At 69.8% G+C, this 55,421-nt stretch carries 51 protein-coding genes, 1 tRNA gene and 1 pseudogene (1 of these 53 running past the window's edge); 26 read left to right on the top strand and 27 right to left on the bottom strand.

The genetic code is table 11. The annotated features are described in order from the left end of the window. Positions 1-1,910 (top strand): CHASE2 domain-containing protein (locus tag Q0L11_RS00705; protein WP_296594920.1); only part of this gene is annotated, 1,910 nt, incomplete at its 5' end. Here the strand turns inward: Q0L11_RS00705 and Q0L11_RS00710 are convergent. Together Q0L11_RS00710 and Q0L11_RS00715 are read right to left on the bottom strand one after the other, a co-directional pair. Next, the gene (locus tag Q0L11_RS00710) at positions 1,897-2,469 is read right to left on the bottom strand and encodes an OmpA family protein (RefSeq protein WP_296594921.1); all 573 of its coding nucleotides are present in this window, start codon (positions 2,467-2,469) and stop codon (positions 1,897-1,899) included. The two genes, Q0L11_RS00705 and Q0L11_RS00710, sit on opposite strands and share 14 nt — an antisense overlap. Next, positions 2,466-2,903: a FecR domain-containing protein gene (locus Q0L11_RS00715; protein ID WP_296594922.1), complete on the bottom strand. Its 438-nt coding sequence runs from the start codon at positions 2,901-2,903 to the stop codon at positions 2,466-2,468. The genes Q0L11_RS00710 and Q0L11_RS00715 overlap by 4 nt, the downstream gene beginning before the upstream one ends. A gap of 29 nt (positions 2,904-2,932) precedes the next feature. Here Q0L11_RS00715 and Q0L11_RS00720 point away from each other — a divergent pair, with 29 nt between their 5' ends. From Q0L11_RS00720 to leuD, 5 genes are all read left to right on the top strand, one after another. Then, positions 2,933-3,361: an ATP-binding protein gene (locus Q0L11_RS00720; protein WP_296594991.1), complete on the top strand. Its 429-nt coding sequence runs from the start codon at positions 2,933-2,935 to the stop codon at positions 3,359-3,361. Further along, a complete protein-coding gene (locus tag Q0L11_RS00725; protein WP_296594923.1) occupies positions 3,358-4,065 on the top strand; it encodes a DUF1345 domain-containing protein in 708 nt (235 codons plus the stop codon). Before Q0L11_RS00720 ends, Q0L11_RS00725 begins: the two co-directional genes overlap by 4 nt. A gap of 101 nt (positions 4,066-4,166) precedes the next feature. Then, positions 4,167-5,183 (top strand): phosphoglycerate dehydrogenase, encoded by a 1,017-nt coding sequence (locus Q0L11_RS00730; RefSeq protein WP_296594924.1) that lies wholly within the window; start codon positions 4,167-4,169, stop codon positions 5,181-5,183. After that, positions 5,183-6,601 carry a 3-isopropylmalate dehydratase large subunit gene (leuC, locus tag Q0L11_RS00735; RefSeq protein ID WP_296594925.1) on the top strand — a complete coding sequence of 473 codons (1,419 nt, stop codon included), beginning with the start codon at positions 5,183-5,185 and terminating at the stop codon, positions 6,599-6,601. The genes Q0L11_RS00730 and leuC overlap by 1 nt, the downstream gene beginning before the upstream one ends. 2 nt (positions 6,602-6,603) lie before the next feature. Then, on the top strand, positions 6,604-7,248 hold the full coding sequence (leuD, locus tag Q0L11_RS00740; protein ID WP_296594926.1) for a 3-isopropylmalate dehydratase small subunit: 645 nt from the start codon (positions 6,604-6,606) through the stop codon (positions 7,246-7,248). Between the two features lie 37 nt (positions 7,249-7,285). On the opposite strand, the gene Q0L11_RS00745 is transcribed toward leuD, so the two are convergent. From Q0L11_RS00745 to Q0L11_RS00760, 4 genes are all read right to left on the bottom strand, one after another. Then, entirely contained in the window at positions 7,286-7,594 is a 309-nt protein-coding gene (locus Q0L11_RS00745) for a DUF4387 domain-containing protein (protein ID WP_296594927.1), read from the bottom strand. Continuing rightward, on the bottom strand, positions 7,594-8,994 hold the full coding sequence (locus Q0L11_RS00750; RefSeq protein WP_296594928.1) for an acyclic terpene utilization AtuA family protein: 1,401 nt from the start codon (positions 8,992-8,994) through the stop codon (positions 7,594-7,596). Before Q0L11_RS00750 ends, Q0L11_RS00745 begins: the two co-directional genes overlap by 1 nt. Before the next feature lie 40 nt (positions 8,995-9,034). After that, on the bottom strand, positions 9,035-10,327 hold the full coding sequence (locus Q0L11_RS00755; protein ID WP_296594929.1) for a citrate:proton symporter: 1,293 nt from the start codon (positions 10,325-10,327) through the stop codon (positions 9,035-9,037). Between the two features lie 102 nt (positions 10,328-10,429). Then, positions 10,430-12,664: a TonB-dependent receptor gene (locus Q0L11_RS00760; RefSeq protein ID WP_296594930.1), complete on the bottom strand. Its 2,235-nt coding sequence runs from the start codon at positions 12,662-12,664 to the stop codon at positions 10,430-10,432. A 166-nt stretch (positions 12,665-12,830) separates the two neighbouring features. Here Q0L11_RS00760 and Q0L11_RS00765 point away from each other — a divergent pair, with 166 nt between their 5' ends. After that, positions 12,831-13,526 (top strand): Crp/Fnr family transcriptional regulator, encoded by a 696-nt coding sequence (locus tag Q0L11_RS00765; protein WP_296594931.1) that lies wholly within the window; start codon positions 12,831-12,833, stop codon positions 13,524-13,526. A 19-nt stretch (positions 13,527-13,545) separates the two neighbouring features. Here the strand turns inward: Q0L11_RS00765 and Q0L11_RS00770 are convergent, their stop codons facing one another. The 4 genes from Q0L11_RS00770 to Q0L11_RS00785 form a co-directional block, all read right to left on the bottom strand. Further along, the gene (locus Q0L11_RS00770; protein ID WP_296594932.1) at positions 13,546-14,478 is read right to left on the bottom strand and encodes a LysR family transcriptional regulator; all 933 of its coding nucleotides are present in this window, start codon (positions 14,476-14,478) and stop codon (positions 13,546-13,548) included. 152 nt (positions 14,479-14,630) lie between these two features. Continuing rightward, on the bottom strand, positions 14,631-15,881 hold the full coding sequence (locus tag Q0L11_RS00775; RefSeq protein ID WP_296594933.1) for a TolC family protein: 1,251 nt from the start codon (positions 15,879-15,881) through the stop codon (positions 14,631-14,633). Then, positions 15,881-18,967, bottom strand: a complete 3,087-nt coding sequence (locus Q0L11_RS00780) for a CusA/CzcA family heavy metal efflux RND transporter (RefSeq protein WP_296594934.1) — start codon at positions 18,965-18,967, stop codon at positions 15,881-15,883. Before Q0L11_RS00780 ends, Q0L11_RS00775 begins: the two co-directional genes overlap by 1 nt. A 1-nt stretch (position 18,968) precedes the next feature. Beyond that, on the bottom strand, positions 18,969-20,024 hold the full coding sequence (locus Q0L11_RS00785; RefSeq protein WP_296594935.1) for an efflux RND transporter periplasmic adaptor subunit: 1,056 nt from the start codon (positions 20,022-20,024) through the stop codon (positions 18,969-18,971). Positions 20,025-20,182: 158 nt separating this feature from the next. Between Q0L11_RS00785 and Q0L11_RS00790 the strand changes: the two genes are divergently transcribed. Together Q0L11_RS00790 and Q0L11_RS00795 are read left to right on the top strand one after the other, a co-directional pair. Continuing rightward, positions 20,183-20,836, top strand: a complete 654-nt coding sequence (locus Q0L11_RS00790) for a response regulator transcription factor (protein WP_296594936.1) — start codon at positions 20,183-20,185, stop codon at positions 20,834-20,836. Then, positions 20,836-22,179 carry a HAMP domain-containing sensor histidine kinase gene (locus Q0L11_RS00795; protein ID WP_296594937.1) on the top strand — a complete coding sequence of 448 codons (1,344 nt, stop codon included), beginning with the start codon at positions 20,836-20,838 and terminating at the stop codon, positions 22,177-22,179. The genes Q0L11_RS00790 and Q0L11_RS00795 overlap by 1 nt, the downstream gene beginning before the upstream one ends. A 55-nt stretch (positions 22,180-22,234) precedes the next feature. Here Q0L11_RS00795 and Q0L11_RS00800 read toward each other — a convergent pair. Together Q0L11_RS00800 and cpdR are read right to left on the bottom strand one after the other, a co-directional pair. Next, a tRNA-Val gene (locus Q0L11_RS00800) sits at positions 22,235-22,309 on the bottom strand. Between the two features lie 67 nt (positions 22,310-22,376). After that, complete coding sequence (gene cpdR, locus Q0L11_RS00805) at positions 22,377-22,733, bottom strand: cell cycle two-component system response regulator CpdR (RefSeq protein WP_296594938.1); 357 nt, start codon at positions 22,731-22,733, stop codon at positions 22,377-22,379. A 101-nt stretch (positions 22,734-22,834) separates the two neighbouring features. Between cpdR and Q0L11_RS00810 the strand changes: the two genes are divergently transcribed. Next, positions 22,835-23,740: an N-formylglutamate amidohydrolase gene (locus Q0L11_RS00810; protein ID WP_296594939.1), complete on the top strand. Its 906-nt coding sequence runs from the start codon at positions 22,835-22,837 to the stop codon at positions 23,738-23,740. Here Q0L11_RS00810 and Q0L11_RS00815 read toward each other — a convergent pair. From Q0L11_RS00815 to Q0L11_RS00830, 4 genes and pseudogenes are all read right to left on the bottom strand, one after another. Beyond that, a complete protein-coding gene (locus tag Q0L11_RS00815; protein WP_296594940.1) occupies positions 23,737-24,408 on the bottom strand; it encodes a laminin B domain-containing protein in 672 nt (223 codons plus the stop codon). The two genes, Q0L11_RS00810 and Q0L11_RS00815, sit on opposite strands and share 4 nt — an antisense overlap. A gap of 191 nt (positions 24,409-24,599) precedes the next feature. After that, complete coding sequence (locus Q0L11_RS00820) at positions 24,600-26,627, bottom strand: ATP-binding protein (protein ID WP_296594941.1); 2,028 nt, start codon at positions 26,625-26,627, stop codon at positions 24,600-24,602. Then, a complete protein-coding gene (locus tag Q0L11_RS00825; protein WP_296594942.1) occupies positions 26,608-27,162 on the bottom strand; it encodes a methyl-accepting chemotaxis protein in 555 nt (184 codons plus the stop codon). Before Q0L11_RS00825 ends, Q0L11_RS00820 begins: the two co-directional genes overlap by 20 nt. A 553-nt stretch (positions 27,163-27,715) precedes the next feature. Then, positions 27,716-28,276: pseudogene (locus Q0L11_RS00830) on the bottom strand (protoglobin domain-containing protein); the annotation flags it as partial. A gap of 142 nt (positions 28,277-28,418) precedes the next feature. On the opposite strand from Q0L11_RS00830, the gene Q0L11_RS00835 reads away from it, so the two are divergent. Continuing rightward, a complete protein-coding gene (locus Q0L11_RS00835; RefSeq protein WP_296594943.1) occupies positions 28,419-29,144 on the top strand; it encodes a response regulator transcription factor in 726 nt (241 codons plus the stop codon). A gap of 315 nt (positions 29,145-29,459) precedes the next feature. Next, positions 29,460-31,295: a translational GTPase TypA gene (typA, locus tag Q0L11_RS00840; protein WP_296594944.1), complete on the top strand. Its 1,836-nt coding sequence runs from the start codon at positions 29,460-29,462 to the stop codon at positions 31,293-31,295. Positions 31,296-31,299: 4 nt separating this feature from the next. On the opposite strand, the gene Q0L11_RS00845 is transcribed toward typA, so the two are convergent. Then, on the bottom strand, positions 31,300-32,286 hold the full coding sequence (locus Q0L11_RS00845; RefSeq protein WP_296594945.1) for a lipase family protein: 987 nt from the start codon (positions 32,284-32,286) through the stop codon (positions 31,300-31,302). 45 nt (positions 32,287-32,331) lie between these two features. Further along, positions 32,332-33,039, bottom strand: coding sequence for a hypothetical protein (locus tag Q0L11_RS00850; RefSeq protein WP_296594946.1), 708 nt, complete (start codon positions 33,037-33,039; stop codon positions 32,332-32,334). A gap of 95 nt (positions 33,040-33,134) precedes the next feature. Here Q0L11_RS00850 and Q0L11_RS00855 point away from each other — a divergent pair, with 95 nt between their 5' ends. The 3 genes from Q0L11_RS00855 to Q0L11_RS00865 are packed head-to-tail and all read left to right on the top strand — an operon-like array spanning position 33,135 to position 35,696. Beyond that, complete coding sequence (locus Q0L11_RS00855; RefSeq protein ID WP_296594947.1) at positions 33,135-33,755, top strand: glutathione S-transferase family protein; 621 nt, start codon at positions 33,135-33,137, stop codon at positions 33,753-33,755. A 43-nt stretch (positions 33,756-33,798) separates the two neighbouring features. Next, positions 33,799-34,464, top strand: a complete 666-nt coding sequence (locus Q0L11_RS00860; RefSeq protein WP_296594948.1) for a hemolysin III family protein — start codon at positions 33,799-33,801, stop codon at positions 34,462-34,464. A 2-nt stretch (positions 34,465-34,466) separates the two neighbouring features. Next, positions 34,467-35,696 carry a PQQ-dependent sugar dehydrogenase gene (locus Q0L11_RS00865; RefSeq protein ID WP_296594949.1) on the top strand — a complete coding sequence of 410 codons (1,230 nt, stop codon included), beginning with the start codon at positions 34,467-34,469 and terminating at the stop codon, positions 35,694-35,696. Between the two features lie 3 nt (positions 35,697-35,699). On the opposite strand, the gene Q0L11_RS00870 is transcribed toward Q0L11_RS00865, so the two are convergent. Together Q0L11_RS00870 and Q0L11_RS00875 are read right to left on the bottom strand one after the other, a co-directional pair. Continuing rightward, positions 35,700-36,173, bottom strand: a complete 474-nt coding sequence (locus tag Q0L11_RS00870; protein WP_296594950.1) for a hypothetical protein — start codon at positions 36,171-36,173, stop codon at positions 35,700-35,702. A 66-nt stretch (positions 36,174-36,239) separates the two neighbouring features. Then, complete coding sequence (locus tag Q0L11_RS00875; RefSeq protein WP_296594951.1) at positions 36,240-36,692, bottom strand: GNAT family N-acetyltransferase; 453 nt, start codon at positions 36,690-36,692, stop codon at positions 36,240-36,242. Positions 36,693-36,754: 62 nt separating this feature from the next. Here Q0L11_RS00875 and Q0L11_RS00880 point away from each other — a divergent pair, with 62 nt between their 5' ends. Beyond that, positions 36,755-37,942 (top strand): aminotransferase, encoded by a 1,188-nt coding sequence (locus Q0L11_RS00880; protein WP_296594952.1) that lies wholly within the window; start codon positions 36,755-36,757, stop codon positions 37,940-37,942. Between the two features lie 12 nt (positions 37,943-37,954). On the opposite strand, the gene Q0L11_RS00885 is transcribed toward Q0L11_RS00880, so the two are convergent. Beyond that, on the bottom strand, positions 37,955-38,752 hold the full coding sequence (locus Q0L11_RS00885; RefSeq protein ID WP_296594953.1) for an SDR family oxidoreductase: 798 nt from the start codon (positions 38,750-38,752) through the stop codon (positions 37,955-37,957). 149 nt (positions 38,753-38,901) lie between these two features. Here Q0L11_RS00885 and Q0L11_RS00890 point away from each other — a divergent pair, with 149 nt between their 5' ends. Next, positions 38,902-40,818, top strand: coding sequence for a PQQ-binding-like beta-propeller repeat protein (locus tag Q0L11_RS00890; protein ID WP_296594954.1), 1,917 nt, complete (start codon positions 38,902-38,904; stop codon positions 40,816-40,818). Here the strand turns inward: Q0L11_RS00890 and Q0L11_RS00895 are convergent, their stop codons facing one another. Beyond that, positions 40,819-41,526 carry an extensin family protein gene (locus tag Q0L11_RS00895; RefSeq protein WP_296594955.1) on the bottom strand — a complete coding sequence of 236 codons (708 nt, stop codon included), beginning with the start codon at positions 41,524-41,526 and terminating at the stop codon, positions 40,819-40,821. A 111-nt stretch (positions 41,527-41,637) separates the two neighbouring features. Here Q0L11_RS00895 and Q0L11_RS00900 point away from each other — a divergent pair, with 111 nt between their 5' ends. The 4 genes from Q0L11_RS00900 (at position 41,638) to Q0L11_RS00915 (ending at position 46,878) form a co-directional block, all read left to right on the top strand. Beyond that, the gene (locus tag Q0L11_RS00900; protein ID WP_296594956.1) at positions 41,638-43,113 is read left to right on the top strand and encodes a M20 family peptidase; all 1,476 of its coding nucleotides are present in this window, start codon (positions 41,638-41,640) and stop codon (positions 43,111-43,113) included. Between the two features lie 97 nt (positions 43,114-43,210). Next, the gene (locus Q0L11_RS00905) at positions 43,211-43,831 is read left to right on the top strand and encodes an ATP-dependent Clp protease proteolytic subunit (protein ID WP_296594957.1); all 621 of its coding nucleotides are present in this window, start codon (positions 43,211-43,213) and stop codon (positions 43,829-43,831) included. 132 nt (positions 43,832-43,963) lie between these two features. Further along, positions 43,964-45,592 (top strand): alpha-amylase family glycosyl hydrolase, encoded by a 1,629-nt coding sequence (locus Q0L11_RS00910; RefSeq protein WP_296594958.1) that lies wholly within the window; start codon positions 43,964-43,966, stop codon positions 45,590-45,592. A 194-nt stretch (positions 45,593-45,786) separates the two neighbouring features. Continuing rightward, a complete protein-coding gene (locus tag Q0L11_RS00915; RefSeq protein WP_296594959.1) occupies positions 45,787-46,878 on the top strand; it encodes an aromatic ring-hydroxylating dioxygenase subunit alpha in 1,092 nt (363 codons plus the stop codon). Positions 46,879-46,924: 46 nt separating this feature from the next. Here the strand turns inward: Q0L11_RS00915 and Q0L11_RS00920 are convergent, their stop codons facing one another. Both Q0L11_RS00920 and Q0L11_RS00925 read right to left on the bottom strand, forming a co-directional pair. Then, entirely contained in the window at positions 46,925-47,875 is a 951-nt protein-coding gene (locus Q0L11_RS00920) for a hypothetical protein (RefSeq protein ID WP_296594960.1), read from the bottom strand. 156 nt (positions 47,876-48,031) lie between these two features. Then, positions 48,032-49,123 carry a L,D-transpeptidase gene (locus tag Q0L11_RS00925; protein WP_296594961.1) on the bottom strand — a complete coding sequence of 364 codons (1,092 nt, stop codon included), beginning with the start codon at positions 49,121-49,123 and terminating at the stop codon, positions 48,032-48,034. 44 nt (positions 49,124-49,167) lie between these two features. Here Q0L11_RS00925 and Q0L11_RS00930 point away from each other — a divergent pair, with 44 nt between their 5' ends. Next, positions 49,168-50,073: a D-alanyl-D-alanine carboxypeptidase family protein gene (locus tag Q0L11_RS00930; protein WP_296594962.1), complete on the top strand. Its 906-nt coding sequence runs from the start codon at positions 49,168-49,170 to the stop codon at positions 50,071-50,073. A 16-nt stretch (positions 50,074-50,089) separates the two neighbouring features. Next, positions 50,090-50,884, top strand: a complete 795-nt coding sequence (locus Q0L11_RS00935) for an alpha/beta fold hydrolase (protein WP_296594963.1) — start codon at positions 50,090-50,092, stop codon at positions 50,882-50,884. Between the two features lie 4 nt (positions 50,885-50,888). On the opposite strand, the gene Q0L11_RS00940 is transcribed toward Q0L11_RS00935, so the two are convergent. Continuing rightward, the gene (locus Q0L11_RS00940) at positions 50,889-51,521 is read right to left on the bottom strand and encodes a glutathione S-transferase (RefSeq protein ID WP_296594964.1); all 633 of its coding nucleotides are present in this window, start codon (positions 51,519-51,521) and stop codon (positions 50,889-50,891) included. Positions 51,522-51,601: 80 nt separating this feature from the next. On the opposite strand from Q0L11_RS00940, the gene Q0L11_RS00945 reads away from it, so the two are divergent. After that, positions 51,602-53,248, top strand: coding sequence for an acyl-CoA dehydrogenase family protein (locus Q0L11_RS00945; protein WP_296594965.1), 1,647 nt, complete (start codon positions 51,602-51,604; stop codon positions 53,246-53,248). A 27-nt stretch (positions 53,249-53,275) separates the two neighbouring features. Here Q0L11_RS00945 and Q0L11_RS00950 read toward each other — a convergent pair whose 3' ends face one another. Then, complete coding sequence (locus Q0L11_RS00950; protein WP_296594966.1) at positions 53,276-53,917, bottom strand: TetR/AcrR family transcriptional regulator; 642 nt, start codon at positions 53,915-53,917, stop codon at positions 53,276-53,278. A gap of 13 nt (positions 53,918-53,930) precedes the next feature. Continuing rightward, complete coding sequence (locus Q0L11_RS00955) at positions 53,931-54,581, bottom strand: TetR/AcrR family transcriptional regulator (protein WP_296594967.1); 651 nt, start codon at positions 54,579-54,581, stop codon at positions 53,931-53,933. Positions 54,582-54,921: 340 nt separating this feature from the next. Here Q0L11_RS00955 and Q0L11_RS00960 point away from each other — a divergent pair, with 340 nt between their 5' ends. Further along, positions 54,922-55,122, top strand: coding sequence for a twin transmembrane helix small protein (locus tag Q0L11_RS00960; RefSeq protein ID WP_296594968.1), 201 nt, complete (start codon positions 54,922-54,924; stop codon positions 55,120-55,122). 1 nt (position 55,123) lies between these two features. After that, positions 55,124-55,421, top strand: the 5' portion of a protein-coding gene (locus Q0L11_RS00965) for a cob(I)yrinic acid a,c-diamide adenosyltransferase (RefSeq protein ID WP_296594969.1). 278 nt of this gene lie beyond the right edge of the window; only the first 298 of its 576 coding nucleotides appear in the window; it begins with the start codon at positions 55,124-55,126; its stop codon lies off the right edge, out of view.

Consider the following 55,421-nt stretch of genomic DNA (forward strand, 5'->3'; position numbering starts at 1 on the left):
ACGCCGACAGCCTGCGCGACCTGGGCGGCTGGCCGTGGACGCGGTTCTACCTGGCGCGGCTGGTGGAGGAGATCGCAGACCGCGGGGCGGCGGTGATCGGCTTCGACGTGCTGTTCCCCGAGCCCGACCGGCTGGCCCCTTCCGAGTTCGCGAGCATCTACAGCGAACTGCCGCCCGGCGTGGCCCGGGAGATCCAGGCCCTGCCGTCGATGGACGCGGTGTTCGCGCGGGTCATCGGCCGCAACCCGGTCGTGCTCGCCCGGGCCGGCGTGTCGGAGGAATCCTTCGACCTGACCGAGGGCCAGGCCGCGCCCCTGCCGCCCGAGGCCCAATTCACCGGCAAGCTGCCCGCCGACCTGCCGAACTTCCCGTCCGTCGTCTCCAACATCCCGCTGCTGGACGGCGCGCCGCTGGGCCATGGCCTGGTGAACGGCGACCGGGACGCCGACGGTCTGGTCCGCCGGGTGCCGCTGCTGGCGCGGGCCGCAGGACAGGTGACGCCCAGCTTCTCGCTGGAACTGGTGCGCGTGGCCGAAGGCGCGGACGCGATCCGCCTGGAGACCGCCGGCGACCGCCTGAAGGCGGTGACCGTCGGCAAGCATCGCGTGGCGGCGGGTCCCGACGGCCAGCTCCTGCTGCGCTTCGGAGACTGGCGGAAGACTCAGACGACCTCGGCCGTGGATGTGCTGCGTCAGGGGCAGAAGCCCGACCAGTTCAAGGACGAGATCGTCCTCATCGGGCTCGCCGCCGCCGGCACCTCCGACGTCACCAGCACGCCGCGGGCGAAGGCGATCTACGGCGTGTACGTGCAGGCCCAGGCGGTGGATTCGATCCTGCGGGGGGCGGCCCTGCGTCGACCGGCCTGGGCGGCGCCCATGGAGTGGGGCATCGGCCTCCTGCTCGTCATGGTTTCCTGGCTTGGGGTTCCTCGCGCGCCGATGGGCCCCGTCATCCTTGGCGCGACCGTGGAGATCGGGCTGGCGTTCGGCGCAAGTCTCCTGGCGTTCCACAACAACCTGCTGCTGGACCCCTTTCCCATGCTGGCCCCGGGCGCGGCCAACTCGGCGGTGATGGTCGTGCTGCTGTTCGTCGAAGGCCGGCGGGTGCAGCGGCGCCTGCGCGACGCCCTGGAGGACGAGAAGGTCAGCGCCGCGCGGATCTCCGGTGAACTGGCGGCGGCCAGCGAGATCCAGTCGGGCATGCTGCTTCCCCGCGCCGAGCTTTCCCGCATCTCGCCCGCCATCGAGATCGACGCGGTGCTTCAGTCGGCCAAGACCGTCGGCGGCGATCTCTACGACGCCTTCCTGTTCGAGGACGGCCGGGTCTGCTTCCTGGTCGGCGACGTGACCGGCAAGGGTGTGCCCGCCTCGCTGTTCATGGCGCTGTCCAAGGCCCTGTCGCGCAGCCTGCTCATGCGGCCCGACACGGGCCTGGCTGCGGCCGTCGGCGAGATCAACCGCGAGCTCTCGCGCGACAACCGCCAGGCCATGGCGGTGTCGCTCCTGGTCGGCGTGCTTCACCCGGGCGACGGCCGGCTCGTCCTCTGCTGCGCGGGCCACGAGAACCCTCTGATCGTCGATTCCGCGGGGGCGGTGCGCGAGCTGAAGCTGGACGGCGGGCCGCCGCTCTGCGTCGATGAGGAATTCCCCTACCCGGAGGAGGTCCACCGCCTGGCGCCGGGCGAGACGCTGATCGCGTTCACCGACGGACTGACCGAGGCCCAGGCGCCGGATGGGGCGCTGTTCAAGCGCGAGCAGGTGTTCGAGGCCCTCAGCCAGGCCTCGCGGACGCCGAGCCTGCACGGACTGGTGGACAGCCTCGTCGACAGCGTCCGCGCCTTCGAGGCCGGCGGCGAGCCCAGCGACGACCTGACGGTGATGGCGGTGCGGCCGCGGCCTACCGCAGGATGACCTCGACGCGCCGGTTGGCGGGCTCGCTGACGTTGTCCTCGGTCGGGACGCGCGGCTCGCGCTCGCCGCGACCGACCACCTTGGCGTTGTCGACCGGCAGGCCCTGCTTCACCAGCGCGGCGCGGATCTCGACAGCCCGCTCCAGGGAGAGCTTGTCGTTGACTTCCTGGCTGCCGGTGGTGTCGGTGTGGCCGGTGATCTGGACCTCGGAATCGGGCTTCACCGCGGTGCGCAGCGCTTCGAGGATCGGCGCGGATTCGGGCGTCAGTTCGGTCGTGCCTTCGACGAAATACATGACGTAGACGCGGGGCGCGAAGGGGGTCCAGTTCATCAGCCCCGACCAGAAGCCGGCCTTCACGGCCTTGGGCTTCACGGACTTGCCGCCCACGCGGGCGCGGGTGTCGCCGGCGGTCAGGGATCCGACCTCCTTGCCGGTCTTGGGATCGAGCACGGCGACCTGCCCGGACTTGTCGCTGCCGGCGTCGTTCAGGAGCGTCACGTCCGAGGAGGCGCAGCCGGCGAGCAAGGCGGCGGCGGCGAGGGCGGGAAGGAGCCTCACTTCACCTCCACCACGAAGGTGGTGCCGCGGGCCGCGAGCAGCGAGGTGGGCGTGCGCACCTTCATCGCGTCCTTGTTCTCCTTGGCGATCTGGCCCGAGACGACGCCCAGCGTGCCCCGATCGACCGTGGTCAGCGACTTGCCCTTGTGGGTGGTGTCGTCGAACTCGAACTGGCTGAGGGCGACGCGGCTGTTGGGACCGACGGCGAAGCGGCTGTTGTCGACGAAGGTGACGCCGATGCGGCCGTTGCCCCCGGTGGTGAGCACGTCGCTGACCAGGAGCTGGTAGCCCGGGGCGGCGGGCGTGACGACCTTGCCGCGGACGACCGAAGCCGTGCCGGTGACGGTCTTGATCCGGCCGATCTCGGCCATCGCCAAGCCCGGCGTCGACAGCGCCGCCGCCATCAGCAATCCTGCGACCCAAGCCTTGCGCATCGCGCGTCTCCCTGAAACACGGTTCTGTCATAGCCCAGCTCCGCGCCCTTGCCCAAGCCCCTCGCCCCACGCGTGCGCACCTTGCCGCGGACGGCGGCGCCGTGGCGCGCGCGCTGGGGGTCACGCGCGTGTTCATCGAGCGGCACGAACTGGGACGCGACGCGGCCGAGCGGCTGGCCATCGTGGTCGAGGAGTGGGTGGCCAACGTGCTCGAACACGGGGGGCCGCCGGCCGGCAGCCGCATCGGCCTGCGGCTGGCGCTCCACGCGCAGATCGTCCGCGTGACGGTGACCGACACCGGCCGCGCCTTCGACCCCAGGGCGGCGGTCTTCGAGGGACCCGATCTGGACCGCGGCGGCGGCGTCGGGCTCGAGCTGATGCGCGCCTGGAGCCGGGTGGCCGCCTATGGCCGCCGCGCGGGACGCAACCGCCTGGTCCTGGAATTGCCGCTCCCATGAGCGCCAGGTCCGCACGATCCGGGCGCTGGCGGCTAGGCCCCCGCGCCTTCATGATCCGCCCCCGGCTGAGCCTCGCGCTCGGCGCTGGCGCTGCGGCGTGGATCGGCTGCGCCCTTCTGGCGCCGGAGCTTTCCGTATCGACGGGCGCGATCGCGGGCTGGGACGTTTTCTGCGTGCTCTACCTCGGCCTCACCCTCGTCGCGATCGCGCCGGAGGGCCCGGACGAGATCCGCGCGCGCGCCGCCCACCAGGACGAGGGCCAAGCCGTGATCCTCGCCCTGGTTCTCGCCGCCTGCGCCGCCAGCCTGGCCGCCGCCGGGCTGGAGCTGTCGCAGGCGCAGCACGCCCACGGCGTCATGCGGGCCGTGCGCATCACGGCCGCGTTCGGCACCGTAGCGGCGTCGTGGCTGGTCGTGCAGTTCATCTTCGCCCTGCACTACGCGCACGACTACTACGCAGCCGACTCCGACACGGGCGAGGACACCGGCGGCCTGGCCTTCCCCGGGGACGAGCCGCCCGACTACTGGGACTTCCTGCACTTCGCCGTCGTGATCGGCGTCGCCGCCCAGACCGCGGATATCGCCTTCACAGGCAAGCGGCTGCGCCGCCTGGGCACGACGCACAGCCTTATCGCCTTCGCCTTCAACACCCTGATCCTGGCGCTCACGATCAACCTGGCGGCGGGCCTGTTCGGGGGCGGCTAGGCCCGTCCCCCTCGCACGCCGGCGCATCAGCTTATGCGCAACCGGTCTTAGCCACCGGCCACCCCGGCCGCTAACCCGGGTTTCGGGCGGCGGAGGCAGGCATGGGCTCGGGATCAAGGCGCGTCGTCGTCACGCAAAGGTTCTTCGACGCGGCGTCCATCGCCTTCCTCGAGCAGACCGGCTGCGAGGTTGTCTTCACGGAACTTCCGCCCGGCCAGGCGGACGGCGATCTCTCGCACGACGAGCTGGCGAGCGTGCTGGACGGCGCCGAGGGATGGATCGTCGGGCACGCCCGCGTCACGCGCGAACTGCTCGCCGCCCTCCCCCGACTTTCCATCGTCTCGCGCCGCGGCGTCGGCCATGAGCGTGTCGACCTGGACGCGGCGCGCGAGCTGGGTCGGGTCGTGACCATAGCGGCCGGCGGCAACGACGCGTCGGTCGCCGACCAGGCCATCGGCATGATGATCGGCCTGGGGCGCCGATTCCGCGAGACCCAGGCGCAGATGATCGGCGGCTCCTGGTCCATCCTGATGGGGACCGACCTCTACCGGAAGACCGTCGGCGTCGTGGGACTGGGCCGCATCGGCCGCAGCGTCGTCCGCCGACTCAGCGGCTTCGAAGCGCGCGTGATCGCGGCGACGTCGCGCCCCGACCCGTCCTACGCGGTCCAGGCGGGCGTGACCTTCATGGACGTCCAAACCCTACTGCGCGAGAGCGACTACGTGACCCTGCACGCACCACTGACGCCCGCGACGCGGCACATGATCGACGCCGCCAGCCTGTCGACAATGCGGCCGGGCGCCTTCGTGATCAACACGGCCCGCGGCGGCCTGGTCTCGGACGCCGACCTGCTGGCGGCGTTGAAGTCCGGCCATATCGGCGGCGCGGGCCTCGACGTCTTCGAGAGCGAGAGCGACCCGCGTATGCGGCCGGTCACCGATGAGCTGATCGCCCTGCCGAACGTGATCGCCTCACCCCATGCCGGCGCCTCGACCCGCGAGGGGCTGGCGCGCACCAACATGATCGCGGCCCGCTGCGTCGTCGACGTCTTCCAGGGGCGCAGTCCGCCGACCGAATGCGTCGTCGCCGACGGCCGCGCGGGCCAGGGAGCCGCCTGATGGATGCGCCCCGCACCCTCTACGACAAGCTGGTGGACAGCCACACGGTGGCGACGCTGGACGCCAGCGGCGAGACCGTCCTGCTCTACATCGACCGAAGCGTCCTCAACGAATACACGAGCCCCCAGGCCTTCACCGGCCTGCGGGAAGCGCGCCGGACCGTCTGGCGTCCCAAGGCCCTGCTGGGCGTCGTGGACCACGTGAACTCGACGACGCCGCACCGGACGCTGCAAATGCCGGACCCGGGGGGCGCAGAACAGGTGGCCTACTTCGCGCGCAACTGCCGCGATTTCGGGATCGAGCTGTTCGACGTGCTGCATCCGCTGCAGGGGATCGAGCATGTCGTCGCGCCCGAACTGGGCTTCATCCTGCCGGGCATGGCGGTGGCCGCGGGCGACAGCCACACCACGACCTACGGCGCGCTGGGCGCGCTGGGTTTCGGCATCGGGACGTCCGACATCGAGCACATGCTGGCCAGCTCGACGGTCGTCTACCGGCGGCTGAAGCCGATGCGCGTGGAGGTCACTGGGCGCCTGCCCGCAGGCGTCGTGGCCAAGGACCTGGTGATGTCCCTGATCGGGCGGATCGGCGCCGATGGCGCGACGGGCTATGCGATCGAGTTCGCCGGCGAGGCCATATCCGCGCTCAGCGTCGAAGGCCGCATGACCATCTGCAACATGTCGGTGGAGTGCGGCGCGCGGGGCGCCGTGATCGCGCCGGACGCGAAGGTGTTCGACCACCTGGCCGCACGTCCACGGGCCCCGAAGGGCGAGCTCTGGGCGCGCGCCGTCGAGGCCTGGCGCAACCTCCGCTCGGACGACCACGCGCCGTTCGCGCGCACCGTCGCGATCCGGGCCGAGGCGGTCGAGCCCATGGTCACCTGGGGCACCAGCCCGGATCAGGCGGTCTCGGTCGCCGGCGTCGTTCCCGACCCCGACCGTGAGGCCACGCCGGCGCGGCGGCGCGACGCCGCTCGGGCGCTCGACTACATGGGCCTCGCCCCCGGGACGCCCCTCCAGGAGGTGCCGATCGACCGGGCGTTCATCGGCTCGTGCACCAATGCCCGGATCGAGGATCTGCGGCAGGCGGCGGACGTGCTGCGCGGCCGCCACGTCGCCACGGGCGTGCGGGCGATGGTCGTGCCGGGCTCCAGCGCGGTCCGGCGGCAGGCCGAGGCCGAGGGGCTGGACCGCGTCTTCACCGCCGCCGGGTTCGAATGGCGTCAGTCCGGCTGTTCCCTGTGCCTGGCCATGAACGACGACGTGCTGGCGCCGGGCGAGCGCTGCGCCTCCAGCACCAACCGCAACTTCGAGGGCCGCCAGGGCGCGGGCGGACGCACCCACCTGATGAGTCCCGCGATGGTCGCCGCCGCCGCGGTGAGCGGCCGGTTGGCCGACGTGCGGCGGCTGGGAGCCTGAACATGCAACCGTTCCGCCGCGTGGCAGGGATCGCGGCGCCCTTCCCCGCGGCCAACACCGACACCGACGTCATCATGCCGAAGCAGTTCCTGAAGGGGATCGACCGGCGGGGCCTGGACCGCGGCGTCTTCTTCGACCTGCGGTTCGACGAGGCCGGAGCCCCGCGCCCCGAATTCGTGCTCAACCAGGCGCCGTGGGCCAAAGCCGTGTTCCTGGTGGTGGGACCCAATTTCGGATGCGGCTCAAGCCGCGAGCATGCGGTCTGGGGCCTGGCGCAGCTTGGCGTCCGCGCGCTCATCGGGACCAGCTTCGCCGGCATCTTCTTCGACAACTGCGCCCGCAACGGCCTGCTCGCCATCACGCTGCCACCCGAGACGCATGCAGCGTTGCTGGCCGCTGTCTCACGGCCCGAAGGCAATCGGCTGATCGTGGATCTCGAGACCCAGACGATTCAGCCGATGGCTGGCCTCGCGATCCCGTTCGTGGTGGAGCCGACGCGCCGACAGGCGCTGCTGGACGGGTTGGACGCAGTCGGCCTGGCGCTCGAGCGTGCGGATGAGATCCGGGCGTTCGAGGCCGGCCACATCGCGCGCTCGCCCTGGCTCGAACCGGATCGCGCCCAGCCCGGATCAGGGACGCCGGCGTAGGTTCCCAGCGCCCGAGCCGGATGGCGGCGTCGCTCCGTCAGCCTAGTTCGACGTCCAGCAGACGCACGTATTGCTGGCCGCAGTGCAGGTCGCGCTCCACCATCCCGCCCTGCGGCGAGGACCGCGGGTACGAGATCTTGATCATGTTCAGCCGCTCGACCGGGAAGCGCTTCACCAGCGCCGGGTCGGTTCCGTAGAGCCGGGCGAAGGTCTCGGGGCCCAGGGCCTCGCTTCCGGCGTAGCGCCGGAAGCTGTCGGCGCCGTCGAAGAACAGGTCGACCGTCACCCAGAACGGTCCGGCGTTCTTGGAACGCACGAGACGGCAGACGTCGCTCACCTTGGCCATCACGCCGCCTCCGCCCGATCGAGGTCGACCCAAACCGTCCGCACAAGTTCCATGGGATCGTCGCACTCCACGACATGGTTCAGCCGGAACTCGTAGACGGGCCCGCGCTCGATATCCGCCGGCGTGAAGGCGAAGCCGTAGCTGGGCATCTCTTCGTGCTCGGGCATGTACATGTGGAAGAACCAGGGATTGCAGGCTTTGGCGATCTGCGTGGCCATCTCCTGGGTGTCGGCCGTGGCGACGAACAGGACGCCAACCTCGCGCGGCGGGGGCGTCCCCTCGGGGACCTTCTCGCCCGTCACCGCATTCCAGCCATACAGGCGTAGCGAGATGTGGAAGTCGCCGGCCGCCTCGCCGATGGTCGTGCGGACCCGGTGGTACAGCCGATCCAGCATCCGGTCGTGGAACGCGTCGAGGTTGCGCAGCACGATCGGGTCCTGGATGCCCACCAGCATGACGGTCTGGAACCGGCCGCTGGACGCGCCCTCCAGCTTCATCGTGTAAGGCCGCGGCCGCCAGGCCGATCCCGTCACCCGGACGATGCGTTCGTTGACCTGCTGGTAGTCCGCCTCGGTGACGTCCAGCACCCCGCCCGGTTCGGTGAGCAGGAAGGGGTCGCTGTTCTCGTAGAGCATGTGGGCCGAGACGCTGTGCGGCGTGCAGGTGTTCACGGTGCTCAGCGGCTCCACGTCGAAGCCGTCCGCATGGATGCTGAGCAGCACGCCCGAGCCGTCGACGGTCTTGATCGTGCACTGGGCGCCGCATTCGCCGATCTTGCCGGCGTGCCAGGCGGGGCCCAGCGGCGCGCCCTTCATGAGCGGATAGCAGGCGAGCACCGCGGTGTCGGTCGTGCGTCCGCCGAGCACGATGTCGGCCCCTGCCTGCAGCGCGGCGATGAACGGCTCCGGGCCCATGGCGGCGACGATGTGGTCGCAGGCGTCGACCGTGGCGTCGTCCAGCGACCCGACGGGGGGCAGCGGTCGGACGCGGCCCGCGGCGTTCTTCGCCTTGACCGTCTCCTTGCTGAGCTCGGAATAGAGCAGGGCGATCTTCGGGCGGATGCCCAGTTCGCGGGCCACCTCGACGGCGATGTCGCGGGTCCAGTCGAGGTTGCGGTCGCCGCCTGCCTGTCCCGAGGTGCCGACCACGATGGGGATCTTCGCCTCGTGCGCGGCCTTCATCAGGATCGTCAGGTCCCGCTTCACCGCGCCCTTGTTGTTCTTGGAGATCCCCAGCGCGAGGTAGGCGGCGCCGCTGTCGGTCGATCCGGCGTCGGTGGCGATGACGTGGGCGCCCTGCGCGATGCCGTGGCGCACCTCCTCCTCGCGGGCCCCTGCGCCCAACGACCCCGTGGGGACCAGGACCTTGATCGGTCCGTCGAAATGGGTCTGACCCGTCATTGCGCACGCTCCTTCCGGCGATCGCGGACTTCACTGAGTTTCACAGGATGGCTCCGGTGGCGGCCGCCGCGCCGATGAGCACGAGGCTGAGCAGGCCGGCCCACTTCAGCCCGAAGCGCTGCATCGCGCCCACGTCGCAGCCGAGCAGGCTGGACACCAGGTAGACGGCCGCCACCAGCGGGCTGAGGCCGTGCACCGGCAGCCCGAGAAGGGAGGCTCGGGCGATCACTTCCGGCGCCACGCCGTAGTGCGCCGCCGTCTGGGCCACCACAGGCACGACCCCGAAGTAGTAGGCGTCGTTCGACAGCACGAACTGGAACGGGATGCTGAGGAAGGCCGTGACCACCCCCAGCCATGGGCCGAGCGCCTCGGGCACGACGACCATCACACCCTTGGCCATGGCGTCGATCATGCCGGTTCCGGTCATCACGCCGGTGAACAGGCCGGCGGCCAGGATGAGCAGCACGATGGGCAAGGCGTTCCCGGCATGGGCCTGCAACCGCGCCCGCTGGTCGGCGAGCGAGGGATAGTTGACCAGCATGGCCAGGGCGAAGCCGCCCATGAACACCAGCGGCAGCGGCAGGACGTGGGTGATCGCGCACCCGAGCACCGCCAGCGTCAGGATCAGGTTCAACCACAGCAGGCGGGGCCGCGCGGCCTCGGGATCCCGCTCGAACGCGATCGGCGCGCCCATGGCGCCCGACGCCAGGGCGACTCCGCTGGCCAGGCGTCCCCGCTCGCTGCGGCCGAGATGCCAGGCGATCGCCAACGTGCCCAAGACCCCGGCGGCGATGGTGGGAAGCAGCGGAATGAAGACATCGGCCGGATCGATGCGCAGCGCCGCGGCGGCCCGGCCCGAGGGCCCGCCCCAGGGGAACATGTTCATCACCGTATTGGCCGAGCCGAGGATCACGGCCAGCACCAGCGGGTTCATGCCCAGCCGCCGATAGACGGGCAGGAACGCGGTGATCGTGATGAGCGCCGTGGTGGCGCCGTCGCCGTCGAGGGCGACGATCAGCGCGACCGCGGCGGTCCCAAGGGCGATCCGCACGGGGTCGTCGCCAACCAGGCGCAGCACGCGAGAGACCAGCGGATCGAACAGCCCCGCATCGATCATCAGGGCGAAGTAGAGGACGGCGAACAGCAGCAGCGTCGCGGTGGGCGCGAGCTGGGCGATGCCGTCCACCGCCATCTTGCCAAGGTCGGCGCCGTGGCCCGCCACCACCCCGAACACCAGGGGCGTCAGGATCAGCGCGACCAGGGCCGACAGCCGCCGCGTCATGATCAGGATCATGAAGCTGGCCACCATGGCGAAGCCGAGGACCATCAGCATGTCGCGCCCTCCAGGAACCCCGAAAGGCCCGCCGCCCCCGCGCGGGGACGGCGGCAGGGGAGGAACTCAGGTCGGGACGGGCTTGCGCCGCGGGTCATCCGGTCACCACGCGGCGCGGAAGGTGACGCCGTATTGCCGCGGCGGGCCGTACTGGACGTACTGATAGACGCCGCCGTTGGTCTGCCAGATGCGGTATTCCTTGTTGCTCAGGTTGTGGCCCCAGACCTGGACGGAATACCGCTCGTCGACGTTGTAGGTCAGGCTGGCGTCCCACAGCGTGCGCGCCTTCCGGTATTCATTGAAATCGTTGATGTTGTTGTCGAAGATGTCGCTCTGATAGTCCATCGTGAGCTGCGCGCGGACCCAGCCCCATTCGGCGTCGCGCGAGCTCTGCAGCCCGACCTCGGCGACCACGGCGTGCTTCGGCGTGCGGCTCAGGCGGTTGCCCGAGCCATTGGCGAAGATCGGCGAGCCGTCCGCGCGGAAGCCGGAAGTCTGCGTGAACTTCGTGAAGTAGGGATGCAGGTAGGTGTAGCGGACGGCCGCGTCGAACCAGGGCACGGGCGCGGCGATCACCTCGCTCTCCACGCCCTTGATGGTCGCGTCCGCCGTGTCGACGGTGACGCGGGTGCCCACGGGCCCGGCCGAGGCGTCCGGAACGACCTTCGCCGTCTGGAAGTCGCGGTAGTCCATCCAGAAGCCGGAGACGTTGGCGCGCAGGCGACGGTTGAACCAGTCGGTCTTGAGGCCGACCTCGTAGTTGGTGGCCTTCTCCGGCTCGGTGGGCGTACGCGCCAGGGCGGCCGAGCTCGGCTGTTCCTGGAACGCGCCCGACTTGAACCCCGTCGAGATGGTGGCGAAGGCGAAGACGTTCTCGTTGGCCCGGTAGTTGGCGCCGATGCGGTAGGTGAACCTCCCCTCGTCGAACACGCCCGGCGAGTTCGCGGTATCGTAGCTGGTCACCGGCGCGGCGATCGATCCGGTGAGGCGCCGGGCCCGGACGGTCTTCTTCTCCTGGGTGTAGCGCCCCCCGGCGAACAGCTTCAGGCCGAAGTCGAAGCCGTATTCGGCCTCGCCGTAGACGGCGTAGCTGTTGTTCGTGGCGTCGCCGATGAACCGGTTGATGGTGGTGGGCGTGGCGGACTGCTGGGTCTCGCGTTCGCGGTGGATTTCGTCGCGGTTGTAGTAGAGGCCGGCCACCCAGGTCAGCGGCCCGCCGCCCAGCGACGACAGCCGGCTTTCCAGCGAATAGGAGTCGGTCCGCTCTTGGGCCAGGGTCTGGATCCCGGAGACGGGCAGGCCGCGCCGCGCGTTGGTCGCCGGATCGGTCCCGTCGAGGTCGTTGGCGACGTCGTAGTCCAGAGTTCGCCACGAGCCCTGGGTGGTCCAGGAGGCGAACCCCAGCGCTTCGGTGGTGAATTCGGCGCGCGCGCCGCCGGTGGTCGAGCGGGTGAAGCCGCGGTGGTCGGGATTGGTGCGGCCGGGCGGATCGTAGTCGGCGTAGCCCTTGCCTGGCGTGAACGGCAGGACGATCACGTTGTAGCGCGAGGCGTCCGACAGGTCCTGGTCGGCGATGTCGCCGGACAGCAGCAGGTAGGAGGTCTCGCCGACGTCGGCGCGCACGTGCAGCCGCGCCGTCAGCTTGTGCTCGTCGTCCAGCGGCTGGCCGGTGACCGTCTTGCGGAAGCCGTCGTTCGTGACGGCGCCCAGCACGAGGCGCGCGGCGACGCCGTCGACGATCGGCGCGTTGACCATCAGGTTCGCGTTCTTCTGGCCGTACTCCCCGATCGTGACCTGGGCGCTGGCCTCGACGCTGTCGACGGGCTTGGCGGTGATGAAGTTCACCGAGCCGGCCACCACGTTCTTGCCCAGCAGGGTGCCCTGCGGCCCCTTCAGCACCTCGACCCGCTCCAGGTCGTAGAAGTCGATCCCCAGCATCGGGGGGCGCGCGAGATAGACGCCGTCAAGGAACGCCACCGACGATGGGTCGCCACCCGCCGCCTGGCCGCCGCCGCCCACGCCGCGGAAATAGACGCGCGGCGAGCCCTTGGGGAACTCGTCGAAGCCCACGCCCGGCGTTACCTGCGCCATCCGGGTGAACTCGGTGACCCCGCGGGCCGCCAGTTGCTGGCCGGTGTAGGTGGTCAGGGTGATCGGCGCGCTCTGTTGCGACTCGGCGCGCCGACGGGCGGTGACGACGATCTCCTCGATGGCGCCGACATGGTCGCCCGCGCTCGCCCCGCCGCTGGCGGCGGCGCTCTCCTGTGCCAAGGCCGGCGCAGCCGCCGTCGCGGCCGCCGTCGACAGCAGGAACGCCATGATATTGCGGTAGCTCATGTAGCCTCCCCTTCCCTCGGGTCCCTTCAGGGACCTCTGACGCAGCTCCGCCCCGTCTGGAGGGCGAGCGACGGGACGAATGCACCGGGACAGGGGGTTTCGTGCGCCACCCAGGTTGCATTCGCGGGAATTTTGCCGGCCGCGGCATCGATGCTAGACGGCCGGCATGCCGGATTGGTCGAGCCTGCCGGGCCTCCTCAGCCACGAGAACTGGATCGCGGCGCTGCCGGACAGCGTGCGGCAGGAGATTCTCCAGCGGATGATCCCGCGCGAACTCGCGGCCGGAGAGCCGCTGATCCACGCAGGCGCGCCTTCGCTCGGCATCTACCAACTGGAGGCGGGCTATCTGCGGCTGGTGGCCTATCACCCCGACGGCCGACAGACGCTCATCCTCGTCTACAGGCCGGGGAACTGCTTCTCGGAGTCGCCGCTCGTTGCCCGGCGGCCGCCGAACCACACGACGCTGGCGATGACCAACGCCAGGGTCCGGCTGCTGCCAACGGACGACTTCTGGACCCTGTACGAGCGCCACCCGGAGATCCCCGAGGCCCTCTGCCGCAAGTTCGCGAGCAGCATGAGCCGGCTGCTCACGCGCCGCGAGATCGCGGTCACGCGTCGCCTGCGCGAGATGGTGGCTTTCATTTTCTGCAACCTCGCGGAAGCCTGCGGCACGACCGAGGCCGACGGCACGATCACCATCGACCTGCCCCTCACCCAGAACGACCTGGCCGACCACCTGACGGTCACCCGGCAAGCGGTTCAGCGCGAGGTCGGCGCGCTCAAGACGCAGGGCGCGCTGGCGAAGCGGGACGGCCTGTGGCGGGTGCTCGACCTCCCGAAACTGCGCCGCGTCGCGGCCTGAAGATCCGGAGTCGCGCGACCTAGGTCGGCGCCGTGGTCCTGGCGACCTCGGTCCAGAAGGCTTCCGCCGCGGCGCTCTGGCGGGCCCGCGGCCGGTAGAGCCGGATCTGCATGGGCACGTCCCATTCCGCGCCGGACGCGCTGCGCACGAGTTCGCCGCAGGCGAGGTCGCGCTCGACGAGGCTGAGCGGCAGCCAGGCGCAACCCCGTCCCGCCCGCGCCATGGTCAGCAGCACCATGGCGAGGTGGGCCGTGAAGACCGACGCGAGCCACACCGGCGCCTCGTGCGTACGGGTCGAGGCGATGATCCGCCCCATGCCCGAGGCCGGGCTGAAAGCCAGGTGCGCGACAGGCGAGTCGGCCGAGCCAGGCAAGGCGTGCATCGGCGCGGTCTCGCCGGCCGAGCGCGGAGCGCTTACGGGCACGAGGGTGTCCTCGCCCACGTCCAGATGGCGGAAATAGTTGGAGTCGAGCGCGGTCTGGGCGGCGGGATGATGGTGGCACAGCAGGAACTGCGCCTGCCCCTGCAACATCAGGCGCTCGCAGTCGGCCATGTTGTCGGTGACCAGGTTGATGCTGGATTGCGATCCGCGCGCCGCCGCCGCGGCCGTTTCCACCCGCTCGAGCCAGGCGGGAAAGAACGTCAGCGACAGGACGTTGGTGCAGACGAAGCGCAGCGAGCTCGCCGAAGCCTGCGCCGCCTCGCGGACCAGTTCGCGACCCGACACCATCCGGCGCACGAGATCCTCCGCGATCGGGCGGAATTCGCGCCCCGCCGCCGTCAGTGCGACCCTATGGGTGTCGCGGTCGAACAGGGGCGCGCCGACCCAGTCCTCCAGCATCCGGATTCGGCGGCTGAAGGCTGGCTGCGAGACGTTGCGGCGTTCGGCGGCGCGGGAAAAATGTCCGCAGTCCGCCAGCGTCAGAAAATCCTCGAGCCAGGCGAATTCCATCTTCGGTCCGTCGAAGCCCCAGCGCGGCGCACCGGCCGCCGTCCCGGCTTTAGAGCGTGACGATCGAAAGTGTGAGCGCTTTCGGTCCACCTAGCGCTCCGGCCACCGATGCGGAGCTTCGTTGAAGCAGGCGAACACGGACTTGCCGGGCGCTACTCCTCCGACAGCCACAGCTCGTGCGCGTCGAGGGCCATCTTCAGCAGCGTCCGCTGGGCTTCGGCCCGGGCCGCGAGCTCGAAGCGCCGGGCCTCGAACGCCTGTCGTTCGGCGGCGAGCCGGTCGGCCAGGTCGCGTTCGCCCAGCGCATAGGCGCGGGCGATGCGTTCCGCGGCCGTTCCGCTGGCCAGCCGGGCGGACTCGGCCTCCCGCCAGGCAGCCAGCGCGGTCTCGGCCGCCGCGGTGTCGGTCTGGGCGGTCATGCGGATCGTCCGCTCCATCATCCGGTAGCGGGCTTCCGCGCCGGAAGCCGCCGCGACCTGCCGATCGGCGATGGCGCTGCGGCGCGGCCCGCCGAAGGGGATCGACACGAAGATCCCGACGCCGGTCTCGTCGCCGCCCCGCTCGTTGAAGGTGCGGATCCCGAGGCTTGGGTCGGCGACGCGGTCGAGCCGGGCGCGGCGCGCAAGCGCCTGCTCGCGATCGGCGTCGGCCCTGGCCATCGTCAGCTCGTGGCTCCGCGCTACGATCAGTTCGGGCCAGGCCGCGAAGGGCCGCTCCGGCGGCTGCGGCGGCGTGAGCGCGGGCGAACGCTCCGGCGCGAGCCCAGGGTGCAGGTTGCGCAGCTCCAGCGCGGCCCGCCGCTCGGCCGACACCGATTGCTGGTGGGCGGCGCGCGCCCGCGCCAGCGCGCCCTGGGCCACCTGGAGGTCGAGCAGTGCGGCGTCCTTGAGCTCGACCCGCCGCTCCAGGGCCCGGACCTCGGCGCGATAGGCTTCGACCTCGGCCGCATCGATCTCGGTGCGTTCCGCCGCCTCGGCCCAGGCGATCCATCTGGCGGCCAGTTCGAGCGAGGCGTGGTGCCGGGCGTCCTCGACGCCGTCCGACGCCGCCTTCTCGCCGAACCGCCCCGCCGTGCGGTCCAGGGCCGCCTTGCCAGGAAGCCGCAGCCCGCGGCTGAGCTGGGCGGTCCATTCGCCGTAGCGGCCCTCGCCACGAACGCGGCGGTCGTCGAAGCCGGCGATCAGGGTCGTCTCGTGCTCGCCCACGGCGAGTTGCCGCGCCTCGGCCCTGGCCGCCGCCAGCCGCGCCTCGGCCTCGCCGACGCTGGGGTCCTCGTCGAGCGCCGTGCGGATAAGGCTGTCCGGCGGCAGGAAGGGCGGTCTCTGCAGGCCGGGCTCGGCGGACACCGGCGAGGCCACGGCGCAGCCGGCCGCAACCATGAAAACAAGACGTCGCAAGGTCATCATGCGGCCTCCCGCGCCGCCGCGCCGCGTTCGAGGCCGAAGCGCCGGTAGAGGATAGGGAGCATGACCAGCGTCAGGGCGGTCGAGGTCACGAGCCCGCCGACCACCACGATCGCCAGCGGCTTCTGGATCTCCGAGCCCGGCCCACTGGCCAGCAGCAGCGGCACGAGGCCCAACCCGGTGATCGAAGCCGTCATGAGCACTGGGCGCAGCCGGCGACGAGCCCCCTCCATCACGGCCTGCTCGATGGGAAGACCGCGCTGGATGAGGTCGTTGAAGTGGGACACCAGCACCAGGCCGTTCAGCACGGCGACGCCCAGCAGGGCGATGAAGCCCACCGACGCCGGGACGGACAGGTACTGCCCCGACACCCAGAGGGCGAGGACGCCGCCGATCAGGGCGAAGGGGATGTTCGCAAGGATCAGCACCGCCTGGCGGACAGACCGCAGGGTCACGAACAGCACCAGGAAGATCAGGCCGAGGGCCGCGGGAACGACGATGCCCAGGCGCGCGGCCGCCCGCTTCTGGTTCTCGAACTGGCCGCCCCAGACCAGCCGGTAGCCGGGGGGCAGCTTCACGTCGCGCGCGACGTTCGCCTGGGCCTCCTTCACGAAGCCGACCAGGTCACGGCCCTGGACATAGGCCTGCACCACGGCGAAGCGCGAGGCGTTCTCGCGGTCGATCTTGAGAGGGCCGTCGATGCGGCGCACCTCGGCGAGGTCGCTCAGGCGCGCGAGGCCGCCGCCAGGCGTCGCGATCTCCAGTTGCTCGATCAGGGCGGGATCGGCCCGCGCGGTCTCGGGCCCGCGCAGCAGCACGGGCGTGCGCCGGGAAGGCTCAAAGACCACGCCGGCCGGCGCGCCCTCGATCTGCGCACGCAGCTCGGTCTGGACATCCTCCGCCGAAAGCCCGGCCAGGCCCGTCGCCGCGCGATCCATGTCGAGCTGCAGGTAGGCCAGGCTGTCGCCCGCGAGGGTATAGACGTCTGCCGCGCCCTCGGTCGCCTTCAGGCTGGCCTCGATGCGGCGCGCAAGGTCGCCGAGCGTCGCGAGGTCGGGGCCGAAGACCTTCACGGCGAGGTCGCCGCGGCTGCCGGTCAGCATCTCGGACACCCGCATCTCGATCGGCTGGGTGAACGACGCCTCGACGCCCGGGAAGCCGGCCACCACCTTGCGCAGTTCGTCCGTCAGCCAGGCCTTGTCCGGCCGCCGCCAGGTGTCCTTGGGGGCGAGCACCAGGAAGCTGTCGGTCTCGTTGAGCCCCATCGGGTCCAGGCCGATCTCGTCCGAGCCGACCCGGGCGACAATGCGCCTGACTTCAGGCACCTGCTTCAGCACGGCGCGCTGCACGGCCAGGTCCTGGGCTGCGCTCTGGTCGAGGTTGATCGTGGGCAGCTTGGCCAACTGCATGAGGACGGCGCCTTCGTCCATCGTCGGCATGAAGCTCTTGCCGATCACCACGTAGCCGAGGGCCGCGACCGCGATGCCGAGGCCCGCGGCCAGGAAGACCGGCCGCGGCCTCGCCAACGCCTTCTCCAGCAGGCGCGCATAAGCCGGTCCCACCTGCCGCATCAGCCAGGACTCGCGGTGCGCATGCGGCTTGAGCAGCAGCGAGGCGAGGACCGGGATGAGGGTGAAGGACAGGAACAGCGATCCGGCCAGGGCGAACACGATGGTGAGGGCGACTGGCGCGAACAGCTTGCCTTCCAGGCCCTGCAGCGACAGCAGGGGCATGAAGACAAGGCAGATGATGACCACACCCGAGGCCACGGGAACGGCCACCTCGCGGCAGGATTCGTAGACGAGGTGGAGCTTGCGCGAGCCCCGGATGTCCGGATCGTTCAGGCGTTCGACGGTGTTCTCGACCACCACCACGGCGGCGTCCACCAGCATGCCGATGGCGATGGCGAGCCCGCCCAGGCTCATGAGGTTCGCCGACAGCCCGAAGAGCTTCATCAGCAGGAACGTCGTGAGCGCCGCAAACGGCAGGGTGACCGCGACCACCGCGGCGGCCCGAAGTTCGCCGAGGAAGACGAGCAGGAGGAGGATGACGAGGACCGTGGCCTCGATCAGCGCTCGCGTCACCGCGCCGGTCGCACGCTCCACGAGTTCCGAGCGATCGTAGAAGGGGCGGATCGTCACCCCCTTGGGAAGCGAGGCCTGGACCTCGGTCAGGCGGGCCTTCACGGCCGCCACGACCGTCTTCGAGTCGGCGCCCTTGAGCGCGATGACGATCGCCTCGGCTGTCTCGCCCCGGCCGTCCTCGGTGACCGCCCCGTAGCGGGTCAGGGCCCCGATCCGGACTTCGGCCAGGTCGCCCAGACGCGCCCAGCCGCCGCCGGGCAGCGTGATAGGGATCGCGCGCAGGTCGTCGAGGGACGTCGCCGCCCCCACTACCCGCACCACCAGCGCCTCTTCGCCTTCGACGAGACGGCCCGCGCCGTCGTTGCGATTGGCGCTCTCGAGGGCGCGCTGCAGCTCGGCCGTGGTGAGCCCCGCGGCGGCGAGCGCGGCGGGGTCCGGCACGACCTCGAAGGCCCTGCCCCGACCGCCGAGGACGTTGACGTCGGCGACACCCGGCAGCCCGCGCAGCGCCGGCCGGATCGTCCATTCCAGGAGTGTGCGTCGCTGCTCCAGCGAGAGCGCGCCACCTTCCACCGTGAACATGTAGACGTCGGACAGCGGCGTGGAGATCGGCGAGAGCCCGCCGCTGATCCCCGCCGGGAGGCCGGCCATGGCGTTGCCCAGCCGCTCGGCCGTCTGCTGCCGCGCCCAGTAGACGTCGGCGCCGTCCTCGAAATCCAGCGTGATGTCGGCGATGGCGTATTTCGCGGCGGACCGCAGCATCACCTGCCGCGGGATGCCCAGCAGCTCCATCTCCAACGGGGCGATGACTTGGTTCTCGACCTCCTCCGGCGTCATCCCCGGCGCTTTTAGGATGATCTTCACCTGGGTCGGCGAGATGTCGGGAAAGGCGTCGACGGGCAGCTTGGAATAGGCGTCGTAGCCGAACAGCAGCAGCGCCAGCGCGGCGACGACGACCATCAGCCGCTGCGACAGGGCCAGCTTCACGAGGTTGGACAGCATCTCAGCGCGCCGCGGCCGGTTTGAGCTGGCTCGCGCCGACGGCGACGACCTGGACGCCCGGAGACAGGCCGGTGATCACGGCCGTCGTGCCCGACTGCCCTACGATGGTCACGGGCCGCGCGTCGAAGCCCTTCGCCGTCCGGACGAAGACGCTGGGCCGCCCGTCGAGCGTGACCACGGCCGACCTGGGCGCGGCGACGGCGCCGGACGGGGCCTTGCCATAGACCGTGACGTGGATCGTACGCCCGGGCATCGGCCCGGCGCCGGGCGGCAATTCGGCGCGCAGCACCACGGACCTCGTCCGCGGATCGACGGCCGAGCCCACCGCCACCACGCGCCCGCGAGCGCCGTCCGCCTCGACGACCGCGCCCACGCTCACCTGGGCCGCTAGGGCGGCGGGGATCCGGGCCTCGACCCAGAGCTTGTCGGTACGGTCGATGACCGCGGCGGCGGTCATGGAATCGACGCCGGCGCCGGGCGCCAGGTTGAGCTGTGCGACCCGCCCGGCGATCGGCGAGCGCAGCACATATTCGCCGGCCCGCGCGCCGCGCCCTCCGGCCGCCGCGAGCAGCCGGGACTTCTCGGCCGCGACGGCGCGGGCCTGCGAAGCCCTGGCGGAGGCCTCTTCCGCCCGCGCGCCGGCGATGATGCCTTCCCGCGCCAGGGTGCGCGTGCGGGCCTCGGCGGCCTGCGCCGCCTTCAGCTCAGCGCTCGCCTGCGCCAACTCGGACCCCGCCTGGAGCGCCTGCTGGCTGAAGAGCACCGCCAGGCCCTGTCCGGCCCGCACCTCGGCGCCCTCCAGGACGTCGACCCGCAGGACCAGCCCGGGAAAAGGGACCGCCACCACGACCCTGCCGTTCATCGCGGGGCTGACAGTGGCCGGCAAGCTAGCGAGCGGCGCCACGGAGGCGACGGCGGTCACGGCCGTCCTCAGCCCCATGGCGCGCTCCTGCGCCGGCGAGAGGTTCACGGGGGTTGCGTACGACGAACCTCCCGCCAGCGTGAGGACCATGGACAGCGCGGCGACGGCGAACTTAACTCGGCTGTCGTTCGGCACGGTCCGGTCCCCCAGGCGCCGCCGGGTTTCAGGGGTGGCGGCCGGGGACTGAATGGCGCGCCACACTGAACTCACGCTGACGCGAAGCTGAAACGAAACTGAAAGCCCGCAAATCAAGAGTTCAGGTCGGATTCAGGCTGGACGGTTAGACGCGCGCCATGCGGGTGCTCCTGGTCGAAGACGACGTCGAGATTTCGCGGCGGCTTCGCGCGTCGCTCGAGGAGGCCGGATTCGCCGTGGACCAGGCCTTCGACGGCGAGGAGGCGCTCTACCTGGGCGAAACCGTCGATGTCGACGCGGTCGTCCTCGACCTCGGCCTGCCCAAGCTGCCCGGTCTAGAGGTGCTGCGGCGATGGCGCCGGGCGGGCCGGAACATGCCCATCCTGGTGCTGACCGCGCGGGACGCCTGGACCGACCGGGTGGAGGGGCTGAACGCGGGGGCCGACGACTATCTGGGCAAGCCGTTCCAAGCCGCCGAGGTGGTCGCCCGGCTCCGCGCCCTCGTCCGCCGCAGCGCCGGCGCCGGATCGCCCGTCATGACCCTCGGCGACGTCACCCTCGACCCGACCGCCGGCTCGGCGAGCGTGGACGGGCGCACCGTCGAACTGACGGCGCGCGAGCTTCGCATCCTGACGTATCTGATGCACCGGCGCGGCCGGATCGTCCCGCAATCGGAGCTGATGGACCACGTCTATCCGATGGCCGAGGCGCGCGAGTCGAACACCATCGAGGTCTATGTGGCGCGGCTGCGGCGCAAGCTCGGCCGTGACTGCATCCGCACGATCCGCGGTCTCGGTTACCGGATGGGATGATGGCCTGGCGCAGCTTTAGGACCCGACTGATCCTCGGCTCCATCGTGTGGATCCTCGCCGCCATCGGCGTGAGCGGGCTGGCGCTGTCCCAACTTTTCCGCGAACACGTCACCAAGCAGTTCGACGCCGAGCTCGTCGGCCACGCGGACGAACTCGTGGCCCTGGTCGACCTCGACGCGGAGGGCCGGCCCTACCTTCATCGTCGGCTGAGCGACCCGCGCTTCCTGCCGCCGGGCTCGGGCTTCTACTGGCAGATCGAGCATCTGCACGGCGCGACCACGGTGTCGGGCTCGCTGTCGGGACACGCGCTGGTGCTCACCCCGATCGCCCAGGGCCAGGAGCGGAGAACCTTCGTCCCGGGCCCGCACGGGCCGGTGCGGCTGTTGGAACGCCGCGTCGACGTCTCCGGCGAGCCCCTGCGGTTCGCCATCGGGGTGGACGAACACAAGCTGGACGAGGTGCTGGGCGCCTTCGACCGCACGCTGGCGCTCTCCCTGGGCGTCATCGCCACCGGCCTCATCCTGGCGGCCGCCCTGCAGGTCGGGTTCGGGCTGCAGCCGATGAGCAGGGTGCGGGCGGCGCTTGCCGACGTCCGCGCCGGCCGCGTCCCCCGGCTGCCGGAGGATTCGCCGAGCGAGGTCCTGCCCCTGGTCCACGACCTGAACGCCCTGCTGGACGCCAATGCCGAGATGGTGCGGCGGGCGCGCACGCAGGCAGGCAACCTCGCCCATGCGCTGAAGTCGCCCCTGGCGATCATGATGGACGAGGGCGAGCAGCTTCGGCGGGCCGGCCAGACCGATGCGGCGGACGCGATCCTCACCCAGTGCGAGCGAATGCGTCGCCAGATCGATTTCCAGATGGCGCGCGCCCGCGCCGCCGCCTCCCGCAGCGCGCCAGGCTCGGTGGCGAACGTCCGTGGCGCCGTTGAACCGGTCGTGGAGGCGATGCGCCGCCTGCACGGCAGGCGACAGGTCGCGTTCGCGCTAGACATTCCGCCCGAGCTCAATGTGGCCGTGGAGGCGCAGGACCTGAGCGAGATGTGCGCCAACCTCCTGGACAACGCCGGCAAGTGGGCGTCGTCCAGGGTGCAGGTGCGGGCCGAAGCGACGTCGACGGGCATGGTTCGGATCGTCGTGGAGGACGATGGCCCGGGCCTGCCGGCGGAAAGCTGGGAGGTGGCGTTCGACGTCGGAGAGCGCCTGGACGAGCGCGTCCATGGCTCCGGCCTGGGCCTTCCCATCGTCCGCGACCTGGCGACGCTCTATGGCGGGCGGGTGTGGCTCGAAGACGCGAGCCTCGGCGGTCTCGCCGCGGTCCTGGACCTGCCGGCCGCTCCCGTCTAGGCGCTGACGCCACGGCCAAGGCCGCTCGAAATCACTGATTTTCTGAAGGAAAGGATGGTGGACGCGACAGGGATTGAACCTGTGACCCCTACGATGTCAACGTAGTGCTCTCCCGCTGAGCTACGCGTCCAGACCTTCGGGAAGGCGGGGATATACAGAGGCGACCCGCGCTTAGCAAGCCGCCGCGAGCGGCAATTTCAGGCGGCGATCATCCGCTCCACCTCGGAGACGATCTCGCGCAGATGGATGGGCTTGCTCAGCACCTTCGCCCCCGCGGGCGCCTGTTCGCCGGCGGCGAGCGCCACCGCGGCGAAGCCGGTGATGAACATGATCCGCAGGCCCGGGTGCTTCGCGGCCGCCTGCCGCGCCACCTCGATGCCGTCGATGCCAGGCATGACGATGTCGGTGAGCAGGAGGTCCCACGATTGGTTCAGATGGGCGACCGCCTCTTCGCCGTCGGCGCAGGCGGTCACCTCGTGGCCGGCGCGTTCAAGCGCCCGGGCGAGGAAGCCCCGGAGGGAGTCGTCGTCTTCTGCAAGGAGGATGCGTGACATGGGCAATGTTGGTCGCTGGATCGCCTACAATAGCTAGCGAAGGGTAAAGACGCCATGAAGGCCTTTGACGCAGCGGGCCGGTCCGGCGTTGTATGCGGGCGATGAACGCCCTCGACCCGCTGCCCTACGCCGACAGTCCGCCCATCGGGCCGGCGTTCGAGGTGCGCCGGGCCGGTCCCGAAGGCGCGCCGCCCACGCCGCTGGTTTTCGCCTCGCCGCACTCGGGGCGCCTATATCCCGAAGAGATGATGTCGGCCGCGGCCCTGGACGCCGTCTCTATCCGGCGGTCCGAGGACGCCTTCGTCGACGACCTGATCGCCGAGGCGCCCGAGCTCGGCGCCACCGTGATCACGGCCAACTTCGCCCGCGCGTACATCGACTTGAACCGCGAGCCGTTCGAGCTGGACCCGCAGATGTTCTCGGACCCGCTTCCCGAGTTCGCCCGCGCGCGGACCGCCCGGGTGGCCGCCGGACTGGGCGCGATCGCCCGCATCGTCTCGGAAGGGCAGGAGATCTACCGACGCAAGCTGACGTTCGCCGAGGCCTCGCGGCGGATCGAGGGCGCGCACCGGCCGTATCACGCCGCGCTGGCCGAGCTGCTGGACGAGGCCCGATCTGCCCACGGCTTCGCCATCCTGGTCGACTGGCATTCCATGCCGGCGGCGGCGGCCAAGGCGGGCGGCGGCCGCGACCGGCCCTGCGACATCGTGCTGGGCGACCGCTTCGGGGCGGCCTGCGCCGGTGTGCTTCCCACTCGCGTCGAGCGCGAGCTGGAGGCCCTGGGCTATCGCGTCACGCGCAACACGCCCTATGCCGGCGGCTACACCACCGAGCACTACGGCCAGCCGCACCGCCGGGGCCACGCCCTGCAGATCGAGATCAACCGGGCGCTCTACCTCGACGAGGCGACCCTGGCGCCCACCTCCGGGTTCGAGCGGCTGCGCGAGCACATCGGGCAGCTCACCCGCGCCCTGGCGGACGCCGACTGGTCGGCGCTGAAGCCCTAGGCGACCACGAGCCGCCGGCGGCGCATCATCGTCCCGGCGGCGCCGAAGCCCAGGATCATCATGGCCCAAGTGGCCGGCTCGGGGACGGCCGCAGCGGCGTCCGCCAGCGCAACGTTGTCGAGCGTGACCCGGTCGCGGCCGGGCCCCCAGTCGCCGAAGATCTGGACCTGCTCAAGGTCGGCCATGATGGCTTGGAACGCCTCTGCCGAGACGGCTCCGCTCATCGAAGTCGGCGAGCCGGTGTAGAAGGCGCCCGCGTTCAGGGCGACGGAAAAGGTCTGCAGACTTGGGGTCGGCGTGGCCCCCCAGCGGCTGAAGATCACCTTGCCGTTGTTGCCGGTCAGCGCAACGAGCGGCGCATGAGCGTATTCGGTGGCCGTCGATGCGAGATCGAAGCTAAGGAGGCCGCCGACATAGTCGGACTTGCCTCCCAGGTACTCGGACGGCGCGACGAAGCCGAACCCGCCGAACCCGTGCTCCATGGTGATGGTGTCGGCCACGGAATCGTACGTCACCGGAATGCCTGAGAACCCCAGATAGCTGCCGAAGGTCCAGCCGTCGGTCCCCGTGTCGAAGGTCGAGGTGACGGTGGTGGCTGCGGCCGCCTGACCGGCGAACGCAAGGCTGCCGGCGAACGCAAGGGCGGAAAGCCCGATCTTCAGATTCATGACTTTGCTCCTGACTTGTCCATGCGGTGGGACGCGGACTTCGGGAGCGGCGTAGTCGCAGGTGATCCCGGCCGTCGCCCCGGCGCCGACGAACGGCGGAGCTGGTCGACGGAAGGCGGCGATTTCGCGCGGCGGGCGAGGCGGCGCGGCGAACAGCGACGCCAAGCGCTGGGCAGGCCCGCGCCGCCCCTCTAGACCGCCGCGGCCAGGTCGGGCGGCGTCCGCGCCACGCTCACGACGTATTCGATCAGCGCCTGCGCGTTCATCGGCTTGGTGAGGAAGGCGTCGGCTCCCGCGGCCTCGGCCGCCTCCTTGTGCTCGGCCATGGCGTTGGCGGTCAGCACGCAGATGGGGGTTCTCGCCCGCCCGCCCTCGCGCTCCATCCTGCGGATGATGCGGATCGCCGCCAGGCCGTCCATGACCGGCATCTGCATGTCCATGAGCACGAGATCGAAGGCGCCGGTGGCATAGGCGTCGACCGCCTCCTGCCCGTTCTCGACGCCGATGATCTCCACCGGTAACTGCTCGAGGATCAGTTCGACCGTCAGGCGGTTCACCACATGGTCCTCGGCCAGGAGGATCCGGAGCGGACGGATCTCCTCGTGGACGCTGGACGCCTGCAGGACCTCGATGGTCCGGGCGTCCCTGGGAGCCCGCTGCAGGGGCAGCTCGACCTCGAACGTCGCCCCTTCCCCCGGCGCGGCCGTGGCCGTGATCGTGCCGCCCATCAGCGTCACCAGGGACCGGGAGATGGCCAGCCCCAGGCCGGTGCCGCCGTAGCGCCGCGTGACCGAGCCGTCCGCCTGCTCGAAGCGCTCGAACAGGACGTCCGCCACCTCGGGCGGGAAGCCGATCCCTGTGTCGCGGACGACGAAACGGACGCGCTCGGCGCCGGGCCCTTCGACGGCGCAGGAGACCGACAGGCGCACGTAGCCCTGCGACGTGAACTTCACCGCATTGCTGACGAGGTTCGACAACACCTGGCGGATCCGCAGTTCGTCGCCCATGAAGCGGCCGCGCGCCCACTCGTCGAGCTCGGTCAGCAGTTGGACGCCCTTTTCGGCGGCGCTGGCCCGGAAGAGCTCCATGGTTTCGTCGACCACGCCGCCCAGGTCGAAGGGTTCGACGCGGACCGAGACGCGGCCCGCGTCAAGCTTGGCCAGGTCGAGGATGTCGCCCAGCAGCCGCTCCAGAGCGCGCCCCGACCCTTCGATCAGGTCGACCATCTGACGCTGCTTCGGCTGGAGCTCGGTGCGGGCCAGCGCGCCGGCGACGCCCAGCACGCCGTTCAGAGGGGTCCGGATCTCGTGACTCATGTTCGCAAGGAACACCGACTTGGCCAGGTTGGCCTTCTCGGCCTGCTCTCGGGCCTCGATGAGGCGCATCTCGGTGTCGCGCCGCTCCGACAGGTCGCGGACGATGGCGGTGAAGGCCGGCCCGTCCGCGGTTTCCAGCTTGGCGAGCGACACCTCGGCCGGGAACTCCTCCCCGGATTCGCGGCGGCCGATGATCGCGGCGCGCTGGTGCATCCGCAGGCTCTGCAGGTTGCCCTGCGAGAATTCAACGACGTGCTGCGCGTGGGCGCCGCGGCTTCGCGAGGGCAGGAGGATCTCCACCGGCTCGCCGACGACATCCTCGGCGCGATACTGGAAGATCTCTTCGGCGCCGACGCTGAAGGCGATGATGCGGGCCGCGCCATCGGTCACGACGATGGCTTCGGGCGATATCCGCAGCATCGCGGCCAGCATGTCCTCGCTCCGGCGGGCGGACGCCTCGGCGGCGCGCACGTCGGTGACGTCCTGGATCGCGCCGGTCATGCGGACCGCCGCGCCGTCCGAACCCACCTCCACCTCCGCGCGCTCGCGCACGATCCGGACGCCGCCGTCGGGAAGCACCACACGGTGGTCGATCAGATAGTCCTCGTAGCCGTCGAGGGCGCGGCGGACGCGGTCGCGCACGCGCTCGCGGTCGTCGGGGTGGATTCGCTCCAGCACCGCCGGGAACGACGGCTCGAACTGCGCCGGGTCGAGACCGAAGATGCGGTAGACCTGCTCGGACCAGCGGATTGCCTGAGTGGCGACGTCCGCCTGCCAGCTCCCGGCGTTGGAAAGACGCTCGACGCGGTTGAAGTGCTCGAGCAGCGACGCCGGATCGTCCGAGGCCAGGCCTGCGCCGGTCGGCGCCGCGTCCCCTGGGACTTCAGCTTTCGGGGCTTTCAACGACGCGGCCTCCGGCGATACGAGCCAATCGGACTGAGGGCGCGCCGACCGTTCCGACGCCAGCCGGTCCGGCGGCCGACCCAAGGCGGAATCGGCGGATGAGTCTGTCGAGCTCGACGGTTTCAGCCTTCATCGCGTGAGTCGCGGCCGTCGATTCCTCGACCATCGCGGCATTTTGCTGCACCGCCTGGTCCATCTGGCCCACCGTGGCGCTGACCTCGGCGAGGCTGGCGGACTGTTCCTGGGCCGATGCGGCGATCGCGCCGATCACGCCGTCGATCTCGGCCACCTGCGCGACGATGGTCGAGAGCGCCTCGCCGGCCTGATGAACCATCTCCACGCCAGTCGCGACCTCGCGTCCCGACCGGGCCACGAGCACCTTGATCTCCTTGGCGGCCTCGGCCGACCTCTGCGCGAGCGCCCGGACCTCGGACGCCACGACGGCGAAGCCCTTGCCCGCGTCGCCGGCCCGCGCCGCTTCCACACCGGCGTTCAGGGCCAGCAGGTTGGTCTGGAAGGCGATCTCGTCGATCACGCCGATGATCTGGCCCGATCTCCCGGGAGGACTCCTCGATCTGGGCGACCGAACGCAACGCACCGGCGACCACGTCGCCGGATCGTTCGACCTCGGCCTTGGCGTCGCCGACGGTGCGCGTCGCCTGGTCGGTGTGGGCCGCCGTCTGCTTCACGCGTCCATAGATGTCAGCCAGCGCAGCCGCGGCCTGTTCCAGCGCGGCGGCCTGCTGCTCGGTGCGGCGCGACAGGTTGTCCGACGACGACGCCAGTTGGTCGCAGTTGGCGCTCAGGGCCCCGCTGCTGGCGGTCACGGTGGCGATGGCCGCTTCGAGCCGCTCGAGCGCGGCATTGAAGTCCGTGCGGATGCCGCCGTACTCGGCGGGCATGTCGTCCGCCATTCGGTAGGTGAGGTCGCCGTCCGCCAGCGCGGCGGCGGCGGCCCCCATCGAGGCCGCCACCGTCGACCGCTCTCCGGCCAGGACCTCCGCCTCGGCCTCTCTGCGCGCCGCCTCGGCGGCCGCGAGATACACCGAGATGGAATAGTCCATGTCGAGCAGGGCGGCCTTGATCAGCGCGCCAGCCTCCGCGGCGACCTCGTTCGCGTCCGACCGCGAGCGCCCGAGCCCGCGGGGCCAGCGGGCCGTCAGCAGCGCCGCCATCATCGCCTCGATCAGCAGGGCGTAACCGCCCACGTACCACCGCGGCTCGAGGCCGATCCGGGCGTGGGTCTCGCCGACACGCACCACCGCCTCCACGTAGCGCTCGTCGAACTGTGCGGCGGATATGGACCGCCAGTGCTCGATCTGGCGGGCCTTGGCGCTCTCCATCCGCGCGTCGTCGGCGAAGAACGCCCGCGTCGCCGGCGTTACGCGGATCTGGTCGTAGAAGGCGTCCAGCGCACCGGGCAATTCGGCCATTAGGAGCGGGCCCAGTTCGCGCAACCGCGCAGACGCGGCGTCGTCGAACCGCATGAACCTCAGGCGCTCACGCAACTGGTCTTGCGGAACCATCACCCGAGCCCCCCCTGCCCGAAATGAGTAAGCAGCCGCATTAGCCTTTGATTTCATAAAGACAGTCAACTCGACCGATAGTTCTATGAAATAAGTTATATGAATATAACTTTGGTTATGCATGCGCCTTTGGCGTGCACAGAGGGAAACGCCATCGCTGGTTTTATTCGTTCCGCATGCAAGTCTCCAGAGGCGAAACCGTTGGCGCGGGCGAATTGATTTTGACTAACCCCCGATACCCACTTACAGCGTAAGGATATTCAAGTTGAACGGGGGGCTGGAACTGACCGTCGGCGACGACGCGCGTCGGGTAGAGAAGACCGTCGGCCCCAGCGAGGGCCGGGCGGCGAAATCCGCGCGGGCTCCGATCACGCCGCTGATCGTCGAGGAAAAGCCGATCTGCCGTCACGCTATCGCCGACCTGGTCTCCGAGGTGGCGCTTACGGCGCCGCCCAGTTTCGCGTCGTCCCTTTCCGAAGCCCTGAAGGTGGCCGGCGCCCGCGCGCCCGACCTCCTGCTCGTCGACCTGTTCTCGGTCAGCTTCGATTTCGACGGCCTGCGGCGGCTGATCCTGGCCAGCCGGGCGCCGGCGGTGGCGATCGACGACCGGCCGAACCCCAGCTTCGCGGGCCTGGCCCGGATGGCCGGCGCCCAGGGATACGCCTCGAAGAACTACGAACTCGACACGTTCCGAGCCGTCATCCGCGCCGTGATCGAAGGCGGCGCACACTTCCCGCGCGAGACATCCGCCGCGCGCCAGCGGCGCACCGACGTGTCCGGTCCGTCCCTGGGGCTGTCGCCCCGGCAGATGGACGTGCTGAAGTGCATAGCGGTGGGGATGAGCAACCAGCAGATCGCCACCTCGCTGGGGATCACCCTGGGCACGGTGAAGCTCCACATCCACGCGATCTTGCGGCTCACCGGCACGCGCAACCGCACCGAGGCGGCGTTGATCGCCGGGCGGTTCCTCGCCCCCACCATCGAGGACTGACCGCGGACCGCCGCGGAAGCCAAAAAAAAGCCGCGCCATCGGGCGCGGCAGTTTCAATAGGGAGGAAACGCCCAGGAAGGGCAAAGGCGTCAGCGACGCCTTACAGTGTCCAAATTAGTGTGCAGCGCACAAAAACGCAAGCCCCGATGTAGAATCTTTTGTGTCGCATCTGGCGGACCCGCGCGATTACGCTGCAAAAACAGCACCTGACGCGGCGTCACTCTTCCGAAGCGTTATGTGCGGCGCACAACGCACTGGCGGGAAGCGACGGCTTCCCTTACAAGCGCGCGCCTTCTGAAAGAGACTTTCCGCGCCATGTCGCTCCGAAACATCGCCATCATCGCCCACGTCGACCACGGGAAAACCACCCTCGTCGACCAACTCCTGGCCCAGTCGGGCGTCTTCCGAGCCAACGAGGCGACGGTCGAACGCGCCATGGACTCGAACGACCAGGAGCGCGAGCGCGGCATCACCATCCTGGCCAAGTGCACCTCCGTGCTCTGGAACGGCGCGGCCGGCGAGACGCGCATCAACATCATCGACACTCCCGGCCACGCCGACTTCGGCGGCGAGGTGGAGCGGATCCTGGGCATGGTGGACGGCTGCGTCCTCCTGGTGGACGCCGAAGAAGGCGTCATGCCCCAGACGAAGTTCGTGCTGGGCAAGGCGCTGAAGATGGGCCTGCGCCCGATCCTCTGCCTCAACAAAGTGGACCGCCCCCACGCCGACCCCGACCGGGTGCTGAACGACGCGTTCGACCTGTTCGCCGCCATGGGCGCGACCGACGAGCAGCTCGACTTCCCGCACATCTACGCTTCGGGCAAGAACGGCTGGGCGACGCTGGACCTGGCGAAGCCGAACGACAACCTGGGCCCGCTCTTCGACCTGATCGTCGACCATGTGCCGCCGCCGAAGGCCGAGCAGCGCAAGGAAGAGCCCTTCCAGATGCTGTCGGTGCTGATCGAGAGCGATCCGTTCCTGGGCCGCCTGCTCACCGGTCGCATCGAGGCGGGCAAGGCCGTTCCGGGCCTCGCCATCAAGGCGCTCTCGCGCGACGGCAAGGAAATCGAGCGGGGCCGGATCACTAAGGTGCTGGCCTTCCGCGGCCTGAAGCGCCAGCCGATCGACGGCGGCGCGGAAGCCGGCGATATCGTCGCCATCGCCGGCCTGTCCAAGGCCACTGTGGCCGACACCCTCTGCGCGCTGGAGGTCAGCGAGGCGCTGCCTGCCCAGCCGATCGACCCGCCGACGATCTCGATGACCGTGTCGGTCAACGATAGCCCGCTGGCCGGCCGCGAGGGCGACAAGGTGCAGAGCCGCGTGATCGCCGCGCGCCTGCAGAAGGAAGCCGAGTCGAACGTCGCCATCCGCGTCACCGAGACGTCGGAGAAGGACGCCTACGAGGTGGCCGGGCGCGGCGAACTGCAACTCGGCGTGCTGATCGAAAGCATGCGCCGCGAGGGCTTCGAGGTCTCGATCAGCCGCCCGCGGGTGGTTTACCAGACGAACGAAGAGACCGGCGAGCGCATGGAGCCGATCGAGGACGTGATGATCGACGTGGACGACGAGTTCACCGGCATCGTCATCGAGAAGCTGTCGGCCCGTAAGGCCGAGCTGAAGGACATGGGCCCGTCGGGCGCGGGCAAGACGCGCATCAGCCTGATGAGCCCGTCGCGCTCGCTGATCGGCTACCAGGGCGAGTTCCTGACCGACACCCGCGGCTCGGGCGTGCTGAACCGCGTGTTCAGCCACTACGAGCCCTACAAGGGCGCCATCGACGCCGGCCGCAAGGGCGTGCTGGTGTCCAACTCCGACGGCGAAACGGCGGCCTACGCCCTGTGGAACCTGGAAGAGCGCGGCACGATGTTCGTCGGCGCCGGCGAGAAGACCTACCAGGGCATGATCATCGGCGAGAACTCGCGGTCGGACGACCTCGACGTCAACCCGATGAAGGCCAAGCAGCTCACCAACGTCCGCGCCTCGGGCAAGGACGAAGCCGTGCGCCTGACCCCGCCGCGCCGCCTCACCCTCGAACAGGCCATCGCCTACATCGAGGAGGACGAGCTGGTGGAAGTGACGCCGAAGAATATCCGCCTGCGCAAGAAGGTCCTGAACCCCTCCTTCCGCAAGAAGCGCACGAAGGAAGAGTAGCGCCTCAGGGCTGGAGCCAAGTGTGATAGCCCGAACCAGGCTTGATGTCGTGGTGCTGGCCGAGCCATGACTGGTTGAGCGGCAGCGTAAGGTTCGGAATAGCTCTGATGATGCTGAGTACGCGCTGTGTCGAACTGATTTCGTGCAATGGGGTGAGCACCGGCTTTGCACCGCCGATGAGTTCCGGAAGGTAGTAGAGTTTTCCGGCGGATCGGTAGGCCTGGGCGAGGCTCGCCAGCTGTGCGGCAAGCAAGCCGTCGACGCTCCGCGAAGGTGCGACACTCGCGGTCACTCCCAAGCCCCCGTTCGACGGCACATGTGGGACCACATCATCCCCATACTCATACCGACGGCTATCGGCGACGGCGGCATCGAACGCCTTGACGAAGTTCGAGTCACCCGCCTTGGGCGCCGCGAAGGTGCAAACGAGAACTTGCCGCTTAGGACTCTGGCGCTTGAACCGCACAGCGCCGATGTGCGCCATCGCGCCGCCCTTACTGTGACCGGTAAAACATACCGGAAAGCCGGGTTGCTGCTTAAGCAGGGGCGCGAGAGCCGCACCTAGTTCGACCCAAAGGTTATCGACGGCCTCGGCAAAGCCTGGGTGGATCCAGCCGATCCCTGGCCAAGCTCGGGGAACAGCGTTGAAGTTGTTTAGCCAATCCCCCACGGCAAGAGCCTGGTCTGCTTCGCCATCCAGGGGAATAGTGCCTCGGAAGGCCACCACGATCTCCTTCGCGGTCACACCTACGGTAACCGCATCCCGCGCCGCGAGGAGCGACACCTCTGGTAGGACCGTGTCGAATGGTGGCTTCCAAATGAAGGTGGTGCCGTCGATGAAGACTGCCGGCGGCGCCTGATAGCCAACCTCGGCATTTCGAGCTGCTGCGAGTGCTGGGATGCCGTCCGTGGCTTCCTTCATGGGATCGCGAAAGTACGTGCTCCAAGCTGCCGTCAACATGCGGCGGGATAGGTCATCGTCAATCATCATCGCCCCGCTTCTTCGCAGCACGGTTGCATATTCAAGATCATGCAATCAATGCGACATCTGTCGAACTAGCCCAATGAGCGCGTGGTCCGCCCCCTTGCGGACCACCACATCCGCGTAGGCCATCGTCGGCGCGATGTGGTCGACCAGGTTCACCAGGTTCAGGTGGGTCCAGGCAGCCTCGAACATCGCGTCGCGCTGGACCGGATCCAGCCTGGCGAAGAAGCTGTTGGGATCGTCCGCGATGATCCCGTGCAGCCGGGCGAGGTACCAGGCCTTGGCGTGCGACGGATCGGCATCGACGTAGAGGGACAGCCCGAAGCGCGAGCGGGCCTGCGGGGTCTGCAGCACGTTGATCCCCTCGACGATCACGACGCCCGCGCCCTCCACTGCGCGCCGGTCGCCGGGCACGATGTCGTAGGTGACGTGCGAATAGACCGGTGTCTCGGCTTTGCGGCCCGCGGCGAGATCGTCGAGGAAGCGGTGCAAAGCCTCGGAATCGTAGGTCTCCGGGAAGCCCTTCTTCATGCCGAGGCCCGCCGCCTCCAGCGCGGCATTGGGCTTCAGGAAGCCGTCCGTCGCGACGATCTCGACCGGCAGCTCCGGGTCCGACGCCTCCAGTGTCTCCGCCAGGGTCTTCGCCAGCGTGCTCTTGCCCGCCGCCACGCCCCCGGCGATCCCGATCAGGAACGGTCCATTCCGGGCCGCGGCCCGCGCGGCGACCAGCGACTTGAGCTCGGCCTCGACATCCCTCATGGACGCAAGGGGTTCACGGCCGGGCCATCGCGGTCAAGCCGGCCCTTGCGCCTGCGCTGCGATGGTCCCAGATCGCCGGACAATCGGGAGGTCGCATGCTCAAGCTCCACACCGCCAAGGGAACCATCGGTCTCGCCTGCGAAATCGCCCTCGAAGACGCCGGCGCCGCCTACGACGTCCACCGCCTGAATTTCGCGGAGAACGAGCAGCGGGCCGAGCCGTACCTGGCGCTGAACCCCAAGTCCCGCGTGCCGGCGCTGGAGACCGACCGGGGGATCATCACCGAGACGCCCGCCATCATGGGGTTCATCGCCCGGACGTTCCCCGCCGCGAAGCTCGCCCCGCTGGACGACGCCTTCGCCATGGCGGGGCTGGAGTCGTTCATGAGCTACCTTTGCTCGTGGGTGCATCCGGCGGCGGCGCACCGCCATCGCGGCAATCGCTGGGCCGACGATCCATCCGCCATCGCCGAGCTGCGGCGCAAGGCGCCCGAGGTGTTCGGCGCGGCGATGCGCCTGGTGGACGGGCAGTTCTTCCGCGGCCCGTGGGCGATGGGCGAGAGCTACACCGTCGCCGATCCCTACCTGTACGTGGTCACGAGCTGGATTCCGCGCGACGGCCTCGACATGGCGGACTTCCCGCGGCTCGCTGACCATTTCGCCCGGATGGAGACGCGGCCGGCGGTCAGGACGGTGCTCGACCGGGTGCGCGGTTGAATCGCCTTACCTCCGTCGCAAGGGCGCGTTACCAATAGGGGCCATGGACCTGACCAAGCCCTTTCCACCCCGCCACTACCCGACCGCCGCCGCCAAGTGCGCCGACCTGGTCGTGCACGTCATGGGCCTGACCTTGGCCCTGGTGGGCGGGATCGTTCTGCTGACGCTGGCCGTGCTGAAAGGGTCGATCAGCCAGGTGGTCGGCGTTTCGATCTACGGCGCCGGCGTCATCGCCATGCTGGCCTTTTCCACCGCGTACAACTTCGCCAAGCCGCAGTACCGGCCGGTGCTGCGCCGCCTGGACCACGCGGGCATCTTCCTGATGATCGCCGGCTCGTATACGCCCTTCACCCTGAACCTGGGAGGCGCCTGGGGCATCGGGATGACGGCCGCCGTGTGGAGCATCGCCACCCTCGGCGCCCTGGGGAAGTTGTTCCTCACCGGCATCGACCGCAAGTTCTGGGTCGGGGTCTATCTGGTTCTCGGCTGGCTGGTGGTGATCGCGCTGAAACCGATGATCGAAAGCCTGGCCTGGTACGCGATGGCGCTGCTGGTGACCGGCGGCGTGCTCTATTCGACGGGCGTGATCTTCTACGTGAACAAGAAGCTGAAGTTCTGCCGGGCCATTTGGCACGGCCATGTGGTCGCCGCCGCAGCCGCCCATTGGACGGCCGTGCTGCTGGGCGTGGTCCTGGCGACCCAGCACTGACCATGCGCGGCCTGCTGGCCGGCCTCGGCCTGGCGCTTCTCGCCGGCGCGTCGCAGGCTCAGGTTCCCACCGAAGGCTACGCCCGCGACGGGCGCACATGCGACGGCTACGCCCGCGCCCCCATCGAGACCGTCAGGGGCATGTGCGCCGGCATCGTCCTCGCCCCGCCGCCCGAGGGCTTGAGGGCGTCGAAGCGCACCCTGCACTTGCCGCGCACCCTGCTGGCGCTTGCCGACGGCAGCTTCCTGGTCGCGGACCTCGGGACCTGGGACGCCGGGCGCGGCTCGCTCTGGCGGCTGACGCCCAAGCCTGGCGCGGAGCCCGTCCTCAAGCGGTTGCTCACCAGGCTCGACCTGCCGCACACCCTGGCGGTGGGCCCCGACGGGAAGATCTATCTCGGCGAGATGAGCCGCATCAGCCGCTTCGATCCCGACGCGCCCGACCCGCAGGCGACGCTCACGCCGGTCGTCACGGGCCTGCCCGACAACCGGCTGCACGACAATCGCCACCCGCTCTCGGCCTTCATCTTCGACCGCGATGGCGCGCTGATCGTCAATGTCGGGGCGCCGTCCGACCAGTGCCCGCCCAAGCCTGGCCAGAGCGCCTGCGCCGAGGCCGAAAGACAGGCGGCGCTGTGGCGGTTCGCCCCCGAGGGGCCCGGCAAGTGGTCGTCCCAGCCGAGCGTCCACGCCCGCGGCCTTCGCAACTCGCTGGCCCTCGTGCGCACGCGGGCCGGGACGATCCTCCAGGCCGAGAACAGCATCGACGTCACTGACCCGGCCTGGCCGCCCGAGGAACTCAACGTGATCCGCCCCGGCGCCCACTACGGCTGGCCCTACTGCATGGGCGCGAACCAGCCGGCGCCCGCCTGGAAGGCGAGCAAGGTGTCGTGCGCGTCGTTCACCCGCCCGCAGGTGCTGATGGCGCCGCACGGCGCGCCGCTGGACCTGATCGAGTACGGCGGGGCGATGTTCCCCGAGCTCTCGGGCAAGCTGATCGTGACCCTGCACGGCTACCGCTCCGCGGGCTCGCGGCTGCTGGCCTACGAACTGGACGCCGCTGGCGTTCCCAGATCGTCGAAGCCACTCGACCTGACGCCCGGCTGGCGCGCGGTGCGGGGTCGCCGACCAGACGGGGCGCCGGTCGGCATGGCGGTGGCGGCGGACGGGGCGATCTGGGTCGCCGACGACCGCAACGGCGCGATCCTGCGCTTCGCCCGCGACCGGCGCTGACGGCTATTCTGCCGCCATCGGAAACACGAACAGTTCACCAGGATGCGGGATGGACTGGTCCGGCGTCGGACGCGCCCGCAGCATGAGCCCGTTCATGCCCAGGGTCTCGGCCACCATGCAGGCGGCCGCGCCCATGGGGAACGGCGGATCCGCGTCCAGCAGGCCGCGCAGGCGCTCCTCTAGCGATCGGTAGTCGCCCGCCTGGGCGCAGCCGAAGATGTCGAGCACCAGGGCCTCGTCGTCGGTGAGGCGCGGATCGGCGGGGATCGAGAGCTGAACGCGCCGATGGCCATGGACCGCGAGCTGTTGCACGAACGCTTCGAGCATCCGGTAAGCCGCCTCGCCGGCGCAGCCGCAGGCCGCCTCGAAGTGGACCTGGAGTCCATGGCACGGCGTCGCCAGGGCGAGCAGCCGCACGGTGCGGATCAAAAGGCGCTCGCCGTGGAAGAGGGGTTCGAAGGGGGACTGGGCGTGCATGGCCGACTCCGCTGAGACGACCTCACGATATTGCTGTTGCGAGTCATTCGCAACTAAGGAGGCCGATCAGTAGCGCCTTTCCATGAACACGTCGGCGCGGGCATACGGCGTCTCTACGGGCGCAAGGTCCTTGAAGCCCATCGCCCGGTAGAGGCCCAGCGCCGGTCCCAGCGAGGAGTTGGTCTCCAGGTAGAGCCGCGTCGCGCCGAGTTCGGCCCCGGCGTCGATGCATCGCTGCATCAGAAGCCGCCCGAGACCCGAGCCGCGAAGGTCCTCGGAGACGGTCATCTTCGCCACCTCGTAGCCGCCGTCGTCCATCTTCAGCAGCGCCACGCAGCCCACCGGCGCGCCGTCCTTCAAGGCGATGAAGATCCGGCCGCCCTTGGCGATGATCTTGCCTTCCGGATCGGTCAGCACCTCCAGGTCCTTCGGCTCGAGCGCGAAATACTTGGTGATCCAGGCTTCGTTCAGGCGATGGAACGCCTCGGCATGGCCAGGTTCGAACTCGACGATGTCCATGAGTCCCTCTCGTGCGCGCAGCGGGGTGGCCAGAACGCCTGTCTGCCGCCAAATTCGACCTAATGCCGAATGCGATTTTCTCAAGCCTGCCGACCACCGTCTTCGAGGAGATGTCGGGCCTCGCGCGCGCCAACGGCGCGGTGAACCTCGGCCAGGGCTTCCCCGACGATCCGGGTCCAGAGGCCGTGCGCGCCAAGGCCGCCGACGCGGTCCTCAACGGCTACAACCAGTACCCGCCAATGGCGGGCCTGCCCGAACTGCGCCAGGCGGTGGCGAACCATTATGGCCGGACCCAGGAGCTCGACCTCGACTGGGCGTCCGAGGTGACCGTCACCTCCGGCGCCACCGAGGCCCTGGCCGCCAGCTTCCTCGCCCTGATCGAGCCGGGCGACGAGGTGATCGTCTTCCAGCCGTTCTACGACGCCTATCCGCCGCTGATCCGCCGCGCGGGCGGCGTGCCGAAGCTGGTCCGGCTGGAGCCGCCGCACTGGCGGTTCACGCGAGAGATGCTGGAGGCGGCCTTCACGCCGCGCACGCGCCTCGTCGTACTGAACAATCCGATCAACCCCACCGGCGTGGTCCTGCCCGACGAGGATCTGGCCCTGCTGGCCGAATTCTGCGTGACGCACGACGCCGTCGCCGTCTGCGACGAAGTCTGGGAGCAGGTGGTGTTCGACGGCCGCCGGCACCGGCCGCTGATCGCCTTCCCCGGCATGCGCGAGCGGACGGTGAAGATCGGCTCCGCCGGCAAGATGTTCGGCCTCACCGGCTGGAAGGTGGGCTTCCTCTGCGCCGCTCCCGCCCTGACGCACAGCCTAGCCCGCGCGCACCAGTTCCTGACCTTCACCACGCCGCCCAACCTGCAGGCCGCCGTCGCCTGGGGCCTGGAAAACGCGGCCGACTGGTTCCGCGACATGCCGGCCGGCCTGCAGCGCTCGCGCGACCGGCTGGCCGACGGCCTGAGGCGCGAAGGCTTCGCCGTCCTACCCAGCCAAGGGACCTATTTCCTGAACGTCGATCTACCGGGCTCCGGCATCGTCGAGGGCGACCGCGATTTCTGCCTGCGCGCCGTCAAGGAGGCCGGCGTGGCGGCGATACCGGTGTCGGCCTTCTACGAGGCGCACCCCGTCACCACGATCGCGCGACTGTGCTTCTCGAAGGGGGATGCGACGCTGGATGAGGGCGTCGCGCGGCTGGCGAAGGCGCGGGACCTTTCGATCAGGGCCAGCCGCTCCACCACGCCGGCGTGACGCCGAACGACCTCAGCAGGTGCTGCCGCCGTCGACGACAATGGTCTGGCCGGTGGTCCAGGCGCCGGCGCGCGAGGCCAGGTAGACGGCCGCCCCGGCCAGGTCGTCCGGCTCGCCCAGGCGGCGGAGCGGGGTGCCCGAGCTGGCGCGTTCCTCGCCGGCCGGGGTGTCCCACAGCGCCTTGGCGAAATCGGTCTTCACCAGACCCGGCGCGACGCAATTGATGCGCACGTTGTAGGGACCCAGCTCCTTGGCGAGGTTGCGGGCGAGCTGCATGTCGGCGGCCTTGGAGATGGCGTACGCGCCGATCACCTCGGTGCCGCGCAGACCGCCGATGGACGAGATCACGATGATCGCGCCGTCCTTCCGTTCCTTCATCTCGGGGGCCACCATCTGGATCATCCAGTTGTTGGCGATGATGTTGTTGGCCAGGATCTTGGTGAAGGCCTCGTCGGAAATCTCGAGCTGGCTGCCGTAGTAGGGGTTCGAGGCCGCGTTGCAGACCAGGATGTCGATCTTGCCGAACGCCTTGCGGGTCTCGTCCATCAGGCGCTGAAGGTCCTCCTTCGACGAGATGTTGGCCGGCACGGCGATGGCGTGGCCGGGGCTGCGCGCGTTGATCACCGCGGCGACCTCCTCGCAGGGGCCGGCCTTGCGCGAGCTGATCACCACCTTGGCGCCCTGCTGGGCCATGCGCTCGGCGATGGCGCGCCCGATGCCGCGCGACGATCCGGTGATCACCGCCACCTTGCCCGTCAGGTCGAACAGACCGTTCACGCTCACGGCGGGGGCTTCGAGAACTTGGCCCATCGGGCGCTCCTTCCAAACGACTGTTTAAGTTTGCGCGTCATTTGCGACGCCGGTTGCCCCTCGGTCAAGGTGGACGGCGATCCAGGATTCCGTATCTTCGAAAGCGCACGCCGGCCCTTGAGAGCCGGTGGCGCTTTTGGGGGAACGTCATGAAGGTGTTTGCCGGCCTTACGGCCGTCATGATGGCGGCCGGCGCCGCCCTGGCCGTGGGCACCAGCCTCAAGGCGCAGCCGGCGCAATCGGCCGATGCGTTGCCGCATCCCGGCCAGGCCATCTACCGGCTGCGCTGCGCGGCCTGTCACGACAATCCTGAGGACACCAAGGCGCCGGCGCGCAGCACCCTGTCGGCGATGAGCTTCCAGACGCTCAGCTTCGCCCTGACCCAGGGCAAGATGCAGGCCCAGGCGGCCGGCATGAGCGAGGAGGAACGGGGCCAGCTCATCAACTTCCTGACGGGCCGCTCCAGCGCCAGCGTCGAGACCTGGAGCAAGGGCATGGCCTGCGCCCGGTCGGGCGTCGACATCAAGACGGCGCCCGCCGTGTCCACCTTCGGCTTCGACGCGCGCCAGACCCGGACCCTCACGGCGAAGCAGACCGGCCTCACCAAGGCGAAGCTCTCGAAGCTCGACCTGGCCTGGGCCATCGCCTTCCCCGACACCACCATGATGCGCGCGCAGGGCGCCGTGGTCGGCAACACGGTCTTCCTGCCGGTGGCCGAGGCGGCCGCCATGTACGCGTTCGACCTCAGCAACCCCGCGAAGCCTTGCCTCAAGTGGGTCTACAACACCCAAGGCGCGGCGCCCCTGCGCACGAGCCCGGGCTACGGCGTGATCGCGGACGGCACGCCGGTGCTGGCCTTCGCCGGCCTGGACACCACGCTCCACGTGCTGGACGCCCGCACGGGCAAGCCGCTCTGGCATCGGCCCGTCGGGACCTATTCCTACTCCCTGACCACCGGCACGCCCCGCGTGCTGAAGGACCGGATTATCGTGCCGGTCAGCCAATTCGAGATCATGACGGCGGCGGACAACAAGGTCGCCTGCTGCACCAACCACGGCTACGTCCTGTCTCTGGACCCGAAGACCGGTAAGCAGCAGTGGCGCTACGACACCATGCCGGACGCCCAGCCCGTGCGAGACCGCGGCGACGGCAAGCCGCTGCTCGGCCCCTCGGGCGCGCCGATCTGGAACTCGCCGGTCGTGGACGAGACGCGCGGCCTGATCTTCTTCGGGACAGGGGAAAGCAACTCGCCGCCGGCCCACCGCAACACCGATGCGCTGATCGCCATCCGCCTGAAGGACGGGACCGAGGCCTGGAGCCATCAGGCGACCTCGGACGACATCTTCAATGCCGGCTGCGGGCCCAATCCGCGCAAGGAGCTGCTGAACTGCGTGAAGGCCCCGGAGACCGTCTACCGCGACGTCGACTTCGGCGCCTCGCTGATCCTCGCGAAGCTCAAGTCCGGCAAGGAGGTGATCTTCGCCGGGCAGAAGTCGGGCACGGTCTGGGCGCTCGACCCCGACAGCGGCAAAGTGCTGTGGCGGCGCGACATCGGGACCGGCGCGCCCAACGGCGGCATTCACTGGGGCATCGCCTTCCACGACGACATGGTGATCGTGCCCGTCGCGCAGATCGGGCGGCCCCTGCCCGGCGGCCAGCCGATCGATCCGAAGCTGCAGCCCGGCATGTACGGCGTCGACGCCAACACCGGCGAGATCCGCTGGCACTATTCGGCGACGCCGGACTGCGCCAACGGGCGAGACAAGAAGGCGCCTCGGTGCGAGCGGCTGTACGGCTTCTCCGGCGCGCCGGCGGTGATCGACGGCGCTGTGGTGCAGGGCGGCCTGGACGGACGGCTGTACGTCATCGACGCGAAGAGCGGCGAGCGCCTGTGGGCCTACGACACCTTGCGCGATTTCCAGACGCTAAATGGCGTGCCGGGCAAGGGCGGCTCGATCGACGCGGCGTCCATCGTCGGCGTGAATGGACTGGTCCTGGTGGGCTCGGGCTACGGCATGTTCGGCCAGGCGTCCGGCAACGTCCTGCTGGCGTTCCGGCCGAAGTAGCTAACGGCAGGCCGCGAAGCGTCCCATGTCGAGGTGCAGATGGTCGCGGTGGGCGGCGTTGTAGTCCGGACCCAGCACCGCGTTGAACCACGGGCAGGCGCCGTCCCTCGCCCTCCGGAGAAAGCGGCCGCGCGCACCTTGGTCGTTGAAATCCTCGAGCACGCTCACGCGGCGGCCTGAGATCGTGCGGAAGGCCGAGACGTCCAGCGCGTTGGCGTAGGCGTGTTCGCTCCTCATGCCAGTCGCCCGGCCGTAGATGTTGCGGCAGGCGAAGCTGCCATAGTGCTCGACGGTGACTACCGGTTCTCCGAGGTTTGCGTGCGCGGCCGGCTGCACGGCGTGCCGGATCCAGAAGGCGTAAGCCAGCGCCTCGGGACAGGTCATGACGGGCGCGGCGGGAGAGAGTTGAGCGCCCTGCAGACGTAGAGTGTTGTGCGTGCTGCAAGCGCCGCGGACGCGCCCCGGCTCCTCCACGAAGCCCAGGCCGCCCTCGCGCAGGACGAGCCGACATTGCCGCGGGTCCCGGGCGGCGAGGGCGAATTTGAAGCCCGTGGCGAGGCCGACCGGCTGGTCGAGGCGCAACGGCGTCCACGGCAGGTCTTCCGGCGGCGCCCACCGGGCTATGGCGACGCCGAGGAGCAGCGACATCACCAGCAGGTCGGTCAGCAGAGACCACGCGCCCGCCAAGGCCAGCACTTCCGGCGACACAGGCTTCGGGCGAATGGGGCGGCGGGCCACGGCAGGGAAATGGCGCCTGCGCCTTGCGGTTCAATCTGCGGACGGTCAAGGATCGGCACAGATCGGGGAAGGGCTTTGTGTATGCGCATCTTAGGGCGGATCGCGCTCGGCTTTCTGGCCGTGCTCGTCGTGCTGGTCGCCGTGGTCCTGGTGCGGACCTTCACGTTCAAGGCGCCGGCCTCCGGCGACGTCGGCGGGATCAAGGTCGCCGCGGCGATGCCGGTGGACGTGGCCGGCGCGGCGCAGCGCCTCAGCCAGGCCGTCCAGATCCAGACCGTCCGCCACCAGGACCGGGCCGAGGACGTCGACGCCGAGTGGACGCGGCTGCACGAGCTGCTGGCCGCGAGCTACCCAGCGGCCCATGCGGCGATGACCCGCGACGAGTTGGCCAGCCGCACGCTGGTCTACACCTGGCCCGGCGCCGACAAGGCCCTCGCGCCCATCGTACTCATGGCCCACCAGGACGTGGTGCCCGTGACGCCCGGCACCGAGAAGGACTGGAAGCACCCGCCCTTCGGCGGCGTCATCGCCGACGGCGCGGTCTGGGGTCGGGGCTCCATCGACGACAAGGGCTCGCTGATCGGCATCTTCGAAGCGGTCGAGACGCTGGCGAAGCAGGGCTACCGGCCGCGCCGCACGATCATCGTCGTGTCCGGCGGCGACGAGGAGGTCTTCGGCCAGGGCGCCCGTTCGGCGGCGGACTTCCTGAAGTCGCGGGGCGTCAAGGCCGAGTTCGTGCTGGACGAGGGCATGGCGGTCCTCAACGACAACCCGATCAGCGGCGGCAAGGCCGCGATCATCGGCACGGCCGAGAAGGGCTACGGCACCCTGCGGGTCACGGCGCGGGCGACCGGCGGGCACTCGTCCGCCCCGCCGGCGAACTCCGGCGGCGTGGTCACCCTGTCCAAGGCCATTGTGGCGATCGCCGACGACCAGTTCCCCCTCGCCTTCCGCGGGCCGGGCGCCGAGATGGTGAAGACGTTGGCCCCCGACGCGCCCTTCGCGGTGCGCATGGCCGTGGCCAACGAATGGCTGTTCGGCGGCCTGCTGACCAAGCAGGTCGGGGCCACGCCGACCGGCGCCGGCCTGCTGCACACGACCATCGCGCCGACCATGCTGAAGGGCAGTCCGAAGGAGAACGTGCTGCCGCAGGACGCCACCGCCTGGATCAACTACCGGATCGCGCCGGGCGACACCTCCGACACCGTGATGAAGCGCGCCAAGGCCGCGGTTGGAGACCTGCCGGTGGAGCTGGCCTGGAACGCCGCGCCGAACGAGCCCTCGCCGGTGAGCTCCACCAGCTCGTGGAGCTGGCGGGTGCTGGCCGCGACGGCAGGGGCGGTGTCGGGCGCGCCTGTCGCTCCCAGCCTCGTCACCGCCGGCACGGACAGCCGCTTCCTGACCCCCGTCGCCAAGGACGTCTACCGGTTCCAGCCCGTGGAGTTCAGCCTGAAGGACGTGGAGATGATCCACGGCACCAACGAGCACATGACGCTGAAGAACCTGGAGAAGATGGTCGACTTCTACGGCCGCCTGATCGTCACGGCGACGCAGTAACCGTCCTGCGCTCTTGCCCCGGGCCGCGCGGACCAATAGCTGTGTAGCGACGAAACTCCCGCCGCCCGCTCGCGGCGACAAGACAGGGCTGCCCAAGATGCTGAAGTGGATTTCCTACCTCGACGACGAAGACGGCGACGACGAGGACAAGGGCCGCCTGCCCGACATGCCGATGACCGCCGGGCCGGTGCAGAACGCGCTGTTCAAGTCGCGCACGGTGCTGATCTTCGGCGAGATCGACATGCGCCTGGCCGAGCGCGTCACCGCCCAGATCACCGCCCTCGCCAGCGAGAGCGACAAGCCGATCCGCGTGATCATCAACTCGCCGGGCGGCCACGTGGAAAGCGGCGACACCATCCACGACATGATCCGCTTCTGCGGCAACCAGGTGAAGGTGATCGGCACCGGCTGGGTCGCCTCGGCCGGCGCTCATATCTTCCTGGGCGCGACCAAGGAAAACCGCCTCTGCCTGCCCAACACCCGCTTCCTGCTGCACCAGCCGGCCGGCGGCGTGCGCGGCCAGGCCTCGGACATCGAGATCGAGGCGGAAGAGATCATCAAGATGCAGGAACGGCTGAACCGCCTCATCGCCCGCGAGACCGGCCAGACCTACGAGAAGGTCGTGAAGGACACCCAGCGGAACTTCTGGATGAGCGCCGAGGAAGCCGTGAAGTACGGCCTGGTGTCGAAGATCGTCACCGACGCCTCGGAAGTCTGAGTTTCTCCCCGTCGGGGGAGGTGGATCACGCCGAAGGCGTGAGACGGAGGGGGTTTCAGCCGAGGCGGATCGACCGGTGGGCTTCAACCCCCTCTCCCGCTTCGCGGGAGCTCCCCCAACCGGGGAGCAACTATGAGCGATGAGCCTCAACCCTGGTGGAAGGGCGCGATCCTCTACCACGTCTACGTCCGCAGCTTCTTCGACTCGAACGGCGACGGCCATGGCGACCTGCCCGGCGTCATGGCCAAGCTGGACTACATCCAGAGCCTGGGCGTCGATGGCCTGTGGCTGTCGCCGATCCACCCCTCGCCGAACCGCGACTGGGGCTACGACATCGCGGACTTCGAGGGCATCCAAGGCGACTACGGCACGCCCGAGGACTTCCAGAGCCTGCTCGACGCCGCCCACGCCCGTGGCCTCAAGGTCGTGCTGGACGAGGTGCTGAGCCACACGTCCGACGTCCACCCCTGGTTCGTGGAGAGCCTCACGGGCGGCAAGGACGGCCCCAAGGCCGATTGGTACGTCTGGGCGGACCCGCAAGAGGACGGGACCGCGCCCAACAACTGGCTGAGCGTCTTCGGCGGCCCCGCCTGGGCCTACCAGCCGGCGCGGCGGCAGCACTACCACCACAAGTTCCTGCGCCAGCAGCCCAAGCTGAACTGGCGCGATCCCGGCGCGCGCGAGGCGGCCTTGTCGGTGCTGGACTTCTGGCTAGCCAAAGGCGTGGACGGCTTCCGCCTGGACGTGGCCGGCACCTTTCTGCACGACGCGGCGCTGACGCCGAATCCGCCCGTGCCGATGGAAGAGCGCCGCGGCTACAACTGGTCCCACGCCGGGAACCTGCAGTTCCACTGGTACGACTCCAACCTCGAGGAGAACGTCGAGACGCTGGACGTCATCCGCCGCCGGGTGGAAGGCCACAACGGCGTCAACGGCGGCGAACGCTTCGTTTTCGGCGAGTTTTCGGAGGAGGAGGCGCGCTGCGGCGCCTATCTCTCGCCGGCCCAGGGCCTGCATTCCGGCTACACGTTCGTGATGCTGCTGGCCCGCAAGCTGGAGGCCGGCTTCGTCACGAAGCACTTCGAGACCCTGTCGGACTATCCCGGCCACTGGCCGACGATCAGCTTCTCGAACCACGACGTGCCGCGGACGGTCAGCCGCTTCGGCGGCAAGCAGGCCTCGCCCGAACTGGCGAAGATGCTGTTCGCGCTGCTGATCAGCCTGAAGGGCACGACGCTGATCTACCAGGGCGAGGAGCTGGGCCTGCCGCAGGCCTCGCTGACGCGCGACCAGCTCCGCGACCCCGTCGGCGACCTCTACTGGCCCTACGACGGCGGCCGCGACGGCTGCCGCACGCCCATGCCGTGGACGGCGGGCGAGAACATGGGCTTCACCGACGGCGAGCCCTGGTTGCCGCTGGCGGCCGAGCACCGCGGCCTGTCGGTCGAGGAACAGGGCGAGGACCCCGACTCGGTGCTCAACTTCTCACGGGAGATGATCGCCCTGCGCAAGGCGACGCCGGCCCTCAGCCTCGGCGAGATCGACTTCGTCGCGGCTGAGGGGCCGCTGGTGGCCTTCGTCCGCGCCCACCAGGGCGAGGAGGTGGTCTGCGTCTTCAACTTCAGCGACGCGCCGCAGGTCTTCGCGCATCCCTCGCTGGAGCGGACCGAACTGCTGCCCTTGCGCGCGGGCGAGGCCGACCTTCGCGGCGGCTCGGTGGGCCTTTCGCCCTACGCCGCCTGCTTCCTGCGGCTCGTCTAGTCGCCGACGCCAGGGATGGTCACCGTATTGCCGTAGAGCCCGGCCATCGGTTGTCCGGCGGCGCGGCGCTGGTCCACAGGATCGCAGGGACAAGGAATTGGAGGCCGGCGCGTTTCATGGCGAAATGGGCAATCTCGCACGAAGCCCGCCCCACTGAATTCGCGAAATGAGTGATTTTAGCCTGATGGAAATCGATGCCCGACTGTGAGACACGAGCGGTCCGCGCCGACGGCCGTTTCGGCCAGGGCTTCCTGACGGACACCTGGTATTTCGCGGGCCTGTCCAGCGACCTGAGGCCCGGTCGCCTCCTCCATGCGGACCTGCTGGGCGAGCCGGTCATGCTGGGCCGCTCCACGAGCGGCGAGCTGTTCGCCCTGCGCGACGTCTGCCCCCACCGCGCAGCCCCGCTGTCGGCGGGCAAATTCCACCGCGACGAACTGGGCGTCGAGAGCGTGGCCTGCCCCTACCACGGCTGGCGCTTCCGCGCCGACGGCGCCTGCGCCGCGATCCCCTCGCTGACCGCCGGCCAGGCGATGGACGTCTCCAAGGTGCGGGTGCGCCGCTATCCGGTGGCCGAAAGCCAGGGGATGGTCTTCGCCTGGATGGGCGCGACGCCCCTGAGTGAGCCCGACGGACCCCCGCCCGTCTTTCCCGGCGCGGTGGGCGGCGCGCCGAAGATCGTCGACCGCATGGTGTTCGACGCCCATATCGATCAGGCCGTCGTCGGCCTGATGGACCCGGCGCACGGACCCTATGTCCACCGCCAGTGGTGGTGGCGGACGGCCGGCAGCGAGCACGACAAGGAAAAGCGGTTCGAGCCCCGCGAGCAGGGCTTCGCCATGGTCCGCCACGCCCCGTCCCGCAACAGCCGCGCCTACGCCATCCTGGGCGGCCGCCCGGAAACGGAGATCACCTTCCGCCTGCCCGGCCTGCGCTGGGAGCACGTCACCGTGGGCCGCCGCCAAGTGCTGTCGCTCACCTGCCTGACGCCACTGGACGAGGGCCGGACGCTGGTGACCCAGCTCGTCTGGTCGGACCATCCGGCCTTCAGCCTGTTGACGCCGGTCATCGCGAGGATGGCCCGCACATTCCTGCGCCAGGACGGCGACATGGTGAAGCTGCAGAACCAGGGCCTGAAGCACGACCCCACGCTGCTGTGGGTGGACGACGCCGACCGGCAGGCCAAATGGTACCAGGCGCTGAAGCGCGAATGGATCGCCAGCCGCCGCGAGGGCCGCCCGTTCGAGAACCCCGTCCAGCCCGCGATCCTACGCTGGCGAAGCTAGCGCGATCCGCCGAACCGCAGGCGGGTTCAGGCACGGAATCGCGGCTCTAGGCGGCCGCCCTGGCCGCCGTGACGCGTACGATGCCGGGGTCGTCGATACGGATCGGAGCGAGACCGCGCGCGGCCGTCCAGTCCACCTGCATGCCCAGCGCCACGGCGGCGGGCGCGGCGTCCAGCTTTCGAAGCTGGATCTTCGCCAGCGCCTCGCGGGAAACGCGAAGGTAGAGCACGGAGTCCGTGTCGGTCTCCGCCAGGCCGCCGGGACGGCAGAGACGGCCGACGACCTCGACGGTCTCGACGGGAGCCACCTGCAGGAGTTCGACGGCGGCCCGGATCGTGACCGAGCACGCATGGGCGAGCTGGATCTGCCGGCGCTCGGCCTCGAGCAGTACGTTGCGCGAGACGACGCCCGCCGCGGTGAACGCTTCCTCGGGCAGGGCGTCGTATTCCCAGAGGTCCACCTGGCCGATCAGCCGGTCCCGCCCTTCGCCGAACAGGCTGAAGCCCTCGGTCGCGTCCTTGAAGACGGTCGCGGCGCCGTTCGCCCTCAGGACGCCGGCGATGGCCTCGGGCTTCATCGACCGTACGTCGCCCGCCAGCGCCAGGATCTTGTTGTGCGCCGCCGCCTCGGCCTTTGCGCGCGCATAGAGCTCGGCGTCGGCCCTCGCCGACTCGACCACCTCGTTCGTCAGCTCACGGCGCTTCTCGCGTTCGCGCCCCAGCAGATTGTCCAGCAGGGACGGACGGTAGTTGGCCAGCCTCTGGCGCGCGACGGCCGACACCGCATCGCGGGCGACGTTCGGCACCACAGGTCCGATGGCCTCGATCTTCTCCCAGTCGAAGCGCTCGAAGCCCACCTGGTGGATCTTGGTCAGGCGCTCGATCAGCGCCTCGTAGGCGTCGGCCTCGCCGCGCGTGGCGCGGCGGTGCTCTGCCGCGCGCAGCTTGCGATCGCGTTCGCGCAGGCCGCGGCCGGCCACCCGGTCCACCCTGCTCATGGGCGCTACGACATGCGCCGGCCCTTGCCCGGACATGGTGCTTCTTCCCAAATGGTCGCGGCGTTTTGCCGCTACTCAAAATGAGTAACCGCCCGCGCGTCACCGAAACCTTAACAATGGGAATGGCGTGGGAATTCCTGGGAATCCAATTCTCTGTCAGGTGACCGCCGCCGGTCCGTCCCCCACGAATTTAACCTTCGTCCCTTTCTCGACGGCCTTCGAAAGCTGCATCGCGTCCCAGTTGGTCAATCTTACGCAGCCGTGACTGGCCGTCTTGCCCACTAGGCGCGGTTCGGGCGCGCCGTGGATGCCGTAGGTGTCCTTGGTGAGGTCGATCCAGACGGCGCCCACGGGATTGTTCGGCCCCGCCCTGATCGTGAGTTTCCCGGCGGACTTGTCACCGAAGTTCAGCCGGCTGGGATCGTAGGTCCAGGTCGGCGCCGGCGCGATCGTACGGACAGCCCACTCACCCGACGGCGTGGGCAGGTCGGCGGAGCCGACCGTCGCGGGATAGGCGGCCAGCAACTCTCCCGCCGCGTCGTAGGCCCGGACCTGCTTCCTGGTCTTGTCGACCTCGACCGTGGCGACCTTCGTGGGAAGGGCATCGCGGGCCGGCCAGGCGACGACGATCCTGGTCCCCGCCGCGCCGAAGTCGGCCCCGGGGTTCAGCGCCTGCAGGAGGGCGACATCCATGTGGAAGCGCTCGGCCAGCGCTTCGAGAGGTCCGCTGAAGCCGAGGCGGTCCAGCTTCGCCATGTCCTCGTACCGCTTGGGGATTTCGGGCGTGTAGGGGCCGGCGGCATCCTCCCGGGACACGACATAATCGACCAGCGCCGGGCCGGCGTCGGCGGTCAGCTTGCCCCAGACCTCCGCATCGAGAATCCCGTCCTCGGGCAGGTCGTGCGCCCGTTCATAGGCGGCGATCGCGTTGCGCATGTTCTCGCCGTCCTGTCCGTCGATCACGCCCGGCGAGAAATGCGCGCGATCCAGCAGGACCTGGGCGCGGATGAGCATGTCGCGCCGGGCCTCGGGTGTGGCCGGCTGTTCGCTGAACGCCGCTCTGTCGACAGCCTGCGCAACCGCCGCGGCGGAAGGCGCAGGCTGCGTTTCCGGAACCGCCGGCGACGGCATCGACGCGGCCGGCGGCGCTGAGGTCTGCGACGCGCTCGCCGTCTCACGCGGACGGATCTCGCAGGCGCTCAGGGCCGCGGCGGCGACACCGCAAAGCAGAACGGGCGAGAACTTCATGCTGGACCTCTGCGTTCTGCCGCCCATTGCTGGCGGCGATGTGGATGAAGCTCCGAGATGTCATGCGGTTCCTGGGGGCCTCGGGCGCGGCGATCGTGCTGCTGCTCCTGCTGTTCCTGCGCGTGACCAGTTGTTCACCCGCCCGCACGCCCGCTGGCCCGGCGCAGCAGGCCGCACCGCTTGGCGCGGTGAGCGCCGAGTGCCTCAGCAGCGGATGGACCAAAGCGGCGCAGGCGAACGCGGGGTCGCTTCGCACGCTGGCCTGGGCGCCCTTCGGCCGTCAGGAGACCGGCTGGGAGATCTATGTCCCCCTGATCCAGAGCGAGATCCGTACGGACTGTGCGGCGGACAGCGAAGGGTTCGCCGCCGCCCTGGCGGGCTGGCAGGAAGCCCGGGGTCTGGACGCCGACGGCGTGCTCTCCGAACCCGTCTTCCTGGCGATGAAGTCGGCGCTCCAGGGTCGTCGCGAGTTCGTAAGGTTCACCTCTCTGGGCGTCTGTCCCGACACCCCCGATCTGATTACGGCGGCCAAGATCGAGGAGGGCTATGGCGGCAAGCAGGTCTGGCTGCGGCCGAGGGCGCTCGACGCCTACCGCCGCATGGTCGCCGCGGCGCGGGCCGACGTGCCGGAGATCGCCGCCGACCCGCGAAACCTCACCATCTTCTCCGGCTATCGCAGCCCGGCCGCCGACGCCGCCCGCTGCCAGGCGGAGGGCAATTGCGACGGGATCGTGCGCGCCCGCTGCTCCGCCCACCGGACGGGGCTGGCGGCGGACATCTACGTTGGCCAGGCGCCCGGCTTCGGCCCCGACTCCAGCGCCGACGAGAACCGATTGTTCATGACGCGGACCGCGACCTACCGCTGGCTCCTGGCCAACGCATCGCGCTTCGGCTTCGTGAACTACCCGTTCGAACCTTGGCACTGGGAGTGGACGGGCGAGGCGCCGTGACTCTAGGCTCGGGCCTATGCCCAGCGTGACCCTGAACAGCGCCCCGATCGCCTACGACGACATCAGCCCGACGGGCCCGGTGCAGCGGACCATCCTGTTGCTGCACGGCTTCGCGTCCAACCGGAACGAGGGCTGGCGCCGCACGGGCTGGTACGGGGCGCTAGAGCGTCGCGGGTTCCGCACCATCGCCCTGGACCAGCGCGGCCACGGGGAAAGCCTGCGTTCGCACGACCCCGCCGACTACGGCCGGGAGAAGCTCGCCGCGGACGCCCAGGCCCTGCTCGACCATCTCGGCGTCGGCCGCGTCGACTTGCTCGGCTATTCGATGGGCACACGCACGGCGATGCAACTGGCGCTGGACACGCCGGACCGGGTCTCAAACCTGCTGCTGGGCGGCGTGGGCGCAAAGCTGTGGGATCCCCCCAAGCCGGGCGCCGCCGAGGCGATGGCCGAGGCCATGGGCGCGGAAGACCCTTCGACGATCCAGAACGAGATGCTCAGGAGCTTCCGTCAGTTCGCCGACGAGCAGGGCGAGGATCGCCAGGCCCTCGCCGCCTTCTCGGCCGCAGCCAGCCCGCCGCTGGACCGCGATGCGCTGGGGCGGCTGCCCATGCCGGTCCTGGTGGCGACCGGCCAGTTCGACGACCTAGCCGGCGAGCCGGAGCCGCTCGCCTCGGTCTTCCCGCTCGGCAAGGCCGTGACCCTGCGGGGCGTGGACCACTTCTCCGTCATCCCGCACGCGTCCTTCAAGGCCACTGTCTTCGACTTCATCGACGGCCTGCTGGACGACGACTTCCCGCCGTTCGAGTGACCAGCTAGCTGCGCGGTCCCATGTTGTAGGGGCCGCCCTTCTCCAGCGCGGCCCGGTAGGCCGGGCGCGCCTGGAAGCGGTCCACCCAGGCCTTGATGTTGGGGTACTGGCCGAAGCGGCCGAAGGCGCCGGTCACCTCTCCCACGAAGCTCATCTGGATATCGGCGGCCGAGAGGTCGCGGCCCAGCAGCCAGTCGCGGCCGGCCAGGGACGTCTCGACATAGCCGAGATGGTTGGCGATCTCGCTCTCGATGCGCGGGTGCAGCGGCGCGCCGGCCTCGCCCAGGCGGCCGACGTACATGAACAGCATCAGGGGCAGCATCGCCGAGCCCTCGGCGTAGTGCATCCACTGGTTATAGGTCTCGTAGTCGTCGCTGCCCATCGCGGGCTCCAGCCGGCCGCCGCCGTGGCGGCGCACGATGTAGTCGATGATCGCGCCCGACTCGTGGACCGTGCGGCCCGCGTCCGTGATCACCGGCGACTTGCCGAGCGGATGGATCGCCACCAGTTCGGGCGGCGCCAGCCGGGTGGTGGCGTCGCGCTGGTAGAACTTGATCTCGTAGGGCGTCCCCAGTTCCTCCAGCAGCCAGAGGATCCGCTGCGAGCGGCTGTCGTTCAGGTGGTGGACTGTGAGCATCGGGCGCTTCCTGTTCTTGTGTGTCGCGGTACAGCTAAGCGGTCTGACCTGACGCTACGCAAGCCTGCCATAAGGCGCCCATGACCCTGGTCCTGCCCAACCTGCCCGATCTCCTCGACGAGGCCGCCCGCGAAGCGGCCGCGCTTTCGGCCGCCATCGGCGCCGCCGTGGCCAAACAGGTGACCCGCGACGGCAAAGTGGACCGCGCCGCGCTGGATGCCGAACAGCACGCCGCCCACGGCCTCGCCTGGACCGCCGCCTACGCCGAGACCCTGCGCCAGGCCGCGGCTTGGGCCCGCGCCCTGGACGAGGCGGGAAAGCTGACCGAGGCCGAGGCCCTGCCGGCCCAGCTCCTGGCGCACGAATATCTGAGCCAGCTCCAGGGCGGGCTCCCGATGAACCAGGGAGAGATCTTCCGCCCCGTCGACGTCTTCGCCCCCGCCGAGCGGCTGAGCCACATCCTGGGGCGGCTGCGGCCCGGCGCGTCGCAGGCGGTGAAGCTGCGGATCGTCGAGCTGCTGGACCAGGCGCGGGGGCGGCCGTCGCTAGAGGCCAGCGGCCTGGACGAGACGCTGGAGGCGATCCGCGACCAGTTCCACGCCTTCACCGAGGAGAAGATCGCGCCTTACGCGCACGGCTGGCACCTGCGCGACGAGCTGATCCCGCTGTCGCTGCTGCAGGAGCTGGGCGACCTCGGCGTCTTCGGCCTGACCGCGCCCGAGGAGTGGGGCGGCTCGGGCCTGGGCAAGGTGGCGATGTGCGTGGTCTCCGAAGCCCTGTCGCGGGGCTGGATCGGGACCGGCTCGCTGGGCACCCGTTCGGAGATCGCGGGCGAGCTCATCCTGGCGCACGGCACGCCTGCACAGAAGGCGAAGTTCCTGCCAGCCATCACCGCGGGGACCGTGATTCCCACGGCGGTCTTCACGGAGCCGGAGGCCGGCTCCGACCTGGGCAGCCTGCGAACTCGCGCCGTGCGCGAGGGCGACGTCTGGAAGGTGTCGGGCGCCAAGACATGGATCACCCACGCGGCCCGCGCCGACCTCATGACGCTGCTGGTCCGCACCGACCCGGACAAGAAGGACCACCGCGGCCTCTCCATGTTCCTGGCCGAGAAGCCCCGTGGGACGGAGGCCGACCCCTTTCCCGCGCCCGGCATGAGCGGCGGCGAGATCGGCGTCATCGGCTATCGCGGGATGAAGGAATACGAGATCGCCTTCGACGGGTTCGAGGTTCCGCACGCCCACCTGCTGGGCGGCCAGGAGGGCCAGGGCTTCGTCCAGCTCATGGCGACCTTCGAGAGCGCCCGTATCCAGACCGCCGCCCGCGCCATCGGCGTGGCGCAGAACGCCCTGGACCTCGCACTCGACTACGCCCTCCAGCGCCGCCAGTTCGGGGGGCCGATCGCCGATTTCCCTCGCGTGGCCAACAAGCTCGCCATGATGGCCGCAGAGATCCTGGGCGCGCGACGCCTGGCCTGGTTCGCCGCCCGCGCGAAGGACGAGGGCCGCCGCTGCGACCTCGAGGCCGGCATGGCCAAGCTGACCGCCGCCCGCATCGCCTGGGCGGCCGCCGACAATGCGGTGCAGATCCACGGGGGGACGGGGTTTGCGGTGGAGCAGCCGGTCAGCCGCGTGCTGGCCGACGCGCGCATCCTCAACATCTTCGAGGGCGCCGGCGAAATCCAGGCCCAGGTCATCGCGCGACGGCTGCTGGAAGGGGCGAACTGAGCGAACGCGTAGCGCGACGGCCTGCCGTCAGTTGCGGGGGGCGAAGCCTTCCGCGATCAGGCCGATCTGGCGGTCCATGACCTTGATGAGCGACTTGGCGTCGGCCTCGCGGGTGATGACCAGCCGGTAAGTCCAGGCGTAGGCGCTCAGCAGCAGGTCGACCACCTCCTGCAGGTCGATGTCCGGCCGCACGTCGCCGGCGGCCTGGCCCTTCACGAGCACATCCCGGATCACCTCCTGCAGGCCCGGGGTGCGCCCATAGGGACGGGCGCCCGGCGGCAGCGTCCAGTCATAGGCGGCGGCGATGTGCGACATGAACAGCCGCACGTGCTGGGCCTCGAACTCGAAGTGCACGGCGAACATCGTGCGCAGGCGGTCCGCCGTCGAGCCGCGGACATGCGGCATGACCCGGTCGATCTCCGCATAGAGCGGCTCGAGCCGGGCCTGCATGACCTCGGACAGGATTTCGCCCTTGGAGGCGAAGGTGGTGAAGACGCTGCCCACGGATATGCCGGCGTGACGCGCGATCTCGCGGATCGTCGTGCCTTGGTATCCGTGGGAATCGAACAGCTCGCGCGCCGCGGCGATCACCCGCTGGCGCGTCGCTTCCTTCTGCGACTGCCGGGCGGGAACCGGTTGCGCGGGCGATCCGAGGTCAGCGTCGTTCATGCCGGCCCGCGGATCAGCCGCGACGCGCGCCCGCGAGCAGGATGCGGATCTGGTCCCGCGCCCGCGCTTGCAGCGCGTCCAGGCTCCAGCCCTCGAAGATCGCCTGCGGGAAGTTCGACAGATAGGTGTCGAACAGCATCTGGCTGCGGAGCTTAACCTCGGCCTCCTGCGACAACTCGCCGCGTTCGACCGCAGCGGTGAGCTGTTCGCCGAACAGGTCCTGGAAGGCGGTCGACGAGGACATGCCGCGCAGCGTGGGACCGCCGTCCTTGTCCCACGACACCGAGAAGGCGGCGCGGGCAAGCTGCAGGCGCGTCTTGTAGAAGGTGTAGCCCGCCATGAAGATCTTCAGGAGGGCGTCTTCCACATTGCGCCCGCGGATGGCGGCGTCGCGCATGGCGGCGGTGAGCGCCTCCATGTCGTCGGCCATGATCTCGCGGAAGAGATCTGATTTATCGGTGAAATTGGCGAAAACCGCGCCCGTCGACATGCCGGCGGCCGCGGCGATGTCACGGATCGTTGCGCCTTCGTAGCCCTGCTCGCTGAAGAGGCGGCGGGCGGCGGCCAGGACCTTCAGGCGGGTCTGTTGCTTGGCGAGGGCGCGGCGGGTGGGGGCGCGCGTCGGTGCGTCGACGGCGACCTGGGTTGGGGAGATGTGCTTCATTCTTCTCTTGAATCTCGCCGGTTACAGGGGAGCCCGGCGATCTCTAGGTGGGGAGGATTAACCGGCGGCGCCGAGGCGTATCACCGGCGGTGAACATGTTCAACAAACTCGGTACGCGAAACTGTAACTGCTCAGTAACATTCCGCCGCGAGCGATCAAGCGGGACCGCGCGCGCGGGCCGTCAGCCCTTATGGCATAAGGTCTCGGACGTCACTCCGAATCTCATGGTTCTGTCGGAACCGACGCTCGATGAACATGATCAAACGCCGAATAGTCAAGTTTAAATTGGACTCGGCCCTTGCCCATGGCGTAGCGCCGTTCACCAGCCTAATCTAGCGGCATGGATATCTTCGATTATCTGATCTTCGCCGCGCTGGCCGCGGTGGCGACGGTGCTGGCGTTCGGGATCTACGCGCTGTTCCGGGGGGGCGATTTCGGCCGGTCCTGGTCCAACAGATTGATGCGCCTGCGCGTATTGACGCAGGCCATCGCGGTGGCCGTGCTGGTGCTGGCCGCCTGGTGGCGAAACAGCCAGGGCTGAGATGGTCACCCTCAACCGCATCTACACGCGAACGGGCGACGCCGGCACGACGCGCCTGGCCACCGGCGCCACGGTCTCCAAGACCGACGTTCGCGTCGAAGGCTACGGCGCGGTCGACGAGGCCAACGCCTGCATCGGCCTCGCGCGGGTCCACCTGGCGGCCGACCCCGAGCTCGACGCCATGCTGGCCCGCATCCAGAACGAGATGTTCGACCTGGGCGCCGACCTTGCGACGCCTCCGAAGCCGGACGAGGCCGAGGGTTCGGTCCTGCGCGTCCTCGACAGCCAGATCGCGCGCA

The sequence above is a fragment of the Phenylobacterium sp. genome (assembly GCF_024508875.1).
Taxonomy (GTDB): Bacteria; Pseudomonadota; Alphaproteobacteria; order Caulobacterales; family Caulobacteraceae; genus Phenylobacterium.

Excerpts from the sequence above, each read along its gene's own strand:
- Q0L11_RS00930 (WP_296594962.1), top strand. The coding sequence starts at position 49,168 with ATGAAGCTCCGAGATGTCATGCGGTTCCTGGGGGCCTCGGGCGCGGCG.
- Q0L11_RS00925 (WP_296594961.1), bottom strand. The coding sequence starts at position 49,123 with ATGAAGTTCTCGCCCGTTCTGCTTTGCGGTGTCGCCGCCGCGGCCCTG.
- Q0L11_RS00745 (WP_296594927.1), bottom strand. The coding sequence starts at position 7,594 with ATGGCCAAGGTGAGCGACGTCTGCCGTCTCGTGCGTTCCAAGAACGCC.
- Q0L11_RS00725 (WP_296594923.1), top strand. The coding sequence starts at position 3,358 with ATGAGCGCCAGGTCCGCACGATCCGGGCGCTGGCGGCTAGGCCCCCGC.
- Q0L11_RS00940 (WP_296594964.1), bottom strand. The coding sequence starts at position 51,521 with ATGCTCACAGTCCACCACCTGAACGACAGCCGCTCGCAGCGGATCCTC.
- cpdR (WP_296594938.1), bottom strand. The coding sequence starts at position 22,733 with ATGTCACGCATCCTCCTTGCAGAAGACGACGACTCCCTCCGGGGCTTC.
- Q0L11_RS00765 (WP_296594931.1), top strand. The coding sequence starts at position 12,831 with ATGCCGGATTGGTCGAGCCTGCCGGGCCTCCTCAGCCACGAGAACTGG.
- Q0L11_RS00845 (WP_296594945.1), bottom strand. The coding sequence starts at position 32,286 with ATGATGATTGACGATGACCTATCCCGCCGCATGTTGACGGCAGCTTGG.
- leuC (WP_296594925.1), top strand. The coding sequence starts at position 5,183 with ATGGATGCGCCCCGCACCCTCTACGACAAGCTGGTGGACAGCCACACG.
- Q0L11_RS00905 (WP_296594957.1), top strand. The coding sequence starts at position 43,211 with ATGCTGAAGTGGATTTCCTACCTCGACGACGAAGACGGCGACGACGAG.
- Q0L11_RS00950 (WP_296594966.1), bottom strand. The coding sequence starts at position 53,917 with ATGAACGACGCTGACCTCGGATCGCCCGCGCAACCGGTTCCCGCCCGG.
- Q0L11_RS00755 (WP_296594929.1), bottom strand. The coding sequence starts at position 10,327 with ATGCTGATGGTCCTCGGCTTCGCCATGGTGGCCAGCTTCATGATCCTG.
- typA (WP_296594944.1), top strand. The coding sequence starts at position 29,460 with ATGTCGCTCCGAAACATCGCCATCATCGCCCACGTCGACCACGGGAAA.
- Q0L11_RS00935 (WP_296594963.1), top strand. The coding sequence starts at position 50,090 with ATGCCCAGCGTGACCCTGAACAGCGCCCCGATCGCCTACGACGACATC.
- Q0L11_RS00815 (WP_296594940.1), bottom strand. The coding sequence starts at position 24,408 with ATGAATCTGAAGATCGGGCTTTCCGCCCTTGCGTTCGCCGGCAGCCTT.
- Q0L11_RS00945 (WP_296594965.1), top strand. The coding sequence starts at position 51,602 with ATGACCCTGGTCCTGCCCAACCTGCCCGATCTCCTCGACGAGGCCGCC.
- Q0L11_RS00730 (WP_296594924.1), top strand. The coding sequence starts at position 4,167 with ATGGGCTCGGGATCAAGGCGCGTCGTCGTCACGCAAAGGTTCTTCGAC.
- Q0L11_RS00915 (WP_296594959.1), top strand. The coding sequence starts at position 45,787 with ATGCCCGACTGTGAGACACGAGCGGTCCGCGCCGACGGCCGTTTCGGC.
- Q0L11_RS00750 (WP_296594928.1), bottom strand. The coding sequence starts at position 8,994 with ATGACGGGTCAGACCCATTTCGACGGACCGATCAAGGTCCTGGTCCCC.
- Q0L11_RS00880 (WP_296594952.1), top strand. The coding sequence starts at position 36,755 with ATGCCGAATGCGATTTTCTCAAGCCTGCCGACCACCGTCTTCGAGGAG.
- Q0L11_RS00870 (WP_296594950.1), bottom strand. The coding sequence starts at position 36,173 with ATGCACGCCCAGTCCCCCTTCGAACCCCTCTTCCACGGCGAGCGCCTT.
- Q0L11_RS00760 (WP_296594930.1), bottom strand. The coding sequence starts at position 12,664 with ATGAGCTACCGCAATATCATGGCGTTCCTGCTGTCGACGGCGGCCGCG.
- Q0L11_RS00890 (WP_296594954.1), top strand. The coding sequence starts at position 38,902 with ATGAAGGTGTTTGCCGGCCTTACGGCCGTCATGATGGCGGCCGGCGCC.
- Q0L11_RS00865 (WP_296594949.1), top strand. The coding sequence starts at position 34,467 with ATGCGCGGCCTGCTGGCCGGCCTCGGCCTGGCGCTTCTCGCCGGCGCG.
- Q0L11_RS00910 (WP_296594958.1), top strand. The coding sequence starts at position 43,964 with ATGAGCGATGAGCCTCAACCCTGGTGGAAGGGCGCGATCCTCTACCAC.
- Q0L11_RS00790 (WP_296594936.1), top strand. The coding sequence starts at position 20,183 with ATGCGGGTGCTCCTGGTCGAAGACGACGTCGAGATTTCGCGGCGGCTT.
- Q0L11_RS00850 (WP_296594946.1), bottom strand. The coding sequence starts at position 33,039 with ATGAGGGATGTCGAGGCCGAGCTCAAGTCGCTGGTCGCCGCGCGGGCC.
- Q0L11_RS00955 (WP_296594967.1), bottom strand. The coding sequence starts at position 54,581 with ATGAAGCACATCTCCCCAACCCAGGTCGCCGTCGACGCACCGACGCGC.
- Q0L11_RS00875 (WP_296594951.1), bottom strand. The coding sequence starts at position 36,692 with ATGGACATCGTCGAGTTCGAACCTGGCCATGCCGAGGCGTTCCATCGC.
- Q0L11_RS00780 (WP_296594934.1), bottom strand. The coding sequence starts at position 18,967 with ATGCTGTCCAACCTCGTGAAGCTGGCCCTGTCGCAGCGGCTGATGGTC.
- leuD (WP_296594926.1), top strand. The coding sequence starts at position 6,604 with ATGCAACCGTTCCGCCGCGTGGCAGGGATCGCGGCGCCCTTCCCCGCG.
- Q0L11_RS00855 (WP_296594947.1), top strand. The coding sequence starts at position 33,135 with ATGCTCAAGCTCCACACCGCCAAGGGAACCATCGGTCTCGCCTGCGAA.
- Q0L11_RS00715 (WP_296594922.1), bottom strand. The coding sequence starts at position 2,903 with ATGCGCAAGGCTTGGGTCGCAGGATTGCTGATGGCGGCGGCGCTGTCG.
- Q0L11_RS00920 (WP_296594960.1), bottom strand. The coding sequence starts at position 47,875 with ATGAGCAGGGTGGACCGGGTGGCCGGCCGCGGCCTGCGCGAACGCGAT.
- Q0L11_RS00775 (WP_296594933.1), bottom strand. The coding sequence starts at position 15,881 with ATGACCTTGCGACGTCTTGTTTTCATGGTTGCGGCCGGCTGCGCCGTG.
- Q0L11_RS00795 (WP_296594937.1), top strand. The coding sequence starts at position 20,836 with ATGGCCTGGCGCAGCTTTAGGACCCGACTGATCCTCGGCTCCATCGTG.
- Q0L11_RS00960 (WP_296594968.1), top strand. The coding sequence starts at position 54,922 with ATGGATATCTTCGATTATCTGATCTTCGCCGCGCTGGCCGCGGTGGCG.
- Q0L11_RS00770 (WP_296594932.1), bottom strand. The coding sequence starts at position 14,478 with ATGGAATTCGCCTGGCTCGAGGATTTTCTGACGCTGGCGGACTGCGGA.
- Q0L11_RS00885 (WP_296594953.1), bottom strand. The coding sequence starts at position 38,752 with ATGGGCCAAGTTCTCGAAGCCCCCGCCGTGAGCGTGAACGGTCTGTTC.
- Q0L11_RS00900 (WP_296594956.1), top strand. The coding sequence starts at position 41,638 with ATGCGCATCTTAGGGCGGATCGCGCTCGGCTTTCTGGCCGTGCTCGTC.
- Q0L11_RS00810 (WP_296594939.1), top strand. The coding sequence starts at position 22,835 with ATGAACGCCCTCGACCCGCTGCCCTACGCCGACAGTCCGCCCATCGGG.
- Q0L11_RS00860 (WP_296594948.1), top strand. The coding sequence starts at position 33,799 with ATGGACCTGACCAAGCCCTTTCCACCCCGCCACTACCCGACCGCCGCC.